The following is a 41,281-nucleotide window of genomic DNA, read 5'->3' as shown; positions in this document are numbered from 1 at the left end:
CTTGGGGATGTCGTGAGCGTCCCTGCAGATCTACACATCCTGGACGTGCAAGCGGCGTGAGCCTTTGGTATGCCGGCGCCATGCACCCAGCGCTAGGGGAGAGGCCGCACGTCATACATGTCCGTGTGGGCCATCTCCACCTACAAACTTAACGCACATGAGGTGCCGCACCATGACTAACCCAAACCAAGCAGTAGCAGTCTCCACTGAAGGCCGTGTACCAGCTGATTGGAAGGCTCCTGACTTCTATCAGCCATTGGACCTAATGCGCGCCAAGCTGGCTTTCCAGTTCGGCGATTTCGCACATCTTGTGCTCAGTCAGTTCGAAAAAGCGAAGACAGCATACATGGGTCGCGATATGTCGCAGGCTCAGTTCCCCCGCACTGGCGAGGAGGCGATGATCGAGCTTGAGGTTCGAACTCAAACCCTGCAGTGGGTTGTTGAAATGGCCGGTCTGACAGGAAAAGCTGCCGACTACGCAGCCAACCGCTATCACGAGGACACCGCGTTCTTGCTGGTCTACTCGATGCCAAACGAAGATGGGCTCCAAACGTTCCGCTGCGGTGGTGGTAGCCCGGGCGCCGCTCTTGCTCAATTCGCGCAGCAGAATCCAGACCGAGTTCAGCTCGTGCAGGAGATCTACGTGGACAAACGAAGCCTTCAGCCGGAAGCGGCATAACGATTCACCCAAACCCCACCGCCTAGCGCTGGGGTTTTTTTACGGCTGCAGAAAACCCGGACGTTCGGGCGAAAATTTATTTCTGCATGCATAACACGTATGTGTAATTTTACTGTTGTGCGTTTCGGATACTGTCCGTAATATCGGTGCGTGTGAAAATGACAGCATGGTGCCATCAACCTGCCGTATCGATCGTCGAGACGCTGGCGCCAGGCACATTGACCCAACCAATCACGAGGCCCAATCGATGACCCCTCAGGAACTGTTGCAACAGCCCGACGACCAGTACATGAACCCTGAGCAAGTAGCGTTCTTCAAAAACCTGCTGGTGAGCGAAAGCGCTACTGCCACGGAGCGGATCGAGCAGCTGCGCATCGACCTGACGGGCTTGGAAAAAGCTCCTGATGAAGTCGACGCAGCACTGATCGAGCAAGAGCGCCAGTCCATCCTGGGCAGCATCGAACGCGAGAACCAAAGTCTGCGCGATATCAAGCAGGCTATGTCTGCCATCGCAGACGGTAGCTACGGCTGGTGCGAGGACACCGGTGAGCCAATTGGCCTCCGTCGCTTACTCTCAAATCCTCGCTCGCTCTTGACTGTCGAGGCCAAGGAGAGCCGCGAAAACAAATCCCGGCACCTTCGCGCAGCGTAATCACTCTTCACCTGAGTCGTCGCCAGCCCCCGTCATACTGAGGTTAAACCCATGCCCAAGTCCCAGCCCCGCAATACATCCCGCACAGCGGATAAATTCGTGATCCGCTTGCCTGACGGCATGCGAGCGAAGATCGCCGACATTGCGAAAGACCATCACCGCAGCATGAACTCCGAAATCATCGCCCGCCTTGAGTTGAGCATCGAGCAGGATGAGCACGGCGACCTAACAGTGCGTACGCTGGCGCAGGTTACCCGGCGTTGTGAGGAGCTGGAGCGTGAGCTAGCGGAGCTCAAGGCTACTCTGGGCAACGAAACTCACAAGCCAGGTCTGCAGCAGCCGCCACGACTGGCGATCGCCAGCGCGCAGTGAAGGACGACCGCCATGGGGAACTTGCTTGATGTAGCTCCGGGCGCAACTGGCGCCGGCACTGCCGACTTTGCTGCGTTGCTCTTGAAGGCTGCCCAGCGGTATTTCTACTTGCGTGGCCCCGCCCTCAGGACCGGTAAAGCGAACACCCCAATGGTACGTATGGGTATCGACACACTGCTGAGCGGGGGCTCGCTCGATGCGGAGGTCGACCGGGCGATGATCGAAGCGCATGCCGCGGGGCTCAGTGTTCCACCAGGAGCCAGCGGCCATGCCGGCAGCCATCAGTTCTCAGCCGCTGAAGCGGTGTTTTTGCGAAAGCTGCTCGCAGCGCCTCAACCAGCGCAGGCGGCCCAACTCTTGAAGTATGCGACCGCGGTAGGGGTGCGTGACACAGCGAATCTCTTTGCCAACTACATCGCGTACATGAACTCTCCGATGCCCTGGCTGCAGCAGACGGCCAATGAAGGCACCCTCGCAACTTTCAGCAGCTCGCCATCCGCCCGTTTGGAAAATGCGCCTACTGGGAGCCAGCGGGCTACTGAGGGGAGCACGCGTCGGACCTGGTCGCTGGAGGCTCCGGAAAGTGCCGGTCAGTTTTGGAACTGGAGTGGGAAGGAGGGCATCGATGCCTCGTTGTTGGTGGTGACCTGGTCGTCGGACTTAGGCAAGTTCTGCGTAGAAGGGGCACCTGGTACAACGCGACCGATCAGTTGTGAGGAGTGGGGAGGATGGTGGGCTGAGCTCGACCGGCCTAACCCTGCCGAAGAGATCGGTTGCCTTCGCTACGCGTCTGCCGGCTGATCGTCAGCTCACCTTGCCCCATCAGAAAGCACTCAGGTGCCTCAACCTCAATCATTCAAGACAGTGCTCATGAGGGCGCTGTCATCACCGACATTACCTAACAAGGCATGACCATGTGGTTTAAGAATCTGACCGTTTACCGCCTGACCCAAGATATTGAATTTGCCGCGGATACGCTCCAAGCCGCCCTGGCGTCGAAGCCGGCACGGCCGTGCGGCTCGCAAGAGCTGGTCACCTATGGCTTCATCGCGCCGCTGGGCAAGGGGGAGGATGCTCCACTCGTTCACCAGAGCGGGAATTTCTTTCTGATCAGTGCTCGGAAGGAAGAGCGCATCCTGCCGGCAAGCGTGGTCAATGATGCCGTGAAGGAGAAGGTCGAGGAGATAGAGAACGCTCAGCAGCGCAAGGTCTACAAGAAAGAGCGTGACCAGATCAAGGACGAAACGATCCAGGCCATGCTGCCGAAGGCGTTTATCCGTCGGAGTGTGATCACAGCGACCATCGCGCCCAAGCTCGGGCTGATTATCGTCAACAATGCGAGCGCCAAACGTGCTGAGGATCTGCTCTCCACGCTCCGTGAAGTAATGGGATCCCTGCCGGTGCGCCCGGTGACTGTGAAGATCGCCCCGAGCGCGACCCTCACTGACTGGCTCAAAACCGGCCAGGCGAGCGAAGGCTTCTACGTCCTGGACGAATGTGAACTGCACGATACCCATGAAGAGGGGGGGTCAGTTCGCTGCAAGCGGCAGGATCTCACCAGCGACGAAATAAAAAATCACCTGGCAACTGGCAAGGTCGCGACCAAGCTTTCGCTTGCTTGGCAGGACAAATTGTCATTCATTCTGGACGACAAGCTGGTGATCAGACGCTTGAAGTTCGAAGAGTTGCTTCAGGAGCAGGCTTCCCAGGATGGGGGAGAAGATGCCCTGGCGCAGGCTGACGCCACGTTCGTGTTGATGATGATGACCTTCGCCGAATTCCTCCCGGCTCTGTACGAGGCGCTGGGTGGTGAGGAAGTGCCGGCGTCCATCTGAACCAAGCAGGACCCCAAGCCTCCGCTATAGCGGGGGCATTTTTTTGCCCGAAAAAAGTATGGAGCCTTGTTCCGCATTCCAGGTGTGTACGGACAACCAGTTTGTCATTTCCCCGTTCGGGCTCAGTCCCCGTCAGGGGAGCTGTGTCGACTACTTGGAGCAGCATAATGACCACCATCATCAACGCAAAAATTGGCGAATCGAAAGGCGTTTCACGTGTTTTCATGGAAGGCCGTCACCTGCTGACAGCGGGTGTTCAGATTGGCAATAAATACTCGATTAAGTCTGACAAGGTTGCCCGACGTCTAGAGCTAATTGAGGTTCAATCCGGCTTCGCCGGAAAGTGCATCAGCGTATCAAAACGTGAGCGCAATGGGGTTGTTCATCCAGTAATCGACCTGCGTTCAGAGCAAATTCGTGAAGTCTTTGAAGATGATCATAAGGTCCGCGTTGCGATTCGTCGTGGCCGGATTGTGATCACTGCTTTGCAGATTCAAACCAAGATCCGCGAGCGCCTCAAGCGCATGAAAGAAAAGTTGGACCGTGGCCAGAAGCTCGCTGTATGTAGTCTTTTTCATGGCGGTGGGATCTTAGATGCCGCAGTGCACTCTGGCTTAATGCGGTCGGGTGTAGGCTCGTTCTTACAAGTCGGTGTTGAGCTAGAAAGCGAGTATCTCGACTGCTCAATGCGGAATAACACTGAAATTTGGACAGAGGATTCAATTGCGATCAACTCTGATGTTCGGGATGTGTATCTAAGTGAAAATACGCCGCAATGTGAGGTTTTGCTTGGAGGGATTCCGTGTATAGCAGCGTCAAAGAGCGGTAAGGTTAAAAATAAACTGACTTTTGCAGAGGAGCATGCTGACGCAGGCGCGCTTTTCGTGGACTATCTCAACTGGCTCCGTCATGTCAATCCTTGTATTGCGCTGATTGAAAATGTTGGGGAGTACGCAAATACAGCTTCCATGGCGGCTATCCGAAGTGTGTTTATCTACCTCGGATACAGAGTTCATGAAGCAGTCCTTGATGGATGGGACTACGGGACGCTGGAGCACCGGAAACGCTTGGTCGTTGTGGCAATAACTCCCGGTATTGGGGACTCTTTCTCGTTTGAAAATCTGAAGGTGAACAAGGTGAGAGAGACATGCATCAATGCAATACTTGATGACATTCCTCTCGACGACGAATCTTGGAAATCCTATGAATACTTGGCAACTAAGGAGAAAAGAGACAAGGCTGAAGGCAAGGGTTTCGCGAGGCAATTACTAACAGGAAATGAATCTGGTTGTGGCACGCTTGGGACGGGCTACAAGAAGGGCAGAAGTACCGAACCCTTCATATTGCATCCCGAAAATCCAGGACTCAGCAGGCTCTTTACTAAAGCGGAACATGAAAGGCTCAAAGGCATTCCTGCAGGGTTAACCGATGGGGTTTCTGAAACGATTGGTCATGAAATATGTGGTCAGAGCGTCTGCTTTCCTAAGTTTGTTTCAGTGGGTGAGGAAATAGGGCGGGCACTCATGTCATCCCGCAATAACGTGGTTAACTTTCCGTCGCGATCAGCTCAAGCCAGCATGGACGAGGCGGTTTGCGCGGAACCCGAGAAATTCCAAACTGGATCACTGGCTTTACTGATCTGATTGGTGAGGTGCCGCCTTAAACGCTACTCAAACCCGGTTCGCTTAGGCGAATCGGGTTTTTCTTTGCTCGATGAAATTGTTTCAGGCGCTTGATGCCGTCAACCTAATTTGCTATACATTAGTCACTAGTTTTCCCAGAGAGGGGGCGAACATGAAATCGATGACTTTTACTTCTGAATTTCTGAGTGCTGCAAAACAGGCTCCGCGCATCTATTTTGCGCCTCTGGTGGGTGCTTATAAAGCCATCAAGGCTGAAATGGCCAAGGCCGGCGGAGGCGACCGCTCAACCAAGACCACCCCCAAGCACTGACCTTCACAAAGAACCCGCCGATCGAGCGGGTTTTTTGTGCCTGTGGTTTACTGGTTTCTGTGAAGCATCCCCTTGGAGCAAGTTAACTTTCAGGGGGCCATCATGCTTCTCGCAATCAACGATCCTGCAGTTCAATCCGCTTTGATAAATGCATTTGCAGCTGTCACCAGTACTGTCCTGGCTGCTGCCTCGGCCGCTCTGATCGGAAAGAAATTTTCGGACCGAAAAAAACTGGAGCAGTCCTTGGAGCTGTGTCAGAAGGACGTCGAATTCTTACTCCAGGTGGAGGCAGAGCATGTCGAGCTCCACAAGGAGCGGGGTGACAAATCCAACAAGCTGAAGGTCCGTGAGAGAGTTAGGGATCTCGGCTTCTCGTTCTCAGGCAAATTCACACCAGGTCGGCTGCGGCAGGCCCGGCAGAGCTGATCGAGATGTGTCCACCCATCAACCCAGCCAGGCTATGCCTGGCTTTTTTGTGCCTGCCGATTACAGACCCGCGTTACGCATCTCCAGGGGCTAGGTCTACCGCAAGAAGGCCTATGGGATTTCTCAACGACCGCCCCAGGTCCTTTCAGGAGTAACAGATGTCCAAAACGCACAAAAAACCTTGGTGGAGCCCGATCGCTCACTTCGGAGCCCATGGCTTCGTCGGTACTATCATCTTCTTGATCATCATGGTGCCAGCAGTCTTGCTCAACCATTTGGTCCAATACTTGGCTAAGTTTGGGATAAGCGATTTCACCTTGCTAATTCTCGGGCTTCTCGAACATGCCATTGTGCTTGTAGATGCTGGTCTTTTCTTCGTCTTTATTTGCATTGGGGCAGCCCGGGCAATCAAGGAGTTTGCTGAATGAATCAATCATTTGGGTCTGAGTTCGCTAACGCTGCAAGGCAGGCACCACGAATCTTCTTCGCGCCATTGATGGGGGCTGTAGCTGCCATCAAAGATGAGTTCAGGCGCGTGAAGTACGGTGCAGACCAAAACAGCAAGCCGCTGCAATCCAAATAAACGCTCAGCAGAGCTACCTATAAAGTAACGCTAAATCCGACCCACCATCCTAGATGGTGGGTCTTTTTTTTGGTTCTGATTTTCGGTGCCGCCGTGTCCTCCCAGGCGCTGCTTGCGGGCAATGAGCGGCAAGAGGCTGGAAGATTTGCACCGACTCTATAGCCGTATGCGTACGCGTTATGTATTCTTGTACCTGGTAATTTCTTGGAACCGATAGGAGCGTTCAATTTGGCCAACACACTCGAATTCGAGGTCGGCGCCGGCTACGAGGTGGCCAACCCACCCAAGCTTGCTGTTGGTGACGATCAGCACCACCAGCTCTCTCGTTTTTTCACTGTGCTGGCCACCGACGAGCACGGGGTGTCGGTGTATGACGGGTGGTACGGTGAGGGTTTTTCGAGCTTGCATCTCCCGCATGATGTCCTTGCGCAGCTTGACGTGACGAGGCTGCCGTCCCGAGGTGAGGCCGGAGCTGCGGACTTGGCCAACGCTATCGCTACCTCAGCCGCCGCTGCCATCGAGCGCCGTGACCAGGTGAAGGAGCACGGTGCTGCTGAGCAAAGCGTGCACGCCTCGCAACGATTCTTCGTGCAGTTCTTCTCCGGCCAGATCAGGGGGCTCGCCTCCAAAGGGCTGATAAACCCAGACCTTGCAGTTCAGATGATCAGCCTGTCGACCGGGGTGGAGCTTACTGTCGGTGAATAGTCGAGGGCGATTCTTCTCTCTGCGCATCGCTATAGCTGCCGTTGCCACTGTCTGCGCTGTTGCTGCTGTCGGCCTGATCCTGTTCAAACCTTGGGCCCAGCGTGGCTTCGAGGTAGCAGCAGCTAAGCCGGTGGGGCGGTACTGCCTGATCAAGCCAGGTGAGCACCGGACCCATTGCGAGGGCGAGGATACCGGCCCCAGGGACCCAGTATTAGCAGCCATCAAAACCATGTCTCAACAAGGGGGGCGGCCGTGATGCCACCTCTCGCCAGTCAAATCGTACTACCTGTTCTGTATCCAACCCAACCTGAGGAACCGCTATGACAATCACTACCGACATGCTCGCTCGTATCGCCGTTGTGGTGCTGGCCGTAATCATTTCGATCGCTATCAACCGCCGCAAAGCTCTTTTCACTGTGAAAAACGCCTCTGGCCCTGAGCAGGTCCAGGCCATTCAGGGCTTTGCTGACCGTTCGCTGCGCGATGTCAATATCCTGATCCAGAAGCTCGGCCCTCTGCGCAGCCGCACTGGCCGTGTGTTTCTACTCGATCTTCATCCCGCTGTAAGCCTGTCCTGGTCGATGGCCAAGGCCTCGGTTCATATCTGTGAACTGAGGCCTTTTTTGTGGCGGCATCATGACATCGAATGGCTAGAAGTATTTTGATTCATCCAGTATTATGCGTACGTGTTATAAATCAAATCTAGGAGCTTGAGATGCAGCAAATCCAATTCTGGGCCATGCGGACGTTGAACATTGTTGGCCAAGTGCCGGCAGCCTTAGCACTCGCGGCTTTCGTGTTTGTGTGGGCAAAGATTGGCCACATCACCCCCACACTCGCTTTCGTGCTGATCGCGGTCCTGGTGATGGCAGTGCTCTTCGTACAGCTGATGAAAATGGCCGATCGTAAAAAAGCCAAAGCTGAGCAGGCTCGTGCTGGCGCCGGTCTGCGCTGAGCTGCACCATGTCTGCCAGCCTGACGCAAATCACTCGGTGCCGTCCGTATGTGCGAAGCCTGATCGATACCGGCTTCTACAGCGAGATTCCGATGCATCGCGGGGTGGTTGAGCGCGTGGAGCTCGCAGGTGGCTATACCGTGGAGCTGAGCCTTTCAGGGGATGTATTTGATGGCTCTGCGGTGTGTGAAGTGCGACTGGTTACAGCCTGGCTCCTATTGAAGTCAGAGGCTGTTCCGGTCGCTATCCTGGACGGGGTTTTGTTGTCCAGTGGAGAGGGGAAGCGATACTCCTTGGCTGATGCTTGCGATCTGGTCAGCGAGGCCGTCCAGGCGCTGGTTCACGAGCTGGTCAGGACCTGCCATCAGGACTTCGGCGCTGTGCTGGAAGCTGGCAGCGTCTTTGTTATAACCCGGCTGGAAGTTCGCGATAAATTCAGGTCGTCAGAGCTGAGTCAGTCTATCGTCGAAGTTTCACGTACCTGGCTTCGTTCGAAATGCCGGTTGGCGCTTCTTACCCTGCAGCCGTTTCCTCTCCAATACGAAAATACTGCACCCGTTCTAGGCAGCCGGCATTACGAGCCATACTGGCGAGCCCTTAGTGCGGACGTGGAAAAGCTCTCTTCATATTACAGCTATCACTTTGATTGTATCGCTGCGTCACTTGAGTCAACTCTGTTGATCAAGCCGCTGAGCGGATACAAATGCGCGCTAAGCCGGGCAGGGTGGTCGTTCATAGCCGCGGAGTAAACATGCTCGCTACACAGAAGCAGCCTAAAGGCGTGAAGTACAATATCCAACTCCTCATGAACGGATGGGTGGTTGCAGCGCTCTTGTGGACGGTTGGATCCTTAATTGAATTCCTCCTGGAGAAGTTCAAAGTCACCCCTGCCTACAGCTACGGCTTCTGGGTCAAGGTGGTTGGCTGGGCAGTGGGCGGTATCTTTTTTGCTCTGTTCATAAGCCGCTTGGCTATCTATCGTTACCATAAAAAGATGGGCAAATACTTATGAGCCTGTTTTTGATCGGAGTTGGCTTGACCGTAGCTGCTCCGGCGCTCTGTCGCAAAAAGTATCAGGCCCACGGGCCAGCCTGGATTTACTCCCTAGGGTGCGCCGCCGCGGTGCTCGGCCCCTACATTTTGCTTTGCACATTTTTGGACATGGCGACATTGCTCGCGACTGCAGCAGTCCTTGGCCTGCCGTTCTGGGTCTATGAACGGTATCGGGGAGCTAGGGGCCGGCATCACTACACGCAAGGCGTGGTGGCCTTTCTGGTGGAGTTGACGCCTGTTGCCGTTTTCCTGCTCCTATTCCGATCCTTTGTCGCCGAACCATACCTTGTTCCGTCGTCATCGATGCGCCCCACGCTTGGGGTGGGGAGTGTCGTTGTAGTCGATAAGTTCACCTACGGGATGAGATTGCCATTCGTTCCGAAGCCAATCACGCAAGGTCGACCCCCGAAATTTGGCGATGTTCTGGTTTTCCGATTCCCACTCGATCCGTCTAAGCCTTACATCAAGCGTGTGGTGGGAGTGCCAGGTGACCACATCACTTATCAAGGCGGTGTATTGGCCATTAATAATGTACCGGCGGTACATGTGGGCGAGAAGCCATATGCTTACGAAGATGAAGCTAGCGGGAAGCTCAAGCAGGTCGATTATGCGCTGGAGAATATTCACGACTTACAAATCGGCACGATCAAAGACCCTGGTATCAGTGACTTTGGTGTAAGTACTGATTTTCCTGCTATTCCCGGTTGTGAGAGAAATCTGTCAGGCTTGGCATGTACTGTTCCTGCCGATTCTTATTTCGTACTGGGTGACAATCGACCCAATAGCCTGGACAGCCGTTACTGGGGGTTTGTCACGGATAAGGAAATCATAGGTCGTGCCATTTTTGATCTTGATTTCACTAGCGGCAAATTGGATATAAGCCGAGTAACTCGCTGATTCGCAACCAAGGAGCGCCTGTCATGGACCGACGCAAGAATACAACGCCGTGTTTCTCATTACCTGCTTGTAAGGCAACGCAAGGCCTTGCACCCACCTTTCAGGAGAGAAACGCATGAACTTCCATAACACAGCAATCAAATACGCCCAACTCGCAGCAGCTGCAGTCGATTCCCGCGGTCACCTGCTGCACCAGGTGGGATCGTACCCTGCAGGAACGGTACGTGACGCTGAGCTCGCTGAGCTTGAGCAAGCGTATCGATCGACAGTCATCGCCGAGGTGGTGAGCTCCAGTGAACTGAAGGCCACGGCCCACGTCGTGTTGTCCCAGGACGACGAGGAGTCTGGTGCGGATGCAGAGGTGATCGGTATCTGCTTTGACTCCGCTTCGGCAGAAGGTCTTGCCGACGAGGCTGCATCCGAAATGGCTAAACGCATCAATCAGTTGCTGGCCAATGACATGGGCGCCGATTTCGAACCTGTTTCGGTCACGCAGACTGGCCAGGAGCGTATCGTCTCCAATTCCGATGTCGGTATTCTGGGTGCTATACGCATCAAGACTGCTTCGGTAAGCATCGAGGGCAACGGTTTCGGACTGCATACCGTTACCTCGCCAATCATCCCGCATGGGATGGCCAGTTTGTAAACCAGCTGTATGCCCGGGCCAAGTGCCCGGGTTTTTTTTGCGCTCGGAAGTATGGGTTCCATGGGGTCGCACGTGGCGTTGTGCTGATCTATGCTCATCCAGTATTATCAGTACACGTTACGTATCGATAGGGCTCTAGTCATGGATAGCCGTTCCTCACACTCTCTGATCATTCGCGTCGTGGTTGCTCTTGTCGTCGTAGTCATGGGCCTGCTGGCTACCATGGCTGTTGGCGCCGGCCTGGTGGAGATCTCCCCCAAGCTGATTTTCAAGGGAGTATTCCTTTGCCTTGTCGGTGGAGCGCTGCTCCTCATCATTCGCGCCTACGTGGCCGCTCCTGTGGAGCTGGATGACCAGGCTGCTGCAGATGCTAACGGAAGCAAATAGATGTTCGACCTTCATGAAGGGGGCAGCAGTCCCGAAGCGTCAGCCAATATGAGCTCTCGCAATCTCTTTTTCGAATCGGCGGATAGCGGTTTGAGCAATGTTGCCTGGGCCCAGCTGATGGACCAGTTCCGCGACGAGCAGGGCTGGGCGGATACCCGGCTTAGCAAAGAAATTGGCATCAGCATCTCCATGATCCGCCAATGCCGAGTGCACATGCGCCCCTTGCCGCCTCCAGCGCGCATACGCACGCTGGGCGCGATGGGTGTGGAGGTGACCTTGTCGACTCTGCTCGCAGCATTGCCAGAGCCAATTCGAGAGGCAGTGGAGGCGGCCAATCAACAGTCACAGGTGGTCCGCGAGACATTGGTGTATGGTTTCTTCGATCGCCTGGACGCCGGCGGATCACCAGACCTGGTCAGTGCCTTCTTCGATGGTTTGGCAGCGATCTCGGGGCTGAGTGACAGTGAGCAAGCGTCCCGTATCGGCCTGTCCCTGGAGGATTTCATTCAGATCCGCACAGGGCGTAGACCCATCCCGTTTCGTGTCAAGATGGCTATCTCTGGTGCCTACACGTCCAAGGAGCTTGGTCCCCTGATCCTATCGCTGCTGCCGGCGGCCTAGGAAAGGGGAATTTTCACAGCATTCGCTAACGCCAATATTATACATACGTGTTATGCTTCGGAAAGATTCTGGCGGTTGTCGCCGGTGCATTTTCTGGAGGTGTCTATGGCGGCTCACATTACTGCTCCAACCAAGTGCCTTTGTGGGCATGTTGATCTGTTCAGCTTTTCCTCTCCGGGGATGGGCGGGCGCCGGCAGGATCGCCTCTACGCCAATAGCACTCTCTGCGGGGATTGTAGCGCCCATATCCGCGACCTGGTGAAGCCCCAAGCAAAGGGCTTCTATCAGATCAGCTTGCCCCAGCTGGTGGGCCACACTCGTGCAGTTTCCTGGGCCAATTCGCTCCGCCTGGGCCATATACGCTCTCTCGGTCCGATCATGGCTCACCTGAAGGGCAGGACTGATCCAGTGGCGGTTGCGGCGCTGGCCGTCTTCGAGATGCTCTTCAAGATCACTGATGCTCAGTACTGGATCGGTGGCAAGGAGCACGCATTTGGCGCTGGCCACTGGGTGGTTTCGGAGATCGAGCATTTGATGCGCAAGCGTGACCTTTCCATGCACGAGAACTCCCGATCAGCCTATTGCTACTGGAAGGCAATCAATCCCGCAGTCATCCACCAAGCCCGGCAGGAAGCGTCTGCGCTTCTGTCATCGACTCCAGTGTCGACGGGTGAATCGCCGGCAGTCCAACCATTCCAAGCACAACCCCCAGCGGACAGCACTTCGGTGTTCCTCTGATCGGTGCCTCAGGTGAATTCGTGCAAGTAGAGAACTCAATAGCGCACCAAGACTCAGGAGCGTTTCCAGGGCCAGCTCCATCCGACACCCCTTGCTGCGCGGTAGTAAGGGGGGCGGTTCAATGCGCTGGATATGGCTTCCTGGCGAGCCAGGGGGCCATTATTGGCCATAACGAGATGACCCCTTGCCCTGCATGCAATACCGTGTTGTTTCTGGCCAACGCGAAGAACCAGGCCTCTGCGCCTGCAGGCGCAGCCGGCAGCGACATGGCAACAGAACAGATCTGGCTGGATGCGCTCCGGGTAGCTCATCGGGAGAACCCCGGTGGCGTGCACGCGGCCTTGGAAGAGGTCGGTGAGGTGCAAGTCCGGGTACTGGTGCCTGATCGATCGGCCGTTGTTGTTCGTATTTACAACGCCCCCTACCAGCTCAGTGAGACAGAGCTCGATGATGCGGCCGTCGACGCCATCGCGCTCAGCATGAAGGTGAAGATGGCCAGGAGCCGGGCGAAAGGCCGTGCTGGCTGGAATGAAGGCGATACATGCCCTGCTGATTTCCTATCGAGAGAACTGCGCGAGCACGTCGAGAAAGGAGACCCGCTCGATGTCGCTATCTACGCGATGATGTTGCACCTACGCGGGGAGGTCATCTCTCCAGCAGATTGCGCCACTCACGCATCAACCCAAAACGACCCTGTTTGAGTAAGCCCCCATGATCAGACTGACAAAACTGGCCATCTTCGCCATCGCGGCATTCGGCGCTTGCAGTGCCTCTGCTGTCGAGCTTGTGCTTTCTTCCAATGCCAATGAAATCCCTCAGGACCTGGTCAAGGAGACGATTTCATCCCACTTGCCAGAGCAGATTGTGAAGTTGGATGGCGGCTACAAGCTTTACGCCTACCTGGAAACGGCCGACTATCAACCAGGTGAGCGGCTTTTCAGCTATTCGGTGCAGCTCCACAAGCGCGTGGTGGAGGCTGGCACAGGCAAGGTCTACTGGGTTAGCACAGGCGGCGTCAGGGGCCACGGTGTAGCCGTTTCTCAGGATACGATCCTCGGCAACCTAGGAAGTGACCTCGTGGCTGGCGCCAGTTCATTCAAGCTCGATCAGATGTAATGCCAGGTGTAGGTTCACAAAATAGATGACATACCAGGCCCCGTTTTGATCGGCGCCTGGTCATTTTTTTTGTGAAGCGGGGCGGCGTTTCACAGAAAAGTTCACTCCTACCCATCGGCCACAGCTGTTGACCATCCTTGCAAGAGCCTGGGTGCCCATGCGCTTCCACTGCCGGCCGTATCAGCAGTACTCCAGCTGCACCCCGAAAATAGGTCATCCGTAGGGGAAACCCTGGCAGCTCATTCTTTCAGCGTGACAATTAAATCCAAGGCGATACTATGCGTGTACGCGTACGCGTTATGTATCAAATATGCCTATTGATGCTGTCAGCGTTGGAGCCCGATATGACTGCGAAACGACCATTGCTTTTGTCTCTGTCAGGGGTGCTCTCACTGTCCCTGGTCTCAGCCGACTCGTTCAGTTTAAATCTTGTGCCAGACCCTCCTTCGAGCGAACTGCCTACGTACCTGGCTGCATCCGCGGGGGCCCTTTTCCTCCTCGGTGCTTGGTACTGGTTCAACCGGTCCAGAACCACGGCACAAGTGGCAGAACTGCGGATCCAGCGCCAGCTTCAGGCGCTTGAGAAACTGGAGACCCAGGTTGGCCGAGCGGAACAAGTACTGTCCTTGAAGTGTGAATACATGACGCACCAGGTGCGCACTGAGCTTCAAGATGCCCTGTACGCCATCACTACAGACACCATCCGGAACATGGGTGGGCTGCGCCGGCGGGAACTCATGACCGACAAGCAGTTCCGCAAATTGATGGCGCGGTCTGATGAGTTTTTCAAAAGCCTGGAGAAAGCGCAGGCCAGTGAGGTCACGATAAATCTGGACGATGATGTGCCACTACTCATGCCAGATCGGGGCAATCCTCTACCAAAGCCGGTACCTCAAAAGCGTCCTGATGCCCCCCTGACACTTCAAGCTCCTACGGCAACTGCGGCAGCGAGTATCCCGATTCCGGTGAAGCCGCGGCCGAAGGGCGCCAATGCTGACGCAGGGGAGTCGGATGGGGTGCCGGCACTGGCGGTTACGTCAGCTCTCGTTCTGGGTGGTGGTCTGCTCTCCAGCAATGGGCTGTTCCTGGGTGATGATGATGCCCAAGAGTCAGATCAGAACGACTCCCTGGATGATTGAGGCTTATGGATACCTCCACGTCCGCACCTGGCATCGAAGTATCGGCTGTCAGGCGCATCGCTGACTCCAGCATGCAGGGCATTACCCGGGACAACCGCCCATCGAAGCCTTCTGATGCCGGCTGGCGCGTTCGACTGATGAAGGATGGGAAGTTTGTCGCCGATCGCCATTTTCGCGACTTGGCCTACCACGGCCGTTCCCGCGCAAAGCGAGCAGCGCAATGCTATCGCGACGACATGGCCACTGAGCACCAGATCCAGTTCACCCAAACCGTGCACACTGATCTTGCCCTCCAGCGCCATGCAGCAGGCCTGACTCAGGCAGCTATAGCCTCGATGCTGTCCGTGTCACCCGGGCTGGTATCGAAATGGGAGAAAGGGGGCCATATACCGGCTGCAGCTCGATCGCTCTTCCAAGCTGCAGTGCAAGGTGAGCTGGTCGGCGACGCACCGAGCCTGGCCGGTGCAGACATCAGGCGCATCAGGGCCGAGGTTCTAGGGTGGACACAAACACAACTGGCCGATGCACTGGGATGGGCGTACGCCGCAGTAGGCTATTGGGAAAGAGGGCAGCGGCGGATTCCAGGTTGGGTCCAGGTGTACATGCAGGCGATCGATGAGGGCCGTGTCAGTGGCAAGCAGTATTGAGGTTGGTAGCACTTCAACAATTGACGGAGCGATCAGCCGGTGGCGGCAGGTGAGGCCTTTGCACCTTCGCCTCCCGATCGTCTTTTCAGATGGTACTCAATTGGCCCGCTTCGCAGTCGACTGCGGCCAATGCCGGCGTAGTTTGAACGGAGAGTTGGTGAGGGGGGAGGTCACACCTCAGCCGGGCGATCGCTTCGAGCTGGCTGGGCTTGCTGCCTGTGAGGCATGCGCATCGTTCACTCGATTCACGATCATGTGCACGGGCTCATCCGGTTCGGTGCAGCTTGAGTGGTCAGCTTTCGGGGAAATGAAGCGGCACGAGGTGCATACAACTTGGAGGACGAGGTTGAAGGCCATTTTCCGGTAGGCAAAAAAAAGCCCCTACATCGAGTGTAGGGGCAGCCTGGAAGGCATGGTTATTCCTCAGTGTCTTTGAGGTCGAGCTGTTGCTCAGTAGACGGGTTCACGTTCAGTTTTTCCTCTTCCTCTTCCGCCAGGCGGAATTGCTGCAGGATCTCCTCAAGCTTCTGTTGATTCTCCGGGCTCAACTGCGAATAGCCCTTATCCTGTCTAATGTTTTCGATGGCTGTTTTCATCGTTGGAGCTGCTTGGGTAATTGCCTTCTTGATGACCTTGCCTGGAACAAACCTTGGCCTGAGCTTTTCGGTTTTGCCGCCTGCAGCAGCTGAGCGGGCAAGGCCTTGCTCGATCACTTGCAGAGCTTTGGGGCCATGCTCTTGAAGGATCTGAACAGCCAGCGTGAAGGAAACCACTCCGTCGCGGACGTAGTTCCTGATCTCGATAGGTCCGTTGATCATCAAGAGGTAGTCCGAAACCTGGGCGGGCCAGAGATTCAGTTTTTTGGCGATCGCGGAATGGTCATCGGGATGGAAGCGGGTCATGCGTTTGCAAACAACTGCTGTTGCATATGGGCTAAGCGGTGAACCATTGTTGCTGAGCACAAGGTCTGCAGTCATGTCCTCTTCGGAACAATCATCTGCAGCAATGATGCAAGGGACGGTCGGGATGCTTTCACCTTCGGCGACCAATTCCATCGTGGCTTCAAGACGCTGATGGCCACGCTTCAGACAAATTGACTGCTCTCCATTCTCATCGCGACGGATGATGACCGAGAGAGCCGAGTCTTTCTTGAATCCGTTGTCCTTGATGGATTGCTTCAGTTTCTGAACGTTGGCCAAGTAGTCAGCATTTCGCTCTCTTACGTTGTACCCCGGGATGACCTGGATAGTACCTGGCGCTATGTTCCAGAGGTCGCCTGCGGTGAACCGCTTCTTGCCATCACCCTTTTCCATCGCTTTTTTGATGTTGCCAGTGGTGATGATCATGCGGAAATCCAGATCCAACTGGTGTTCGCTGCTGCTGTTTTCGACGGTTGTGGTCATGGCGGTGCCCTCCTGAAGGGTCAGAAATCGTTGAACTTGCTAAGAGAGATGACTGACACCTGCGCATAACCCAGATTTGCCGACACCAGCCATTCGGACAGGGTATCTATCTGTCCGGCGCGGCAATATTACATAACGCGTACGCATACGCGCTAGGTATTATTTAGTGTATTTTGTCCTTCGACTACCCAGATTGTCGAGCGCTGCCCAGCATCGAGGTGCCCCGAGGCAGTGACTCCGTCGACGAGGGATAGCTTGATGCCGACTGAGCTGCGGACGGCTGCTTCCAGTTGGTCAAAGCCGGGCTCAGCCTGGTAGGGTGACATGGCCACCGCGATTGCCCCCGTCACCATCAACAACTCGCAACCAGCACTACGGGTGTTTGCTCCGACGCGTGTAATAGTCAGGTCTCGAATTCCACCATCGGTAATCGCGAGCCCCAGAGCTTCAGGACCTTGCTCGATGACGCACAGAGCCGCAGTGACCAAGCCTCCCAGTTCAGCGGTTGACCGGCTAGCGTCGACCGAAATGATTTTCCGGAATGTAGCGGTGAACCCTGGCCAGGTGTCAGGAGGGGACATCTTCCCGTGTTTTGATGACCAGACTGGATGATGGCTGACCAAGACCCTTGTCACGTCATGGTCGAGGCTGTCCGCAAACGACCAGTGCTGGTCGGCGCCCTCACGAACCTTCGCAACTTGCCACTGGGAGCGGAACGCCCACAGCTCAAGGGAGGACGATTCGTCGATCTGGTAGAAATCACATTTGCTTTGAGCGTGGGTCAGCGCTGGCGCCATCACGGCATCACCATGCCATTCGAACTGATCGAGGTTTTTCAGTCTCTGATTCCCGTGCCAATACGAAAGCTCGACAGTGACCTGGGAGAACCACTTAACCGCTGAGGTGCTGCCGGCCGGCAGGTGGGCGGGAGAAGAAATGCCTTGCTGGGGCTGGCTCGTGAGCATGGTTGATCCTTCATGGTTTTAGCGCGTGAATAATACATGAACACATACGCCGTCTGTATCTAAAAGCAATAACTGCATTTGATCGACGAAAAAAAACCGCCTCGAAAGGCGGTTTGGGTGTGTTCAGCTTGTAGCAGCGGGTGCTGCTGGCGGTGGCAAGAGCTCCTCAACGGTTGCCCCCGCCAGAGCAGCTTTCACCATGCTGTTGATGACGTCGGCGGTAGTGCCTGGCTCTGCTCGTTGGATGCAGGTGCTGTATGAGAACAGCAGTTGCTCACCGATCAGGGGGATGCCGTTCTCGACGGGTTCTTTCTCGTGATCGAAGGTCCCGCAACCATCACCGATCTTCAGCTTAAGGGCTGCAGAGTTTGCACAATAGGCCGGGTCGCAGATGCCGCGAACGTCAAAGCGGATGCAGAAAGCTTCTGCAAATGCGCGGATTCTCGGCGGTACGTTGTAGCTCTGGAAGGCCTCCTCGAAGAAGCCTGGGCGCACAGCTGGGAGCCGTGAGGTGCAGTCGAGGGAAGTAGTGGTCATGAGTCATCTCCTGGTGGGTTGAACTTGCACCAGGAGATGAAGAGCAGAGTTCTGTAATTCTAGAGGGCGAGGGTGATAGCAATTATGGTCGCCAACCCTACGCCCATGAGGAGCCGCCTGTTCCTGTCATCAAAGTAGATACCGCGGCGGTTCAAGAAATACTCGACGATCGTCCACCCGTCCATTGGAGGCAGGGGGATGATGTTAGTCGCCGCCAGGAGGATCGAGCCCTGGGCCGCGACAAGCGTCGGCCAGTTCGGCGTGACGTAGTTAATCCCGAAGAACAGCAGGCCGGTCGCCAGTGAGATGAGAGGGCCGCCCGCAGCGATGATCGCCCGGCGGTCTGAGGGCGCCTTTTCATAGTCGGAGCTGACCACATATGCCCACAGCGGAATCAGACCAATTTCATGAATGATCCCGGATTTTCGGAACGAGAAAAGCTTGTATCCACCAATAATGAGTTTGTCTGGCTTGATACCAAACCGCTGCATCGGTATTAGATGCCCGGCTTCGTGGATCAAGAGCAAGAACACCAGCATCAGCCAAATGACGAAAAAGGCGATGGCGAACATCCCGATGGTTACCAGTGCGTCAGGCAGCATGGTTTTCATTCCTAGAACATGATGCAGTAATTCTTTAGCAAAGCTTCAAAACCTTCAAGTCAATATCCGGATATTTGTCCTGGCCTGTGTACTGCGCAGTACAACTACAATACAGGTCCGTGTGCGTCATTACAGATAGTTATGAAACTACTGTGGTGAACGTATGAATACCTGTTTTCAGCTTGCGGCTTACGCTCGATCTCAATGGGCGTTAGCCGTACTACTCATGAAATCGCCGGAAACCACTCAACTAGCAGCCAATGCATTTCAAGATGCAAAGGATGCTGCCTGGGGATATGGCTGGGGGGCGTCTGAAACCCCTCATGCACTCCTGTCTGATATCCCGGAACTCTTAAACGCTTTCAATGAAGGCAAAACTGCGCTTCAGCAAGATATGAAGCTCGCTGGCTAACTCTAATTAATCAAGGAAACTAAACATGAGCGACACCAAAGTAAGAGTTAATCAACCTGCCGTTGACCTTTACGCTGTTACTCTGAACTGGGTTCAGGAGGATGAAGGTACCTACAGTGATTATGTGCATGCTACCAGCCACGCTGAAGCCTGCGTCAAAGTAGCTGAGGCTATGGCTGATCAGCGTGGTTACGTTGATGAAAATGAAACGCCTGTGCAAAAGCGAGAATGGATCAATTGTCGTGCCTGGGACCAGGTAGACTGCCACTTGGTAAAAGAGAGTTTGGAGGCAGATTTGGTCGCTTTGTTTGGCGACGAACTGTTCCCTGATGGAGTTAAGCGCTCCCTCAACTTGGAAGCCTTGCGTGTGCTGCTCGTTGAGCATCGCAACAGCCTGCTCCCTCCCGCTGAAGTTCCAGCAGTTGAACAGCTGGCCTTCCACTCCGTTGACTCGGGTTTCTGCCGGGTCTATTACAAACGGCCGAAGGGCACTCTGTGCTGCTTCCAGCTCGATACACGTAACACCTTCAAGCTCTACCACTGTTCACGTGATGGTGAGCCAGAGCATGCAATCAGTCTCCAGAACAAGGCGGTAATCGCCTTGCCTGAGGACAATGGCTGCTCTCTGGTAACCAGCTTCCGCGCTTGGTGGGAGCAACAGAACAAGCAGCCTGCTGCCTAACACCAATGATCCCCGGCCACTCTTCGGAGTGGCTTTTTTTTGCCTGCCGATAACCGCCCACAAACAAAAACGCCCCACTACTGAGTGGGGCGCTTGGTGTACCAGTTTCCGATTAGAAACCGACCGACAGGGACAGCGTAGCGACGTCCGAGGCAACGGCTTTGTCGCTGCCGAAGCGGTGGCCGTAGGTGATGCCCACGCGGGAGGCCTTGAACGGGCCGGCAACCTGCAGGCCAACGCCCACTTCGTTCCAGCGCTCAGTGGTGTCTTGCTTCATGTCGAAGCGCGACACACCCATCACATCACCGGTCAGATCGTCTTGCGAGTTGTTCAGGCGGCTGACGTGCTTGATGTTCGCCGAGACGATGGCCTTATTTGCCAGGTTCATGCTGGCATCCAGGCCCGCGGTACCGTAGATGTTTTCTTCGGTCCGCTTATCGAAGTGCGCCGGGAAGGAGCCGCTGGTCTCGGTGTAGCTATCCAGCTTGGTGTTGAGGTAGTCCAAGCCCAGGAAAGGCATGACAGCGATGTTGTCCTGCAGGATGAAGACGTAGCCGACCTGGCCGGATACGGCACGCTGGCTGACATCGGCCTTGCCTTTCGACTCGACGTCGCCGGCACCGGTTTTGTAAGAGCGCTTGATGGTGGCATCGCCTTCGGAAACAGCCACGGCGCCCCGGGCGAATACGCCTTTGCGCAGACGGTTACCGTACTCGACGAAAGCACCGATCGTGTTGGTATCATCCTCGACGCGGTCATCGTTGATCTTGAGCGAGGTGCTCGGGCCTTGGTAGCCGATGCCGGCAACCAGGTCAGGAGTCAGTCGATATGCAGCGGTAACACCGCCGTACACGTTGTCACCGTGGACAGTACCCGAGTGATGAGTCATCTGGCTGCTGACGCTGACACAGATGCCGCTGGTGTCGAATGTCGAGCAGGACAGTTGGTCCTGGACGAAGCCTTGCAGCTGATTCTGCATGGCTTGCGCGTACAGGGTCGCATTCTGCAACGAGTCGCCGAGGTCCAGCAAACCGATCACGCCAGTCGGTGGAGTGGTAGCCTCAGCGCCACCCGCGCCAGTGCCAGTTCCACCGGTACCACCAGTACCCGTGTCAGTGCCCCCAGTGCCACCGGTACCCGCACCGGTTTCGGTACCACCGGCGCCGGTGCCCGTGCCTGCATCGCTGCCGCCAGTAGAAGTGTCCCCTGCATTGGAGGAGCCACCGGTGCTTGGCGGCGTTGGGTCAGTAACAGGCGGGGTGACGACGGGAGGGGTCACCTCTGGAATGGTCTCTTCAGGCGGAGTGGTTACCACCGGTGGGGTAGTGACCACAGGCTCGGAGATTGGGCCGTAGGAACGCGCTACGAACGGCTGCGAGCGACCATTCAGGAAGCCCAGGCCGAAGACGGTGTTGCCATCTGCAGATACCGCAGTGGCGGAGTTCAGGGTGTTGTTGGCCAGGAGAGTGTAGGAAGGGTCGTTATCCTGCAGCCATTCGACCAGCGACTGCATGCCGGTCTCAGCGGTCCAGCGGAAGCCGGAGAAGACAGTGCCAGTGGTGTCCGCGATACCGACGACCACGGCGCCGTTGGCGGAGACGCCTTCAGCCTTGGACAGGGTACCGTCGGCCAGCAAGCCCAAGCCCTTCATGCCGGACAGCTCGGACCAGATCATAGCTTCGCTCAGGGCGAGCGAAGAGTCACTCGCACCGACGATGTAAGTGCCATCGGCACTGGTCGCCGTGGCGATGGATTGCGTACCACCCTCCAAGGTGCCGAGGCTCTCGGCGCTACCGCCGCCCACCCATCGAGTGGCGATATCACCATTGCCGGCGCCGTTCTGTGCGTACCCCACCACCACCTTGCCGTCAGCGCTGATGCCCATGGCGTAGCTGTAGGTGCCGTCGTTCAGGTAGCCCAGCTGAGTCACAGCGCCAGCCAGGTCCCAGGTTACTGCCGATCGGTTGCCGGTCAGACCGTCGTCGGCAGAACCGGCGATGACGCTGCCATCAGCCGAAACGGCGCGTGCTTCAGCTTCGGCACCGCCGTTCAGGAAGTCCAGCTTGTGAATGCCGGCGTTGTTCCAGTACACGGCGGTTTCGTTGTCCGTGACGCTGTCGACAGAGCTACCGACGATGACGTCAGCTTCGTTCGACACAGCGTAGGCGGCGGCATTGGTCCCAAGGCTGGCCAGCAGTTGCTTGCCACCCAGCAATGTCCACTTGAAGGCCTCGGTAGTTTCGGTGCTCGGGTTGAACTGGGCGCCAACCAGGGTGGAGCCATCACCAGAGCCGCCGATGTGCGAATCATAGGTGGTACTGGAGGAGCCCAGCGTTGGTGCGTAGACATCAATGCCGGCGTAAGCGGCATGCGCAGTGCCAGCGTTCATGGCCAGTGCGATGGAGGCGACAAGCAGGGAGAGACGTGGCTTGAAGGGGGTTGCATTGTTGTGCATGGGCTGATTCGTCCTGACCTTGTTAGGTGATATCAATTGGATGGCCGGATAATACTGTCAGGATTGAAAGCAAATCAATATAAATATACATACGTGTTATGGATTGTTGAGTGCTCTTGGAAAGGGCCGCGATTGTTTTGCATGCCTGTGTTGCGCATCTCCCGTCACCAGGTCTTCGCAAGAGACCGTCATTCCCTGTGGAGAAACGTCATGCTGCAAATCCCTAAAGCGCTGCTCGAAAAACGCATCACCAAAGAAACCCTTCACCGCTCTGGCAAGCGATTGCTCAAAGAGATCGCCGGCCGTTTGAAGCTTCCAGAAACGAGCTACGAAATTCGGTCGTGTAAAGGCGGGAACGCAGTCATGGGGGAGGTGATCCTGCACAGCGATCATCTCTATCTGATGGTTCATCTAGGTTCAGATCGAGTGCTCAAAGTGCTCTACCGATCCTGTGAGGGCCGAAAGGACTATTCAGGCGGAATGAACCGTTATGAGTCGGTCTCTGAGTTGGCCAGCACCACTGCGGCTGAGCGATTCATCGCAAAACTGGACACCCTTAATGAGCTGGGCAAGCGCCAGCAACAGCAACAGCACAACCAAGCCGCTTGATCGAGAGGTTCCTATGTCTTCAGTTCTGAAGGAATTCCCGGAAGCCTTTGCCACCCGCATCAACAAGATTCTGGAAATGCCTGATCCGGTTCCTGGAAATCGCGAGAATGGCTGGTTCGCTGGATACGGGTGCCGATGGTGCAAGTTTTCGAAAGCTTGGTTCACCGTCTTGCCGTTTGAAATGCAGCCGGTAGCCGAAACTGTGGCGAGTATGTTCAAGAATGCAGGACTGCAAGATGTGACCATCACTCTTGAAGCCGGCGTGACGCAGGCTGAAGGAGGCAAGGGTTACCAGGTCTCTGCTCGAATCTAAACCGCTGTACCGCCGCTCCCTATGGGGCGGCTTTTTTTTGCCTGTCGTTACAGCTGGCTGTGCTTCATCTCAGACCAAGATGACTACCCAAAGAGGCGCAGCACCATGGACGTAATTGCAAACAACGCAGCTGATACCAAAGAAATGGTCATGACCGAGGTCCTGCCGAATGGCGAGGAACTCAAGCGGCCGTATTCACCGTCGGAGATGGCTTTCATGTTCAACGACGTGGAGATTCGCAACCCCTACTTTTCACCGTGCGGAACAACTGTTGTTGACCCCGTACAGGCGTATGGCTTCGAGGTTTATCACACCGGAGGCGGTTGCATGGCTTTGCGGAAGGAGTTCTGCAACGGTCAATACCTGCTTCTTTCGATCGAGGTGTCCATCGCTGAACCTGAGGAGTGGGATGAGTGCACATTGGGCCTGTATGACGCCGATGGCGATGAGAAAGCCTACTGTGAGCTCCGTGATGTTCCATATGCACAAGTCGACCTGACCGGGCATCTTGATGCCCCAGTGCGCTTGTTGTGCCCGTGCTGTGGTGCTCGTACCACAGGTCGGCAATGGGGCAATCAAGATGCTGGTCACGGTCTGTGCAGTGATTGCATCGAGAAGGTGCTGGCCAAGATGACGGCAGAAGAGTTTTCCAAACGCTACGGGCTCCAGGGAGTTCACTTCGGTCTGTCGCAGTGCGCTCCCTCTGCTCAGTTGCTCGATGAGCTCGCTCAAAAGAAACTGCTGGCGCAAGAAGAGCCGGATCAGCAGGCAGTGGACTCGAACGCTCTCAAGGACCGGTACCGTTCATGGGCGCTGGACAACATCGCCAATGATGATCTGCAGGTCAATGAAGATGCCCAGGTAACGCTGTGTGAAGATGGCGCATTTGTCGCAACCTGGACATGGGTGCCGCGTGATTCCATTCCGGACGTTGCTGATCCGGAAGAGTCCGCTGATTAACGCTACGCAACCGCTCCCTAACCGGAGCGGTTTTTTTATGCCCAGGCGCCGGCCGGCGTTGTAGGTCGCTGTGATGCATCCCAATGCATACGACCAACCTCTCTGGAGATTGCCCATGGCAAGCAAACTAGCACGCGCGGTACCACCCACCATCAAGCCACTGGCAGAAGCACTGTGTGATGGCCACCGGTATCCGCCGGCGGAGATGTTTCGATTTTTCCTAGGGGCAGTGATGGAGCTTTGGGGGTTTCAGCCCTGGTATCCCATACCTGATGATGTCCGCGGTAAAATAGGACGAGTTATCACGCTGTACGATCAGGCGGTGGCCAATGAAGAACCGTTCAAGGACATTTTAGGCCCACTCTACGAAGAGCTGGCCAGCCATGGCGGCAAGCAAATGCTGGGGCAGTTCTTCACGCCCTGGTCAATGGCAAGCCTGATGGTCAGGATGAGCGATGGTGACATCGACCTGCCTCGCGCCGGTGATCTCAAAGCTTACTCAGATCCGGCTTGTGGCAGTGGAGTTATGCTGTTGGCAAAAGCAAACTACCTGCTCGAAACGAAAGGTCCTGGGGAGCTCCAGCAATGGCTTTTTCACGCATGCGATATCGATGGCATTTGCGCTCGCATGGTTGCGATTCAGCTGGCCGCGAATTGTGCCATTCATAGAGTCGAAATCGGGGAGATCATAGTGCTCCTTGGTGATACGCTCAGCTCGGACCCCAAGCAGCAGATCTTGCACGCAACCTCTCCGACGCTGATGCGTTCACGTCAAAATTCAATTCCGAAACTTGAGGTCGCCTCATGAAACGCTGGTACACGATCGCCGCGGCTTTAGCCTTCCAGGTGCTACCGCATGCGGCAAGTGCTTCGGAGGCTTCAGATGCTGTTCTGTCGGTTGCTGCCTCAAAAATGTCCACCGTAGCTCGCATCAACGGCGCCACACGGCCGGTCATCTACGTGGGTAAATTTGAAGGCTGCGACTCGGTCTCGATTCAAAATGCCCCCGGGCGCTTTGAGCACTTCCGTGTATGCGGTAACCAGGTCAGTGCTCGCAACACCGTGTCACCCAGTTGGACCGAAGACGATGGCGCCGGGGATGTTCTCCGCGCAGTGGTCGATAATGCGGTTCTGTTCGGCGCTGCATCGCAAGTGGACCCCAACGGTTACCTGATCGCAGCACGTGCTCTGGGACCTTCCCAGCGCTCGTGCAGCAACGTGGAGGTCATCTTGAGTTACGAAGGTGACCTGGTCGACAGGGCCTTGAAGAGCATCTGCTCTCATCGCCGTTAACCCCCATCAAACCCCGTCCTAGCGACGGGGTTTTCTTTTTGGCGTCATTCAGTGGGGCAACGCCGCATTGCGGGGCGTCTCAGTCCTTGGGGTCCTCGGTTCATGTTGGCTGTGATGCATCTCCCTTCACTAGACCAACACACCTGAGGGTATCGCTATGAATTCGTCCAGCACCGCAAAGGCCTATATCGTTGAAACCCGCGCCACCAACGGCGCAGAAGATACGCCAGAATTTGCATCCTTCAGCATCGATCTGGCTGCAACTCAACGCATCATCAATCTAGCTCGACTGGTTAAAGAGAATGGGCTTCACAAAGTGGAGACGTTTGACAGCACTGCTTCATTCCATCAGTACGCTCCTGGCACTGAAGAGGCGGAGGAGATCGGCTGCGACAACGATGTGTTACTGAAGGCCGGCTGTCTAAATGTGGATGCGTCCAGCTTCTGGTTCTCGGGATTCATCAGACATTCTGACGTCGAGGTTGTCAGCGCACGTCAGCCGATCGCTGAACTGCAGAGTCACTTCCACTTGGCCGGAGGCACAACTGAACTTGAAGCTGGCGGTGAACGGCAGTATCTCGTTACTTGGAGTGCTGATGTTGAGGTTGAGGGGGATCACCATGCGGCAGCCCAGGCCGTCGCAGACCGGTACTTCCGCAGCCACATTGCCGCCGGTGAACAGGACAGCGCGTGCACCTTCGTGGTGACCGCAAAATCTGACCAAAAGCCAGTAGAGATCGATCTCTCGACTTGTCACTCCGGTGAACAAATCTTGGAGTCGGCATGACTGCTGCACTTCAGGCTTTAGCGCCAGCTTGATGCTCGCGCTCCAAACGCTGCACATGACCCGGTCACTAGACCGGGTTTTTTTTCGCCTGGGACCAGTGCATGTGGACCGTACCGGGACCTGCCTGTTCAGATCTGTGATTTAGCGGCGGCATAACCATCGAGTGGATATTCAGGCCAGCCGCTGGGAGGACAGAAGCCCTGCCGACGTTCCTGCTCGGCGAACTTGGCGTGCCACTCGTTGCCCTGATCGAAGACCCAACCTGTAAGCCCGGTATCTGGGAATTGATCATAGGTGAGGTCGATAATGAACCCGTCGACCTCGAACCAGGCGTGAGACTGCTCCCTTTTTAGGTTCGGATGGTCTTCAGCCCACACATACACACCATCAGCACCGAGTTGTTCTTTGATGAGTCGACCTAGGATGTCCGAGGCAGGACCGCAGGTTCCTCGCGGAAAACCATTGAAGGTAGAACCGGGTTTGTCGACAAGAAGCAACAGCCCGCGGCGGGTTGATTCGGCTATTGCCTCAAGAGCTGCGCGGTCGATCTTCGCTTTTGCTTGCATGGGTTGAGTCTCGAAGGAGGGCAGTGTTCGAGGCCCCATTTTTGGACCTTGATGATACGTCGTCAATGAGGTGCACCGCCGGCAGTCGGGCTGTACATGATACGATTGTGCCATCCATAAAGTGCGGGCACGGTTGTCGTTTGATGAGTGGGTTGTATCAGAAATTCAGGAGAGCAATCTGCAGATTGCGCGGCCATCCTGGGCGTATCGTGACACGGGAGTATTCTGGCGAGGTGGTGAGGATCGCCAAGCGATGCCCCCTCTGCAAAACAGAGAAGATCATCTACCGGTTTCAATGAGCCTGGCGCTCGTTCGCTAGCGTCTACCTCAACATCCCAAGCCATGGGATCTCCTCGATTGGTGCTGTTCCAGTTGCCTGTGATGCATATCCCAGAACTAGACCAACACCTATGGGGAGCACCATGAGCCTTATCATCGAAACTCTGCAGAATCGCGTCAATAACGCCACAGGCCCGGAGCGGGAACAGCTGCAGGATGAGCTGAACATTGCGCTGATCAATCATGAAATGGGCGAGCTCCGTCGACTAGAGGGTGGCACACGCTACTGCCTCCATACTCGTGAGCATCAGCCTGCACTCAACATGCTTCGACGTGGAATGCGGCGCTGCGACGTGGTCACCCACTACGCCTACAAGGTGCCTGTTAAGCGCCAGATTGCGGCCGGGAAGGGGTGCTGAAATGGCTGTATCCAAGACTGAGCAGGAAATGCGGGAAACGGTGGCCAGGCGTGGCTTCTGGCATGTCACCGGTAAGAGAGCCTTCGACCTGACTAAGCGTTTGGAGGAGCTCGGCAAGCTCGATGGACTGACGGCCAGCTATGGGTGTCACAACGCCAACGGGGTCTTCTTCAAAAACCAGTGGAACTGCCCTCGGCCGAAGCTGGTTTACGAAGTGGTGGTCCGCGCTTGTGAGCCTGCTATCGCTCCCAGGCCCTCTGTATCCTAAAGCTACACCCAACCCGGCCACGTGCCGGGTTTTTTTCGGTGCCCCGGGAGTGTGCCCGATCAGACAAAATTGGTGAGTTTCGTGGTTCATGTGACTCATCCCCCTGGACTTGATCAACGTTCTAAGGGGACACACTCATGCTCGCAACACTTGAACTGACTGATGGAATGATGGTGATGGTCCAGACTGGTCGCCAGGGGCTGACCGGCATCCGGTGGTCGACCCCATTCGTTGATCGCCTGAACATCGAAACAGATCGTGAGGGAGTCACCTCTGGGCTTTCACTCAAGCAGACCAGCTTCGCTGAGTTCGATCCGCGCTATCACCGCGATGGGCGAAATCAGTTTGTCGCGAAGGATCACGCGCTTCGGATCGTGAGCGGTAGCCTGGAAGAACACCAGCAACGCTTTGAAGCCACGGTCGACCAGCTCTTAGCTGATGGCACATTGAAACGTAGTGAACTCCCTGCATTTGAAGATCTGCTCACGGCGATGACCGCCCTGGCAGCCTCAGAAGAGGTCTGCTTCGACCGGTTTATCGACTTCCACAGATACCGTCGGTTCTCCGACTTCCTGTGTGATTGGCAGGCGGAGAAAGGGAAAGCTGCAGGGGAGAGAGCATTGGATCTCGCCCACCAAAAGCCGGCCCTCGAAATCGCATTCAGCACGCTTGTTGAGTTCGGGATTTTTGGTGAGATGGAACCAGCTGGTCGACTGTGATCACGAAGGGGGATCCATCAATGTCGCATTACCAGGAGCAGAAGGTTGCTGAACTGAAACGCTTGGGCTGGTCTGAAGTCGGAAAACGTCATCTGCCAGGCCCCGGCCGGACACCAGCGAAGCAGGTGTATGAGCTGTCATGTCTGCAGGGAAAACTTCAGGTCTTCGTCTACCCGGCGGAACTGATCTACCAGACCGCTTAACGCTACACCCACGCCCGACCTAGTCGGGCTTTTTTTTTGGGTGCGCCAGGCATGGCGCGTTGCGCGTAGCGCAACCCGCTTGGTTGTGGTGGCCAAAGCGGGTGACTTGGAGGTGAAAGTCCTCTACACACCCGGCAAGGGGAAGTGTTAGCCAGAGGCAAGGGTGTCGTGGGCGACCGCGAATCTGAAGGAAGCCCGAGGCAAACTGCTGGCCTGACGAACAGGAAGCGGATAGAGGCGGCACAGCGGGGTGAGGCGGCCCAAATCGTCAAAGCCCAGTACTTGCACGGGACGCTGTGACGTAAATCCGACAGGCATAAGCAGGAAGGTCACGCGAATTACCCTGGGAGATCTGCACGTTTGCCACTGTGCTACCGAGCGTCGAGAGGCGACGGGACGAGCGTGCAGAAGTCAGCCGAGGCCGTAGTAAGTGGCGGTTAACCGCGCCACCAAGGGCCGAACAGGTTATGCCGCCAGTAGGCGTCACTGTCTCGTTGGTAGCCGTAATGCAGAAATTTCCTACAACGGAATCTGTCACTCCGAATCCCGGCCAGAAGCCGAGGGTGATGCCTGACAGTGCAAAGGTGCCGGCGGCGTCAGCGACGTGGACGAACGCGGAGCCGGACACGCTGATGGAGCGGGTGCTTGCACCGGCCAACCTCAGGCGTGCGTATCAACGCGTGGTTAGCAACAAGGGGGCTCCGGGTGCCGATGGCATGACGGTCGCTGACTTGGCGGGCTACGTGAAACAGTATTGGCCAACCCTCAAAGCCAGGTTGCTGGCCGGTGAATACCATCCCCAAGCAGTGCGAGCGGTTGAAATTCCCAAGCCGCAGGGCGGCACACGGCAACTGGGAATCCCCACCGTCGTGGATCGCCTGATCCAGCAAGCATTACAGCAACAACTCACGCTACTCTTCGATCCGCTGTTTTCGGACTACAGCTACGGTTTTCGTCCGGGCAAAAGCGCTCACCAAGCCGTTGAACTGGCCCGCTCCCATGTGGCGGCGGGGCATCGCTGGTGCGTGGAGCTTGATCTGGAAAAGTTCTTTGATCGGGTCAACCACGACATCCTGATGGCCTGCTTGCAGCGTCGCGTCGAAGACAAGCGAGTGCTTAGGCTCATCCGCCGCTACCTTGAAGCTGGGGCCATGTCGGGCGGTATCGTCAGCCAACGGCAAGAGGGGACACCGCAAGGCGGCCCACTCTCGCCGTTGCTGTCGAATATCCTTCTGGATGAGCTCGACCGCGAATTGGAACGGCGGGGTCATCGCTTCGTGCGCTACGCCGATGATGCGAACATTTATGTGCGCAGTCCTCGGGCGGGCGAGCGGGTGTTGGCCAGTATCGAGCGCTTCCTGTGCCATCGTTTGAAACTGACGGTGAACCGGAAGAAGAGCCAAGTAGCAGGGGCTTGGAAGTGTGACTACTTGGGTTACGGGATGAGCAGGCACCAGCAACCAAGGCTGCGTGTGGCAACGATGAGCCTGGGGCGCTTACGCGACCGACTCAGAATATTGCTACGCAGTGTAAGGGCCCGCAAAGTGGCGACTGTCATTGAGCGAATCAACCCTGTCCTGCGAGGCTGGGCTGGCTACTTCAAGCTCAGCCAGAGCAAACGCCCACTTGAGAAATTGGATGGTTGGGTCAGGCATAAACTTCGCTGCGTCATCTGGCGTCAATGGAAACGGCCCTCAACGAGGGCGCGCAACCTGATGCGCCTGGGCCTGAGCGAAGAACGTGCCTGTAAATCGGCCTTTAATGGCCGAGGCCCGTGGTGGAACTCGGGAGCATCTCATGTGAATCAGGCGCTACCGAAGAGGCTATGGGATAGGTTCGGACTGGTCTCGATACTGGATACGATAAACCGGCTTAGCCGTATAACCTGAACCGCCGTGTACGGAACCGTACGCACGGTGGTGTGAGAGGACGGCGGCTGTGAAGCCGCCTCCTACTCGATCCCGCGGCCGAGCTGCTTGCGTGGTGATCGATGTGCGCCATCTCCACGCACTAGGCCAAAAATCAAAGGAGCAATTCCAATGACCACCGCAACAACACAGCAGTCAACCCGACCGAAAGCACATGCCCTGTTCAAGTTGAATTTCTGTCTACGAATGGCAAAGGAAAACTCGCTCTCCGCTCGTACAGAACCGCACCGCTATAGGCCCGAATACCGCCGTATGAGGAGGGAGTCGATGCAGGATGCCCGTTACTGGCGTGCCCTATGTAGCCGCTTAGATACCTGTTCAGAAGCTTGATCGCAATCACAGGCAATGCCCAGGGGGCCACCATGCTGCAAACCCTTACTGCTGCCCACGGGGCTTCGGTGATCCCAACAGGATTCCACCTAGCACGTGTCGTAGGTGTGAAACCGAAGTTCAAATCTGACCCTGACATGCGTGAGGTCGTGTTCTACCAATGCTTCCTCTCCGAATGTCATGGAGCCAACGGTCTTGAGCCTTGCGAGTACCTGGCAGAGCGACGTTACCTGTTGAGTGCAGCGAAATACATGGTCAATACCGGCCTTTCCACGTGCCCAGTGATCCAAGAGCTGGTGAGGTCGGAGACCGAGGTCAAGTATCTGCCGGCTTAGGCTGGATCATCTCCAAACGCAGCACAGACCCGGCCCTAGTGGTCGGGTTTTTCATTAGTGAAAAGGTGGGGCAGGTCAGGTTGCCCACTAGATTGCAATTCGGATATTATTTTGAGGTTCGACCGTTTCAGTACGCGCATGCCAGATGATCCTCTCAGCTCATTTGGCCTAAGAAAGCCGCCCATTCTCAGGCGGCTTTTTTTGTGCCTGCGATTTAGCCTTGTTCGGCCATATTTCTAGGGGTTGCGAAGCCCACACCGACGTTCTAGGGTTGCAGTGATGAAGCGAGGCCGAACCTGGCAGAGGAATGCATAGCCGCAGATCTGGCGGTGCAGAACCCCATCCACCACAAGCTTTGCAATCAACTGTTTCAGAGGACGAACGATGTTTGATGCAGCCCACTATCACGTGAAAGCCACAGAGCTGTTGACCGCCTTCGGCGTCCACCAAGGTGCACTGAGCACGTGGTCGCTGAGTGATGTGGGAACGGCCAGTCACGGCTATATCCACCACTCGCAGAAGCCCGCAGCCCTCGCAGCATATGCTGCGGTTAACCCTACCTTCGCAGCCGGGCGCTTTCCTGGATATACGTTGGTGGACCTGGTCGACAAGATCCCGAGCCTGGACTATGCGGAATATGCTGCCCTGGCGATCGTGTGCGGGGCTGAGCTGCCTTCTTTCAAGGGTTCAGATGAGCGGGCACGCATTTTCGGCGAGGCCGCCTGGGCTATCGTTGAGAAGTATCAGCTGCATGGGTGCTTTGAGCGCCACAACAAGCCGTTCCAGGCTATAGGCGATCATTACAGTCTCCGGCCCAAGGGGTGTGATTGGGCAAGGGACTACGCTGAGATCCCGGAAAAGCTAACTGCGATGCGTAAGGCGTATAGGGCCATGACCCCGCTTCAGAGGGTGATGACTCTGAGCCTTATGCATCTGTACAACCAAGGTAAGGACAACGTGTTCCTCACCGGCGGTTGCCCAACGAAAATTCTCGCTGCCGAGGCGCTGACCATCCTGCGCGATAACTCGGCTCTCGCTGACTGGGGCCACCTCGTGTCCCACTATGCCGGCTGGTAATCATCGACCTCACGCCACCTTCCAGGATCTCTACAGATGACAGAATCTCCATTCGCCACCCACCGGGCAGTGTTGGTCGACAGCGACTATGCGGCCGCGGGCTTTCTTCAGTCGTTCGCGATGGCCATGTACGCCGGCGCTGCCTACCCCATGGATGCCAATGGCCTGCGTAACCTGGATGACCAGCACATGCAGATCTTTCAAAAGATGGCGGCTTCCTACCGCCGCCATGGGGAAGCTGATCCCGATTTTGTAGACGTGTGCAAGGCGATCAAAGCAAAGCGCGCAGCTCACGCTCTCAGGGTCAAGGGAATACTCGATGAGCTTTTGGATAGCGATCCGGACCAGTACGAGGGCGGTCGACATGAGCATGCTGGAACCGTGAGTGTCTACGAGCGTGAGCATCAGCTGAACATCGAACGTCGCTGGTACGCACCTTCGTAAGTCGTACCCGGCCTGCCTTCCTGAGTTGCACTCCGGAAACAGAAAGGCCACCTCTGCTTACGCTCGGGTGGCCTTTTTACATCTCAACACTGGACGGGCGTTTAGACCGCATCACAGTGGTCACGCATCAACCCCCACACGGCCGATAAAAGCCGGTAGATGGTCAGTACGTGGCTCAGAATATTCAGCATACGCTTCATAATCGTTGACCTCCGTTTCAGGAAGGCCAATCTTCCAACGCCTAACCGGCACTTCAGCGCTTTCAGAACGCACGTGGTGCATTCCAGAAGAGGCCCAGGTGGCCCAACGAATGCAGCAAACCGGCACGGTCTAAACACCGTGTCGAAGGGGGTATCTCATCCTCGGAACATCGAGATTCTCGGGTTACCGAGCAGAGGACATAACCACCCAAGGGCCTCTTGAATTGCAGGTCCACATGCAAGCCGGCGCACCATACCTGTGCCCGGTTCAGAAAGCCTGAAAAAAATTCAAACTATCGTGAAAATGATAAAGCCGCCCCGCCTGCCGCCTTCCACACCCGTGTGACGCATTCCTGCGGTACCAGGTCTTCGCAACACCTGGCTTACCTTTCAGGAGAGTCATGCAGGGGATGTAAGCCGGAACCCCAGAAATTTCCGTCACCCTAGTTGGGTGGGCTCAACACTCGTGTCACCAGCTACCTTCTGGAGAATCGAGCTCGGCCATCCCTCCCTGGACGGGCATCGCTCGACGATGTTCAACGGCTCCCTCACGGGGCCGTCGTTTTGTGGGGGCTATTCCATCCACAAGTCGTCGAGGTTCTTGAAGTTCCAGAGCGTCGGGTCTTCGGGGCCAGTGATACTGTCCTTGCAACTCGTGGCCGCCAGGTCGATGGTCTGCATCGGGATCGGCTCTCTCGAGCGTAGCGAGAAGAACACGCGAACCTTGGGAGTCAGCAGTGATTCCATTCCCGGCTCAACGACAACGGCCAGACGCTGAGAGGACAGGCGAACCAAGGAGCCGACGGGGTAGATGCCCACGGCCTTGACGAAGGCGTGGAAGATGCGTTTGTCGAAATGGCCCTCCCACTTGGCCATCTGCCGCATCGCCGCGGACGGGTCCCACGGCTTTTTGTAGGCTCGCTCCGACGTCACGGCATCATAGACGTCGCAGATTGCGCCCATGCGGGCCAGGAGTGAAATGGCGTCACCGGCCAAGCGATCCGGGTAGCCGGTTCCGTCGATCTTCTCGTGATGGTGCAGGGCAATGTCCACCACCCCGGGCTCGGCCCCGCCTGCGCGCAGCATCTTTGCGCCCTCCACAGGGTGGCGCTTCATGATGGCGAACTCGGCATCGGTGAGCTTGCCTGGTTTGTTAAGCACTTCCAGCGGCATCGCGGCCTTGCCTAGGTCGTGCATCAGTCCGCCGATGCCAGCCAGGCGCGTTTGCTCCTCGTCTAGATCGAGATGCCGGGCCAGCGATAGCATCAGGGCGCAGACGGCAACCGAGTGCAGGTAGGTGTAATCGTCGTGCGTTTTGATGCGTGCGACGCTGATGAGGGCATGAGGTTGGCGCAGCACCGAGGCAGCGATTTCTCCGACCAGCGGCAACGTCGTGCTTGGGTCGACGGCCTTGCCAAGCCGGGCTTCCTGGAACATGTCCATGACTTGGGACTTGGCCGCAAGACAGAGTTTCCGTGCATAACACATTTCGCTCTCCATTGAGGTTGCGCCGTCACTTTTCTTGCTTAGTGGACTAGACGGCAGAGATTGCTCCTCCGACAATTCTCTGGGCTCTGGGCTCTGGGCTCTGGGCTCTGGGCTCTGGGCTCTGGGCTCTGGGCTCTGGGCTCTGGGCTCTGGGCTCTCTGGGCTCTCTGGGCTCTCTGGGCTCTCTGGGCTCTCTGGGCTCTCTGGGCTCTCTGGGCTCTCTGGGCTCTCTGGGTCGACTTGGCTTTTGGCCAAGTCGACCCAGACCTCCCCGACGCCACATTCTCGAATGGCAGAGAGATCCTGAGGCTCGGTCAGCAGGAAGCTGCCGCGCCAGAATGGGTGTCGAACCCAAGAGCCGGCGAGCTTGTGGATGTACATGCCGAGACGAAGCTCGGATACGGGAATGCGTTTTACCAACTTATTTTCCTTTCTGAGTTGGGTGGTTAGGCGTGCGCCGAGGCTGGCACCCAGCGGTAGAGCGGAGGTAAGGTCACGCCAAGATTCTTGGATCAGCCGGAACCGCCGAAATTTCCGTCAGCCGATCAACATGGCTTTGTCTCGCGCTCGGTCGATGCGTTCCTGCATCGCCTGCATGACTTCTTCGTGGGTGTACGACTTGGCGTTGGGGTCGTCGGCCTCTCGGAGAGCTTCCTCGACCTCGCGGGTCATCCGCGCATATTCTTCCGGCCACAGCGCTTGCTCCATGCGCAGCGACGCCTGCCCAAGCAGGTGCAGCAGGCCGAACAGCCGCATGTCATTGGTGGCGACGACGTGCTCTCGAATCCGCTCCTGGATCACCTCGCAGGCCCGATGCGCCTCTGGCGTCGCCGTGCCCTCGTAGCCGGCTGGGAGTTCTGCTTCTTCAGCGATTCGCGCCCAAGCGATAGCCAGCGCCTCGATGGTGGACAGGTTCATTTGCTCATCCACTTGCGCAGCAGACGCTTTTTCAGGGAGGCGCGCTCTTGCGGATTGCGTCCCTTGTGGTTGGCAATGCGATCCGCCGTGGCGGCCTGGCGCTTGATGGGCCAGTAGGAGCGGCCATCCTTACCCATCGACCAGACGTTGCTGACCTGGTTTTCCAGTAGAGGCAGATGGGCGCATAGAGCTTCCGGCGACGCGCTGGCCAGCGCGGTGCGCTCGTGGGTTCGCCAGCGCTGATGCCAGAGTTTCTTGTCCTCGCGCTCGCTACGGCAGGTCGTGTGCCCAACGATGGGCGTTTTGCGGCGGCTGCGGCTCATGATGTGGTTGTCTCCAAGAACATTCAGGACAGGCTTTCTGGGTAGAGCGCCGTCAACCGGGACAGGGTTTCTTGCACTTGTTCCAGCGAGGTCATCAGATGATCAACCTGATCCTGAAGATCCACGGCGAGATCAAATAGCTCAGCCACTCGGCTGCGTGATCCCTCGTTGAACGCGGCCATTGCCAGTTGATGCAGCTTCAACAGGTCGGTGCGCAGTTGCGGAGGTGCGCCGTCTGCGCTGTCATTCAAATCGCCGCGCAGCACGTCCACGGCATCGACTGCACGCAGCAGTGCCGTGGTATCGAAATTCTCGGGAGTCAGTTCGTCCCATTCGTCGTCGGTGATGCGGGCTGCCATCAGGAGAGCTCCGATTAAGCGGTTGCGAGCGTTAGATGCCCGATCGGCTCGGCTGCTGGCCGTACCTTGATTTCGATGTCGTAGCCGAGGCGATTCAGACAATCCATCAGCTTGCGTTCGGATAGATTGGTGAAGTCGCCGCGCATCATGCCCGACACCTTCGGTTGCGGGATGCCCATGCGTTTGGCCGCCGCTTGTTGAGTCAGCCCAAGGGCGCGCATGGCCCTCCTGATCTCGACCACCAGGCCGGTCTTGATCTTGAGCTTTTCAGCGTCAGGCAGTCCAAGGTCGGCAAAGACGTTGCCCGAGCTGCGCTGAACCTCGACGCCTTCAATGATTCGTTTTTGCATTTCGTAGCTCCTGTGCCAATACCTCGGCCACCTTCAGCCGAGCGCGGATGATGTCCATGTCGGCCTTTGGCGTGGCGATTCCGCTCTTGCTCTTCTTCTGGAAGCAGTGCAGGACGAACACCGCTTCCGCAAACTTGACCGTGTATACCGCTCGATAGGTGCCGCCGGCATCGTCTTCGACGACCTCCAGCACGCCGGCACCACCGAACCCCTTGAGCACCTTTGCTGCGTCATCCTGATCGCCTATCTGCGCCAACGAGAGCGCGTAACCGAAACGGCGACGCACGTCGGACGGCAACGCCATCAAATCCTTGTGGCTGCTCGCGATCCATTCGAGCGGTTTTTCTTTGTTTGTCATGACGGAATTTTATACCTGTTCAGGTAATGATGTAAACGCGGCAACCTCAAGGAGGTGTCGTAAAACATTTGTTTTGCGACAGGCTGTCAGCCGCCGCTGTGCTACCTGTGCAACACCCCCTCAAAAATGTACGGAAAACTCTATCGCTATTCACTATTATGCGGAAACCTGTTTTTGATGGTTATCCGCCTATGTTGGTTGGCTACATGCGCGTGTCGTCGGACTCCGACCGCCAGAGCACGGACTTGCAGCGCGACGCGCTGCTCGCCGCCGGCGTCGATCCGCGTCACCTGTTTGAGGATCGTGCCTCTGGCGCGAAGGATGACCGTGCCGGCTTGGCGCGGGCGCTTGAGTTCGTTCGAGCCGGCGATGTGCTGGTGGTGTGGAAACTCGACCGGCTCGGTCGCTCGCTGTCGCACCTGCTCGCCATTGTGACTTCGCTCAAGGACAAGCGGGTGGCGTTCCGCTCGCTGACAGAGAACCTGGACACTACGACGCCCTCGGGCGAATTCCTGTTCCAGGTGTTCGGTGCGCTCGCGCAGTACGAGCGCGCCTTGATTCAGGAGCGCGTCGTCGCGGGCTTGGCCGCCGCACGCAAACGCGGCCGGATCGGCGGCCGGCCGCAGGCGATCACTGGTGAGAAGCTGGACGCCATCGTCGCCGCGCTCGATGGCGGCATGTCTAAGGCGGCGGTGTGCCGCAACTTCAATGTCAAGCGCACTACGTTGATCGAAACATTGACGCGAGCAGGTTGGCGTGGTGCGGGAAGGACGGTCGATGAGCAACAAGAATAAGCTACTCACCGTCTTTTCTGACGCAGAGCAGGAAGCCTTGTACGGCCTACCGGACTTCGACGATGCTCAGCGGCTGGAATACCTGGCGTTGACCGAATCTGAACTGGCGTTCGCCAGCAGCCGGCCTAGCCTGCAGGCCCAAGTCTATTGCGTCTTGCAGATCGGCTACTTCAAGGCCAAGCATGCTTTCTTCCGCTTCGATTGGCATGAGGTCGAGGACGATTGCGCCTTCGTGCTGAGTCGCTATTTCCACGGCGAAGCGTTCGAACGCAAGGCGATCACCAAGCATGAGCACTACAGCCAGAGGGGTCAGATCGCCGAACTGTTCGGCTACCGGTCGTGGGCGGCTAGCTTCCTGCCGCAACTGGCACAGCAGGCTGAACAGATCGTGCGGCGCGACGTAATGCCAGGATTCGTGGCCGCCGAACTGATCGTTTGGCTCAGCGAGCACAAAATCATCCGGCCCGGCCACACCACCTTACAAGAGCTGGTCAGTGAAGCCCTGTCCACCGAACGCAGGCGCTTGGGCGGCTTGCTGGCAGAAGTGTTGGACGAATCGGCCAAAGCTGCGCTGGGCCAGCTCCTGGTGCGTGACGACACCCTGTCTCAACTGGCAGCGCTCAAGCAGGACGCTAAAGATTTCGGCTGGCGTCAGATGGCAGGGGAGCGCGAGAAGCGCGCCACGCTGAAGTCCTTGCACGGGATCGCCAAGGCGCTGCTGCCCAAGCTCGGCATCTCGCAGCAGAACCTGCTGTACTACGCGAGCCTGGCGAACTTCTATACCGTCCATGACCTGCGCCACCTGAAGGCGGAGCAGACCCGGCTCTACCTGCTGTGCTATGCCTGGGTACGTTACCGGCAGCTCACCGACAACCTGGTCGACGCGATGGCCTTCCACATGAAAAAACTTGAGGACGAGAGCCGCACGGGTGCGAAACAGTCCTTTGTCGCCGAACAGCTGCGACGCCATCAGGAAACGCCGCAGGTTGGCCGCCTGCTGTCGCTGTACGTGGACGACAGCGTGGCCGATCCGACGCCGTTCGGCGAGGTGCGCCAACGCGCCTACAAAATCATGTCCAGGGAATTGCTGCAAAACACGGCGCAGCGCATGAGCGTCAAGCCACTGAACAAACTGGCGCTGCACTGGCAGGCGGTGGACGGCCTGGCCGAACGCATTCGACGCCATCTACGGCCGCTGTACGTCGCGCTCGACTTCGCCGGCACGGCCCCCGATAACCCATGGCTCGCGGCGCTGACTTGGGCCAAGAGCGTGTTCGCCAAGCAGCAGCGCCTATCACAACGGCCACTCGACGAATGTCCGGCGGCAACGCTGCCGAAACGCTTGCGTCCGTACCTGCTGATGTTCGATGCCGAAGGCACGCCGACAGGCCTGCATGCCGATCGTTACGAATTCTGGCTTTACCGTCAGGTCAGGAAACGCTTCCAGGCGGGCGAGCTCTACATTGACGACAGCTTGCAGCACCGGCATTTGTCCGACGAGTTGGTTTCGATGGACGAGAAAGCCGCCGTGCTCGCGCAGATGGACATCCCCTTCCTGCGGCAGCCGGTCAGTGCCCAGCTCGATGCACTGGCGGCCGAGTTGCGTGCGCAATGGGTGGCGTTCAATCGCGAGCTGAAACAGGGCAAGCTGACGCACCTGGAATACGACAAGGACACGCAGAGACTGACCTGGCGCAAGCCCAAGGGGGAGAACCAGAAGGCGCGCGAGCAAGCTCTCTACGAGCAACTGCCATACTGCGATGTCGCCGACGTGTTTCGCTTCGTCAACGGCCAGTGCCAGTTCCTGTCGGCGCTGACACCATTGCAGCCACGCTATGCGAAGAAGGTAGCCGACGCCGACAGTCTGATGGCGGTGATCATTGCCCAAGCCATGAACCACGGCAACCAGGTTATGGCACGTACCAGCGACATCCCGTACCACGTCCTGGAGAGTACCTACCAGCAGTACCTGCGCCAGGCGACGCTACATGTGGCCAACGATTGCATCAGCAACGCCATCGCCGCACTGCCGATCTTCCCGCATTACTCGTTCGACCTCGATTCGTTGTACGGTGCCGTTGATGGGCAGAAATTCGGCGTCGAGCGACCAACTGTGAAGGCGCGCTACTCGCGCAAATATTTCGGCCGCGGCAAGGGCGTCGTCGCCTACACGCTGCTGTGCAATCACGTGCCGTTGAACGGCTACCTGATAGGCGCACACGAGTACGAGGCTCACCACGTGTTCGACATCTGGTACCGCAACACGTCGGACATCGTGCCGAGCGCGATCACCGGCGACATGCACAGCATCAACAAGGCCAACTTCGCCATCCTGCACTGGTTCGGACTTCGTTTCGAGCCGCGCTTCACCGACCTCGACGACCAGTTGCAGGAGCTGTATTGCGCCGATGATCTGGCATTGTACGAGAAATGCCTGATCCGGCCGGCTGGCCAGATCGACCGGCAACTCATCGTCGGTGAGAAGGCGAACATCGACCGAATCGTCGCCACACTGGGCCTGAAGGAAATGACGCAGGGCACGCTGATCCGCAAGCTGTGCACCTATACGGCGCCGAACCCGACGCGGCGCGCAATCTTCGAGTTCGACAAGCTCATCCGCAGTATCTACACACTGCGCTACCTGCGCGACCCGCAACTGGAGCGTAATGTTCACCGCTCGCAGAACCGCATTGAGTCCTATCACCAGCTACGCTCGACCATCGCCCAAGTCGGTGGGAAGAAGGAATTGACCGGCCGCACCGACATCGAAATCGAGATCAGCAACCAGTGCGCCAGGCTGATCGGCAACGCGATCATCTTCTACAACTCGGCGATCCTGTCCCTGCTGCTGACGAAGTACGAGGCAGCTGGCAATGCCAAGGCGCTGGCGTTGATCACGCAGATGTCGCCAGCGGCCTGGCGGCACATCCTGCTGAACGGGCATTACACCTTCCAGACTGACGGCAAGTTCATCGACCTGGATGCGCTCGTGGCGGGACTGGAGCTGGGCTGACGGAAATTTCTGGGATTCCGGCGTACAACCCCATCATTCGGGCCGGGCATCCGCCGCAGATGAGCGATCAATGAGCAACCCCTACCCTATTCAAACCCTCAATCACTCTTACCTGGGCAGTGGCATCTACGAGTTGCTGCGCGAGGCACTGATCACCGGGCGTTTCCAGCCCGATGACCGCCTGCGCATCCGCGACCTGGCCGAACAACTGGGCACCAGCGTCACACCGGTGCGCGACGCGATCCTGCAACTGGCCAAGGAACAGGCGCTGATCCTCAAGACCCCGCGTGACATCCGCGTACCCATCCTCACCGCCGCGCAATACGGCGAGATCCGCAGCATCCGCCTGGCGCTTGAAGGCCTGGCTGCGGAGACGGCCGCCGCGCTGGTGACCGACAGCGAACTCGCAGACCTGCAAGCCTGCATCGAAAACAACATCGCCGCGATCAACGCCCAGGACTTGCAAGCCGCTCTCAAGTGCAATCAGC

Annotated in this window: 54 protein-coding genes; 42 read left to right on the top strand and 12 right to left on the bottom strand. The window is 56.9% G+C overall.

Annotated features, from left to right (window positions below):
- Window positions 1–172: 172 nt before the first annotated feature.
- From BJQ17_RS25750 to BJQ17_RS25645, 24 genes are all read left to right on the top strand, one after another.
- Entirely contained in the window at window positions 173–679 is a 507-nt protein-coding gene (locus tag BJQ17_RS25750; RefSeq protein ID WP_054925951.1) for a hypothetical protein, read from the top strand.
- Between the two features lie 247 nt (window positions 680–926).
- On the top strand, window positions 927–1,331 hold the full coding sequence (locus tag BJQ17_RS25745; protein ID WP_054925954.1) for a TraR/DksA family transcriptional regulator: 405 nt from the start codon (window positions 927–929) through the stop codon (window positions 1,329–1,331).
- 51 nt (window positions 1,332–1,382) lie between these two features.
- Entirely contained in the window at window positions 1,383–1,703 is a 321-nt protein-coding gene (locus BJQ17_RS25740) for an Arc family DNA-binding protein (protein ID WP_082420986.1), read from the top strand.
- Window positions 1,704–1,715: 12 nt separating this feature from the next.
- Window positions 1,716–2,504 carry a hypothetical protein gene (locus BJQ17_RS25735; RefSeq protein WP_054925956.1) on the top strand — a complete coding sequence of 263 codons (789 nt, stop codon included), beginning with the start codon at window positions 1,716–1,718 and terminating at the stop codon, window positions 2,502–2,504.
- Between the two features lie 113 nt (window positions 2,505–2,617).
- A complete protein-coding gene (rdgC, locus tag BJQ17_RS25730) occupies window positions 2,618–3,538 on the top strand; it encodes a recombination-associated protein RdgC (protein ID WP_060501065.1) in 921 nt (306 codons plus the stop codon).
- A 167-nt stretch (window positions 3,539–3,705) separates the two neighbouring features.
- On the top strand, window positions 3,706–5,181 hold the full coding sequence (locus BJQ17_RS25725) for a DNA cytosine methyltransferase (protein ID WP_054925959.1): 1,476 nt from the start codon (window positions 3,706–3,708) through the stop codon (window positions 5,179–5,181).
- Between the two features lie 151 nt (window positions 5,182–5,332).
- Complete coding sequence (locus tag BJQ17_RS31835; RefSeq protein WP_156342200.1) at window positions 5,333–5,491, top strand: hypothetical protein; 159 nt, start codon at window positions 5,333–5,335, stop codon at window positions 5,489–5,491.
- A gap of 102 nt (window positions 5,492–5,593) precedes the next feature.
- Window positions 5,594–5,917, top strand: a complete 324-nt coding sequence (locus BJQ17_RS25720) for a hypothetical protein (RefSeq protein ID WP_041925835.1) — start codon at window positions 5,594–5,596, stop codon at window positions 5,915–5,917.
- Window positions 5,918–6,075: 158 nt separating this feature from the next.
- Entirely contained in the window at window positions 6,076–6,345 is a 270-nt protein-coding gene (locus BJQ17_RS25715; RefSeq protein WP_023383712.1) for a hypothetical protein, read from the top strand.
- Window positions 6,342–6,500, top strand: coding sequence for a hypothetical protein (locus tag BJQ17_RS31830; RefSeq protein WP_023383713.1), 159 nt, complete (start codon window positions 6,342–6,344; stop codon window positions 6,498–6,500). The genes BJQ17_RS25715 and BJQ17_RS31830 overlap by 4 nt, the downstream gene beginning before the upstream one ends.
- Before the next feature lie 228 nt (window positions 6,501–6,728).
- Window positions 6,729–7,205 (top strand): hypothetical protein, encoded by a 477-nt coding sequence (locus BJQ17_RS25710; RefSeq protein ID WP_023383714.1) that lies wholly within the window; start codon window positions 6,729–6,731, stop codon window positions 7,203–7,205.
- A 320-nt stretch (window positions 7,206–7,525) separates the two neighbouring features.
- A complete protein-coding gene (locus BJQ17_RS25705) occupies window positions 7,526–7,870 on the top strand; it encodes a hypothetical protein (RefSeq protein ID WP_175442758.1) in 345 nt (114 codons plus the stop codon).
- Between the two features lie 50 nt (window positions 7,871–7,920).
- Window positions 7,921–8,160, top strand: a complete 240-nt coding sequence (locus tag BJQ17_RS25700; protein ID WP_023383716.1) for a hypothetical protein — start codon at window positions 7,921–7,923, stop codon at window positions 8,158–8,160.
- An 8-nt stretch (window positions 8,161–8,168) separates the two neighbouring features.
- The gene (locus BJQ17_RS25695; protein ID WP_175442757.1) at window positions 8,169–8,909 is read left to right on the top strand and encodes a hypothetical protein; all 741 of its coding nucleotides are present in this window, start codon (window positions 8,169–8,171) and stop codon (window positions 8,907–8,909) included.
- Window positions 8,910–8,911: 2 nt separating this feature from the next.
- On the top strand, window positions 8,912–9,172 hold the full coding sequence (locus BJQ17_RS25690) for a hypothetical protein (protein WP_023383718.1): 261 nt from the start codon (window positions 8,912–8,914) through the stop codon (window positions 9,170–9,172).
- Window positions 9,169–10,110 carry a signal peptidase I gene (gene lepB, locus BJQ17_RS25685; RefSeq protein ID WP_023383719.1) on the top strand — a complete coding sequence of 314 codons (942 nt, stop codon included), beginning with the start codon at window positions 9,169–9,171 and terminating at the stop codon, window positions 10,108–10,110. Before BJQ17_RS25690 ends, lepB begins: the two co-directional genes overlap by 4 nt.
- Before the next feature lie 115 nt (window positions 10,111–10,225).
- Window positions 10,226–10,756, top strand: coding sequence for a hypothetical protein (locus BJQ17_RS25680; protein ID WP_023383720.1), 531 nt, complete (start codon window positions 10,226–10,228; stop codon window positions 10,754–10,756).
- 141 nt (window positions 10,757–10,897) lie between these two features.
- On the top strand, window positions 10,898–11,143 hold the full coding sequence (locus BJQ17_RS25675; RefSeq protein ID WP_135002420.1) for a hypothetical protein: 246 nt from the start codon (window positions 10,898–10,900) through the stop codon (window positions 11,141–11,143).
- Complete coding sequence (locus tag BJQ17_RS25670) at window positions 11,144–11,764, top strand: hypothetical protein (RefSeq protein WP_054895178.1); 621 nt, start codon at window positions 11,144–11,146, stop codon at window positions 11,762–11,764.
- Window positions 11,765–11,869: 105 nt separating this feature from the next.
- The gene (locus tag BJQ17_RS25665) at window positions 11,870–12,502 is read left to right on the top strand and encodes a hypothetical protein (protein WP_023383723.1); all 633 of its coding nucleotides are present in this window, start codon (window positions 11,870–11,872) and stop codon (window positions 12,500–12,502) included.
- Between the two features lie 203 nt (window positions 12,503–12,705).
- Window positions 12,706–13,203 carry a hypothetical protein gene (locus BJQ17_RS31925; RefSeq protein WP_054926275.1) on the top strand — a complete coding sequence of 166 codons (498 nt, stop codon included), beginning with the start codon at window positions 12,706–12,708 and terminating at the stop codon, window positions 13,201–13,203.
- 10 nt (window positions 13,204–13,213) lie between these two features.
- A complete protein-coding gene (locus BJQ17_RS25655; protein WP_023383725.1) occupies window positions 13,214–13,618 on the top strand; it encodes a hypothetical protein in 405 nt (134 codons plus the stop codon).
- Window positions 13,619–13,962: 344 nt separating this feature from the next.
- Window positions 13,963–14,757 carry a hypothetical protein gene (locus BJQ17_RS25650; protein ID WP_023383726.1) on the top strand — a complete coding sequence of 265 codons (795 nt, stop codon included), beginning with the start codon at window positions 13,963–13,965 and terminating at the stop codon, window positions 14,755–14,757.
- Between the two features lie 5 nt (window positions 14,758–14,762).
- Entirely contained in the window at window positions 14,763–15,404 is a 642-nt protein-coding gene (locus tag BJQ17_RS25645; protein ID WP_023383727.1) for a DNA-binding transcriptional regulator, read from the top strand.
- A gap of 416 nt (window positions 15,405–15,820) precedes the next feature.
- Here the strand turns inward: BJQ17_RS25645 and BJQ17_RS25640 are convergent, their stop codons facing one another.
- The 4 genes from BJQ17_RS25640 to BJQ17_RS25625 all read right to left on the bottom strand — a co-directional run bounded on the left by BJQ17_RS25640 (window position 15,821) and on the right by BJQ17_RS25625 (window position 18,920).
- Entirely contained in the window at window positions 15,821–16,807 is a 987-nt protein-coding gene (locus BJQ17_RS25640; RefSeq protein ID WP_023383728.1) for a hypothetical protein, read from the bottom strand.
- Window positions 16,808–16,959: 152 nt separating this feature from the next.
- The gene (locus tag BJQ17_RS25635; protein WP_023383729.1) at window positions 16,960–17,772 is read right to left on the bottom strand and encodes a hypothetical protein; all 813 of its coding nucleotides are present in this window, start codon (window positions 17,770–17,772) and stop codon (window positions 16,960–16,962) included.
- Window positions 17,773–17,895: 123 nt separating this feature from the next.
- On the bottom strand, window positions 17,896–18,309 hold the full coding sequence (locus tag BJQ17_RS31825) for a hypothetical protein (RefSeq protein WP_023383730.1): 414 nt from the start codon (window positions 18,307–18,309) through the stop codon (window positions 17,896–17,898).
- A gap of 59 nt (window positions 18,310–18,368) precedes the next feature.
- Window positions 18,369–18,920 (bottom strand): site-2 protease family protein, encoded by a 552-nt coding sequence (locus BJQ17_RS25625; protein ID WP_224459413.1) that lies wholly within the window; start codon window positions 18,918–18,920, stop codon window positions 18,369–18,371.
- Between the two features lie 154 nt (window positions 18,921–19,074).
- On the opposite strand from BJQ17_RS25625, the gene BJQ17_RS31405 reads away from it, so the two are divergent.
- Window positions 19,075–19,323: a hypothetical protein gene (locus tag BJQ17_RS31405; RefSeq protein WP_122227892.1), complete on the top strand. Its 249-nt coding sequence runs from the start codon at window positions 19,075–19,077 to the stop codon at window positions 19,321–19,323.
- Between the two features lie 25 nt (window positions 19,324–19,348).
- A complete protein-coding gene (locus tag BJQ17_RS25620) occupies window positions 19,349–20,005 on the top strand; it encodes a hypothetical protein (protein ID WP_060495349.1) in 657 nt (218 codons plus the stop codon).
- Window positions 20,006–20,117: 112 nt separating this feature from the next.
- Here the strand turns inward: BJQ17_RS25620 and BJQ17_RS25615 are convergent, their stop codons facing one another.
- Window positions 20,118–22,460, bottom strand: a complete 2,343-nt coding sequence (locus BJQ17_RS25615; RefSeq protein WP_070096823.1) for an autotransporter domain-containing protein — start codon at window positions 22,458–22,460, stop codon at window positions 20,118–20,120.
- A 210-nt stretch (window positions 22,461–22,670) separates the two neighbouring features.
- Between BJQ17_RS25615 and BJQ17_RS25610 the strand changes: the two genes are divergently transcribed.
- The 6 genes from BJQ17_RS25610 (at window position 22,671) to BJQ17_RS32300 (ending at window position 26,422) form a co-directional block, all read left to right on the top strand.
- Window positions 22,671–23,069, top strand: a complete 399-nt coding sequence (locus BJQ17_RS25610; RefSeq protein WP_023383735.1) for a hypothetical protein — start codon at window positions 22,671–22,673, stop codon at window positions 23,067–23,069.
- 13 nt (window positions 23,070–23,082) lie between these two features.
- The gene (locus tag BJQ17_RS25605; protein WP_023383736.1) at window positions 23,083–23,382 is read left to right on the top strand and encodes a hypothetical protein; all 300 of its coding nucleotides are present in this window, start codon (window positions 23,083–23,085) and stop codon (window positions 23,380–23,382) included.
- 105 nt (window positions 23,383–23,487) lie between these two features.
- Window positions 23,488–24,342 carry a hypothetical protein gene (locus BJQ17_RS25600; RefSeq protein ID WP_023383737.1) on the top strand — a complete coding sequence of 285 codons (855 nt, stop codon included), beginning with the start codon at window positions 23,488–23,490 and terminating at the stop codon, window positions 24,340–24,342.
- A 115-nt stretch (window positions 24,343–24,457) separates the two neighbouring features.
- The gene (locus BJQ17_RS25595) at window positions 24,458–25,150 is read left to right on the top strand and encodes an N-6 DNA methylase (protein ID WP_083285109.1); all 693 of its coding nucleotides are present in this window, start codon (window positions 24,458–24,460) and stop codon (window positions 25,148–25,150) included.
- Window positions 25,147–25,635 carry a hypothetical protein gene (locus BJQ17_RS25590; RefSeq protein ID WP_023383739.1) on the top strand — a complete coding sequence of 163 codons (489 nt, stop codon included), beginning with the start codon at window positions 25,147–25,149 and terminating at the stop codon, window positions 25,633–25,635. Before BJQ17_RS25595 ends, BJQ17_RS25590 begins: the two co-directional genes overlap by 4 nt.
- Window positions 25,636–25,792: 157 nt before the next feature.
- Window positions 25,793–26,422, top strand: a complete 630-nt coding sequence (locus BJQ17_RS32300; protein ID WP_224459415.1) for a hypothetical protein — start codon at window positions 25,793–25,795, stop codon at window positions 26,420–26,422.
- A 128-nt stretch (window positions 26,423–26,550) separates the two neighbouring features.
- Here BJQ17_RS32300 and BJQ17_RS25580 read toward each other — a convergent pair whose 3' ends face one another.
- A complete protein-coding gene (locus BJQ17_RS25580; protein ID WP_023383741.1) occupies window positions 26,551–26,988 on the bottom strand; it encodes a hypothetical protein in 438 nt (145 codons plus the stop codon).
- 422 nt (window positions 26,989–27,410) lie between these two features.
- Here BJQ17_RS25580 and BJQ17_RS25575 point away from each other — a divergent pair, with 422 nt between their 5' ends.
- From BJQ17_RS25575 to BJQ17_RS25540, 7 genes are all read left to right on the top strand, one after another.
- Window positions 27,411–27,686, top strand: coding sequence for a hypothetical protein (locus BJQ17_RS25575; RefSeq protein WP_135002417.1), 276 nt, complete (start codon window positions 27,411–27,413; stop codon window positions 27,684–27,686).
- 1 nt (window position 27,687) lies between these two features.
- Entirely contained in the window at window positions 27,688–27,954 is a 267-nt protein-coding gene (locus BJQ17_RS25570) for a hypothetical protein (RefSeq protein WP_023383743.1), read from the top strand.
- A gap of 137 nt (window positions 27,955–28,091) precedes the next feature.
- On the top strand, window positions 28,092–28,673 hold the full coding sequence (locus BJQ17_RS25565; protein WP_054895136.1) for a hypothetical protein: 582 nt from the start codon (window positions 28,092–28,094) through the stop codon (window positions 28,671–28,673).
- Between the two features lie 20 nt (window positions 28,674–28,693).
- Window positions 28,694–28,876 carry a hypothetical protein gene (locus tag BJQ17_RS25560; RefSeq protein WP_023383744.1) on the top strand — a complete coding sequence of 61 codons (183 nt, stop codon included), beginning with the start codon at window positions 28,694–28,696 and terminating at the stop codon, window positions 28,874–28,876.
- 467 nt (window positions 28,877–29,343) lie between these two features.
- Window positions 29,344–30,765 carry a group II intron reverse transcriptase/maturase gene (ltrA, locus tag BJQ17_RS25555; RefSeq protein WP_024718247.1) on the top strand — a complete coding sequence of 474 codons (1,422 nt, stop codon included), beginning with the start codon at window positions 29,344–29,346 and terminating at the stop codon, window positions 30,763–30,765.
- A gap of 1,088 nt (window positions 30,766–31,853) precedes the next feature.
- A complete protein-coding gene (locus BJQ17_RS25545) occupies window positions 31,854–32,546 on the top strand; it encodes a hypothetical protein (protein ID WP_023383746.1) in 693 nt (230 codons plus the stop codon).
- A gap of 36 nt (window positions 32,547–32,582) precedes the next feature.
- Window positions 32,583–32,990 carry a hypothetical protein gene (locus BJQ17_RS25540; protein WP_023383747.1) on the top strand — a complete coding sequence of 136 codons (408 nt, stop codon included), beginning with the start codon at window positions 32,583–32,585 and terminating at the stop codon, window positions 32,988–32,990.
- Window positions 32,991–33,763: 773 nt separating this feature from the next.
- Here the strand turns inward: BJQ17_RS25540 and BJQ17_RS25535 are convergent.
- From BJQ17_RS25535 to BJQ17_RS25510, 6 genes are all read right to left on the bottom strand, one after another.
- Window positions 33,764–35,059: an HD-GYP domain-containing protein gene (locus BJQ17_RS25535; RefSeq protein ID WP_375731043.1), complete on the bottom strand. Its 1,296-nt coding sequence runs from the start codon at window positions 35,057–35,059 to the stop codon at window positions 33,764–33,766.
- A gap of 156 nt (window positions 35,060–35,215) precedes the next feature.
- Window positions 35,216–35,596 (bottom strand): hypothetical protein, encoded by a 381-nt coding sequence (locus BJQ17_RS25530; RefSeq protein WP_001054412.1) that lies wholly within the window; start codon window positions 35,594–35,596, stop codon window positions 35,216–35,218.
- On the bottom strand, window positions 35,593–35,919 hold the full coding sequence (locus BJQ17_RS25525) for a hypothetical protein (RefSeq protein WP_000091614.1): 327 nt from the start codon (window positions 35,917–35,919) through the stop codon (window positions 35,593–35,595). The genes BJQ17_RS25530 and BJQ17_RS25525 overlap by 4 nt, the downstream gene beginning before the upstream one ends.
- A 23-nt stretch (window positions 35,920–35,942) precedes the next feature.
- Complete coding sequence (locus BJQ17_RS25520) at window positions 35,943–36,278, bottom strand: hypothetical protein (RefSeq protein WP_000741275.1); 336 nt, start codon at window positions 36,276–36,278, stop codon at window positions 35,943–35,945.
- Window positions 36,279–36,292: 14 nt separating this feature from the next.
- Window positions 36,293–36,628, bottom strand: coding sequence for a helix-turn-helix domain-containing protein (locus BJQ17_RS25515; RefSeq protein ID WP_001172026.1), 336 nt, complete (start codon window positions 36,626–36,628; stop codon window positions 36,293–36,295).
- Window positions 36,609–36,986, bottom strand: a complete 378-nt coding sequence (locus tag BJQ17_RS25510; RefSeq protein WP_003151133.1) for a type II toxin-antitoxin system RelE/ParE family toxin — start codon at window positions 36,984–36,986, stop codon at window positions 36,609–36,611. The genes BJQ17_RS25515 and BJQ17_RS25510 overlap by 20 nt, the downstream gene beginning before the upstream one ends.
- A 191-nt stretch (window positions 36,987–37,177) precedes the next feature.
- Between BJQ17_RS25510 and BJQ17_RS25505 the strand changes: the two genes are divergently transcribed.
- The 3 genes from BJQ17_RS25505 to BJQ17_RS25495 form a co-directional block, all read left to right on the top strand.
- Window positions 37,178–37,780, top strand: a complete 603-nt coding sequence (locus tag BJQ17_RS25505) for a recombinase family protein (RefSeq protein WP_010465829.1) — start codon at window positions 37,178–37,180, stop codon at window positions 37,778–37,780.
- Window positions 37,764–40,793 (top strand): Tn3 family transposase, encoded by a 3,030-nt coding sequence (locus BJQ17_RS25500; protein ID WP_010799689.1) that lies wholly within the window; start codon window positions 37,764–37,766, stop codon window positions 40,791–40,793. Before BJQ17_RS25505 ends, BJQ17_RS25500 begins: the two co-directional genes overlap by 17 nt.
- Before the next feature lie 70 nt (window positions 40,794–40,863).
- Window positions 40,864–41,281 (top strand): GntR family transcriptional regulator (locus BJQ17_RS25495; protein WP_139139821.1); only part of this gene is annotated, 418 nt, incomplete at its 3' end.

Source organism: Pseudomonas sp. NBRC 111139, from assembly GCF_001753955.1.
Lineage (GTDB): Bacteria > Pseudomonadota > Gammaproteobacteria > Pseudomonadales > Pseudomonadaceae > Aquipseudomonas > Aquipseudomonas alloputida.
Note: the sequence above shows the minus strand (reverse complement) of the source record. Positions and strands in the feature narration are given on the sequence as shown.

Coding starts and splice junctions, on each gene's coding strand:
- BJQ17_RS25750 (WP_054925951.1), top strand. CDS start 173: ATGACTAACCCAAACCAAGCAGTAGCAGTCTCCACTGAAGGCCGTGTA.
- BJQ17_RS25745 (WP_054925954.1), top strand. CDS start 927: ATGACCCCTCAGGAACTGTTGCAACAGCCCGACGACCAGTACATGAAC.
- BJQ17_RS25740 (WP_082420986.1), top strand. CDS start 1,383: ATGCCCAAGTCCCAGCCCCGCAATACATCCCGCACAGCGGATAAATTC.
- BJQ17_RS25735 (WP_054925956.1), top strand. CDS start 1,716: ATGGGGAACTTGCTTGATGTAGCTCCGGGCGCAACTGGCGCCGGCACT.
- rdgC (WP_060501065.1), top strand. CDS start 2,618: ATGTGGTTTAAGAATCTGACCGTTTACCGCCTGACCCAAGATATTGAA.
- BJQ17_RS25725 (WP_054925959.1), top strand. CDS start 3,706: ATGACCACCATCATCAACGCAAAAATTGGCGAATCGAAAGGCGTTTCA.
- BJQ17_RS31835 (WP_156342200.1), top strand. CDS start 5,333: ATGAAATCGATGACTTTTACTTCTGAATTTCTGAGTGCTGCAAAACAG.
- BJQ17_RS25720 (WP_041925835.1), top strand. CDS start 5,594: ATGCTTCTCGCAATCAACGATCCTGCAGTTCAATCCGCTTTGATAAAT.
- BJQ17_RS25715 (WP_023383712.1), top strand. CDS start 6,076: ATGTCCAAAACGCACAAAAAACCTTGGTGGAGCCCGATCGCTCACTTC.
- BJQ17_RS31830 (WP_023383713.1), top strand. CDS start 6,342: ATGAATCAATCATTTGGGTCTGAGTTCGCTAACGCTGCAAGGCAGGCA.
- BJQ17_RS25705 (WP_175442758.1), top strand. CDS start 7,526: ATGACAATCACTACCGACATGCTCGCTCGTATCGCCGTTGTGGTGCTG.
- BJQ17_RS25700 (WP_023383716.1), top strand. CDS start 7,921: ATGCAGCAAATCCAATTCTGGGCCATGCGGACGTTGAACATTGTTGGC.
- BJQ17_RS25695 (WP_175442757.1), top strand. CDS start 8,169: ATGTCTGCCAGCCTGACGCAAATCACTCGGTGCCGTCCGTATGTGCGA.
- BJQ17_RS25690 (WP_023383718.1), top strand. CDS start 8,912: ATGCTCGCTACACAGAAGCAGCCTAAAGGCGTGAAGTACAATATCCAA.
- lepB (WP_023383719.1), top strand. CDS start 9,169: ATGAGCCTGTTTTTGATCGGAGTTGGCTTGACCGTAGCTGCTCCGGCG.
- BJQ17_RS25680 (WP_023383720.1), top strand. CDS start 10,226: ATGAACTTCCATAACACAGCAATCAAATACGCCCAACTCGCAGCAGCT.
- BJQ17_RS25675 (WP_135002420.1), top strand. CDS start 10,898: ATGGATAGCCGTTCCTCACACTCTCTGATCATTCGCGTCGTGGTTGCT.
- BJQ17_RS25670 (WP_054895178.1), top strand. CDS start 11,144: ATGTTCGACCTTCATGAAGGGGGCAGCAGTCCCGAAGCGTCAGCCAAT.
- BJQ17_RS25665 (WP_023383723.1), top strand. CDS start 11,870: ATGGCGGCTCACATTACTGCTCCAACCAAGTGCCTTTGTGGGCATGTT.
- BJQ17_RS25655 (WP_023383725.1), top strand. CDS start 13,214: ATGATCAGACTGACAAAACTGGCCATCTTCGCCATCGCGGCATTCGGC.
- BJQ17_RS25650 (WP_023383726.1), top strand. CDS start 13,963: ATGACTGCGAAACGACCATTGCTTTTGTCTCTGTCAGGGGTGCTCTCA.
- BJQ17_RS25645 (WP_023383727.1), top strand. CDS start 14,763: ATGGATACCTCCACGTCCGCACCTGGCATCGAAGTATCGGCTGTCAGG.
- BJQ17_RS25640 (WP_023383728.1), bottom strand. CDS start 16,807: ATGACCACAACCGTCGAAAACAGCAGCAGCGAACACCAGTTGGATCTG.
- BJQ17_RS25635 (WP_023383729.1), bottom strand. CDS start 17,772: ATGCTCACGAGCCAGCCCCAGCAAGGCATTTCTTCTCCCGCCCACCTG.
- BJQ17_RS31825 (WP_023383730.1), bottom strand. CDS start 18,309: ATGACCACTACTTCCCTCGACTGCACCTCACGGCTCCCAGCTGTGCGC.
- BJQ17_RS25625 (WP_224459413.1), bottom strand. CDS start 18,920: ATGAAAACCATGCTGCCTGACGCACTGGTAACCATCGGGATGTTCGCC.
- BJQ17_RS31405 (WP_122227892.1), top strand. CDS start 19,075: ATGAATACCTGTTTTCAGCTTGCGGCTTACGCTCGATCTCAATGGGCG.
- BJQ17_RS25620 (WP_060495349.1), top strand. CDS start 19,349: ATGAGCGACACCAAAGTAAGAGTTAATCAACCTGCCGTTGACCTTTAC.
- BJQ17_RS25615 (WP_070096823.1), bottom strand. CDS start 22,460: ATGCACAACAATGCAACCCCCTTCAAGCCACGTCTCTCCCTGCTTGTC.
- BJQ17_RS25610 (WP_023383735.1), top strand. CDS start 22,671: ATGCTGCAAATCCCTAAAGCGCTGCTCGAAAAACGCATCACCAAAGAA.
- BJQ17_RS25605 (WP_023383736.1), top strand. CDS start 23,083: ATGTCTTCAGTTCTGAAGGAATTCCCGGAAGCCTTTGCCACCCGCATC.
- BJQ17_RS25600 (WP_023383737.1), top strand. CDS start 23,488: ATGGACGTAATTGCAAACAACGCAGCTGATACCAAAGAAATGGTCATG.
- BJQ17_RS25595 (WP_083285109.1), top strand. CDS start 24,458: ATGGCAAGCAAACTAGCACGCGCGGTACCACCCACCATCAAGCCACTG.
- BJQ17_RS25590 (WP_023383739.1), top strand. CDS start 25,147: ATGAAACGCTGGTACACGATCGCCGCGGCTTTAGCCTTCCAGGTGCTA.
- BJQ17_RS32300 (WP_224459415.1), top strand. CDS start 25,793: ATGAATTCGTCCAGCACCGCAAAGGCCTATATCGTTGAAACCCGCGCC.
- BJQ17_RS25580 (WP_023383741.1), bottom strand. CDS start 26,988: ATGCAAGCAAAAGCGAAGATCGACCGCGCAGCTCTTGAGGCAATAGCC.
- BJQ17_RS25575 (WP_135002417.1), top strand. CDS start 27,411: ATGAGCCTTATCATCGAAACTCTGCAGAATCGCGTCAATAACGCCACA.
- BJQ17_RS25570 (WP_023383743.1), top strand. CDS start 27,688: ATGGCTGTATCCAAGACTGAGCAGGAAATGCGGGAAACGGTGGCCAGG.
- BJQ17_RS25565 (WP_054895136.1), top strand. CDS start 28,092: ATGCTCGCAACACTTGAACTGACTGATGGAATGATGGTGATGGTCCAG.
- BJQ17_RS25560 (WP_023383744.1), top strand. CDS start 28,694: ATGTCGCATTACCAGGAGCAGAAGGTTGCTGAACTGAAACGCTTGGGC.
- ltrA (WP_024718247.1), top strand. CDS start 29,344: ATGCCGCCAGTAGGCGTCACTGTCTCGTTGGTAGCCGTAATGCAGAAA.
- BJQ17_RS25545 (WP_023383746.1), top strand. CDS start 31,854: ATGTTTGATGCAGCCCACTATCACGTGAAAGCCACAGAGCTGTTGACC.
- BJQ17_RS25540 (WP_023383747.1), top strand. CDS start 32,583: ATGACAGAATCTCCATTCGCCACCCACCGGGCAGTGTTGGTCGACAGC.
- BJQ17_RS25535 (WP_375731043.1), bottom strand. CDS start 35,059: ATGTACATCCACAAGCTCGCCGGCTCTTGGGTTCGACACCCATTCTGG.
- BJQ17_RS25530 (WP_001054412.1), bottom strand. CDS start 35,596: ATGAACCTGTCCACCATCGAGGCGCTGGCTATCGCTTGGGCGCGAATC.
- BJQ17_RS25525 (WP_000091614.1), bottom strand. CDS start 35,919: ATGAGCCGCAGCCGCCGCAAAACGCCCATCGTTGGGCACACGACCTGC.
- BJQ17_RS25520 (WP_000741275.1), bottom strand. CDS start 36,278: ATGGCAGCCCGCATCACCGACGACGAATGGGACGAACTGACTCCCGAG.
- BJQ17_RS25515 (WP_001172026.1), bottom strand. CDS start 36,628: ATGCAAAAACGAATCATTGAAGGCGTCGAGGTTCAGCGCAGCTCGGGC.
- BJQ17_RS25510 (WP_003151133.1), bottom strand. CDS start 36,986: ATGACAAACAAAGAAAAACCGCTCGAATGGATCGCGAGCAGCCACAAG.
- BJQ17_RS25505 (WP_010465829.1), top strand. CDS start 37,178: ATGTTGGTTGGCTACATGCGCGTGTCGTCGGACTCCGACCGCCAGAGC.
- BJQ17_RS25500 (WP_010799689.1), top strand. CDS start 37,764: ATGAGCAACAAGAATAAGCTACTCACCGTCTTTTCTGACGCAGAGCAG.